This window comes from Kitasatospora sp. NPDC043950 (assembly GCF_056435345.1).
The window spans coordinates 193,613-245,196 of the sequence record NZ_JBWKER010000005.1; the positions used below are offsets into that span (position 1 = coordinate 193,613).

Below are 51,584 nucleotides of genomic sequence, written 5' to 3' on the forward strand. Positions count from 1 at the left end.
CGGGGGTGCCACCGGAGCAGGGTGAAGGGAAAAGCCGGACCACACCCCCACCCCTCCCACCCCGGCGTTTTTCGGGGGGGGGGGGGGGGGGTTCTTCCCCCCCCCCCCCCCCCCCGCGCCCTGGCACTCACCGAGGAGACGGCGTCGAATGACGCACGCGCTCGGCCGGTGCTACTTGGAGTCGACCCGGCCGAGCGGGTCGGCTTCGGCCGCCAGCGCGTCGCATGCGGTCTGCCAGGCGGGGTCGCCGGGGTGGAGCGCGGTGCGCAGGTAGGCCCAGGTGAGCCGTTGGAGCAGCGCGACCCGTGCGGGGTTCTCGTCCGTGGTCTCGGCGACGTCGTATCCGGAGATGCCGCCGAGCCCGTGCTCCGCGTCGAACAGGGTGAGCAGCGACTTGGGGCCGGGGGAGAGGGTGTACGGATCGGTGTGCCAGTCCGGCCCCCGGACCGTCAGGTGGGCGGAGGCGTCCTTGTCCCCGGCGACCACGAGCGCGGGCGTCGTCATCCGGGAGAAGTCCGGGGTCGAGAGGAAGGGGTAGTTCTCGGCCACCAGCGGGGTGAGGGCGTCACCTCCCCTGCCGGGTGCGGCCAGGAGGACGCCCGCCGTGATCCGGGGTTCGGCCAGGTCCACCGTCGTCCCGTCGTCGGGGTCGGTGAGCCGGGCGCCGAGCAGCAGGCTCGCGGTGTGCCCGCCCATCGAGTGCCCGGCGACGGCGACCCTGCCGTGGTCCAGGCGTCCGAGGAGTTGGGGGACGGCGGCCTCGATCGCGTCGAGCCGGTCGAGGACGTGCGTCATGTCCTCGGCCCGGGACCGCCAGTACATGGGTGCCCCGGGGGTGTCGGGGGCGAGGTCCAGCGTCGTCGAGCTGAGATGGGTGGGCTGGATCACGGCGAAGCCGTGCGCGGCCCAGAAGTTGACGAGGGGGGCGTAGCCGTTCAGCGAGGAGAGGTTGTTCGAGTGGCCCTGGCCGTGGGAGAGGAGGACGACCGGCAGGTCGCTCCCGGTCAGCGGCGCGGAGACCCGCACCTCCAGGTCCACGGCCCGGCCGGGCACCGGCAGGACGACCGGACTGACGGAGAGGACGGGAACGGGCGGGCCGAAGGTGTCGGCCGGGTGCGTCGATTCGCTCATGGTGCGCATGTCCCTTCAGGGGCCTCTCCCGGCCGGGCCTGAGCGGCCGGCGGCGGGCGAGGCGGTCGGGAGCGTCCGGTTTCGGCTATGCTGAAACCGGAACCTTGTTCCACTTACTATACGGAACAGCGTTCCGCTTCGTCAACGACTATCGGGAGGAGAGCGTGGTGTCCACTGCGGGCCAGTCCGGGGAGACCCGGTCCGGGGAGTCGCCGGCCAGAGGAAGGCGGGCCGACGCGCAGCGCAACCGGCAGACGCTGCTGGCCGCCGCCGCCGAGGTGTTCGTCTCCTCCGGCGTCGACGCACCGATCCGCGAGATCGCGGCCAGGGCGGGCGTCGGAACGGGGACGATCTACCGCCACTTCCCGACCCGCGCGGACCTCGTCGTCGCCGTCTACCGCCACCAGGTCGAGGCCTGCGCCGAGGCCGGCCCGGCCCTGCTGGCCGAGGCCGACTCCCCGTTCGCGGCACTTCGCCAATGGGTCGACCTCTTCGTCGACTTCCTGGTCACCAAACACGGACTCGCCAACGCGCTGCAATCGGACGGCGGCGGCTTCGACGCGCTGCACGCCTACTTCCTCGACCGCCTGGTGCCCGTCTGCGCCCAACTGCTCGCCGCCGCGGCCGAGGCCGGCGAGACCAGGCCCGGAACGCAGGCCTACGAACTGATGCGCGGCATCGGCAACCTCTGCGCCGGCCGCGACGACGACCCCCGCTACGACCCCCGCCGCCTGGTCGACCTGCTCCTCCAGGGCCTCCAGCGACCGCCGTCATCCTGACGGGCCACGGCCTTCCGCAACCGTGAGCTCTCCTCGGTTCGGCCGGTCCTGGCCGGCATGGCGTGGATGGACCTGATCACTATGCCCCGCCCCGGCTGCGGCCGTGGTGCCCAGCTCGTGTTCGACGGCGGTGAACGCCTCGTCCACCACGGGCGGACGGATCGGTGCTGGTCACCAGGGGTGGAACTGCTGCTCGGGCCCTCTCAGGCCAACCCGCCAAAGCGGGCTGTCTCACCCAAGGCTGACAGAGAGGGCCAGTGCGGCGGGCAGGTGCACCACGAGTGTGAAGTAGAGGATGGCGGCGGTGCCCGCCAAGCGCGCGCCGCCGCAGGTCGTCCGCAGCGGCGCGCGTACCGGGTCGGTGCTACGGCGCGGTGACGCTCGGCTGGCCGCCCGCGCCGAAGGCCCAGCCCTCCACGTCGCCGGGGGCCGGCTGGTAGCTGGCGGCGCCGAGTTGAACATCGGTACAGCCGTTATCGGTGAGAACGATCATGGTCGTCCAGCACAGTGGTCACCGCCATCCTTCCGGCCGCCGGCGCCCTGAGCCCGCTTCGGGACCCTGATGCGCCAGAGCTGGACGAGGATGAGGATGAGGACGAGTCGGTCGGCTCGGAGTGAGCCGGGGCCGTCACTGCCTGCTTCCCTACCGACCGTCGCCCGGCGTCACAGGAGAGCGCCGCCGGAGACCTCGATGCGCTGGGCGGTGACCCAGCGCAGTCCCTCGGAGGCCAGCGTAGCGATGGCGTCGCCGATCTCCTCAGGTTCGCCGACGCGGCCGAGCGCGGTCTGTCCGGCCAGAACCTGGCGCATTCCGGCGTCGTCCCGCATCGCTCCACCGTTGAAGTCGGTGGCGGTCGGCCCCGGGGCGATGGAGTTGACCCGGATGCCGCGTGGTCCGAGTTCTGCGGCGAGGGTGCGGCTCAGAGCTTCGACGGCGGCCTTCGACGCGGAGTAGGCCGAGGTGGCGGGGCTGGTGTGGCGGGTCAGTGACGTCGAGACGTTGATGACCTGGCCGCCCTGGGCCAGCAGCGGCACGAGCGACTGGATGAGGAAGAACGTGCCCCGGACGTTGGTGCCCATCACCGTGTCGAAGTCGTCGATCGTGACAGTCTCCAGCGGCCCGAAGACTCCCACTCCCGCGTTGTTGACCAGGATGTCGAGCCTCGAAGTACCCCAGCGCTCCAGCTGCGCGCCCAGTTCGGAGGTGAAGGACGCGAAGGAGGAGACGTCGCTGATGTCGAGCCGGAGAACAGCGGCAGTCCCACCCACGGCCCGCACCTGTTCCGCCGTCCTCTCAGCCCCGGCCACATCGCCGCGGTGGGTGACCACGACCCGCACTCCGCGTGTGGCCAGGGCGATGGCCGCGCTGCGCCCGAGGCCGCGATTCGCACCGGTCACCAAAGCGATCTTGTCGATTGTCATGAACTTCCTCCACCGTGCGACAACCAGGATCCGCCCAGGTGCCACAGATCAGATGCGAGTCACTTGACTCGCCTTGTTGGTGCACCGTAAGCGGGCCCCCGAGGCGAGTCAAGTGCCTCGCCTCGGGACTGCGGCATACTCTCCGCATGGCAGCAGAACTCACCGCGCATCACCGCAGGCTCGCCCAGCAGAAGCGCGAGGCGATCACCTCCGCGGCCACAGAACTGTTCTTGGACCGTGGCTACGCCGGCACTTCCCTCGCACGGATCGCCGAAGCGGCCGGGGTCTCGAAGTCCACCCTGTTCAAGCGGTTCCCCACCAAGGCGGCCCTCTTCGAGGCCATCGTCACCGAGTCCTGGCAGCGTGACGCCGGCGATACCGCCGCCCGGCCGCAGGCGGGAGATCTGCGCTCCGGGCTGACAGCCATCGGCCACCGCTACGCCGACCTGATCAGCCAGCCCCGCATGACAAGCCTGTTCCGGATCGTCATCGCCGAACTGCCTCGTTTCCCCGAGCTGGGACGGATGCAGTTCCAGCTCGGCAAACTGCCCTACTTCGCCTCCGTCCAGCACTACTTGGAATCCGAGCATGAGGCGGGCAACGCCGATGTGCCCGACGCTGAGAGCGCCGCGAACCAGTTCCTCGGCATGATCGCCAACTACGTCCTGTGGCCCCGCATGCTGCTGACCGGCTGGAACCCCGCAGCCTCCGACATCCACAACGCCGTCGAAGAGGCCGTCGAGACCATGCTCGCCAGATACACCCCCGACCCGCCGGCCTGACCCGAAGCCGGAACTTCGACACTGACGCGCAATGCCAAAGACCGCGACGCCTTCACCCGCGATACCTGTCGGCAAACGAAGGCGAGCTCAAGCGGTCAGCGCATCACCGCTGTTCAGGAGCACCCCCTCGACCTCGGCGACAGCACCCCCCGCTTCGAACTGTTCCTCGGCACGCTGCTCCGCGGCCTGCCCGCGCAGGAACCGGGCGTCGAACGTGGCGTCGAACGGAGCGCCGAATGACGCGCCGAACGGCGATAGGCCCCGGCACCGCACCTCAGGGCCCCGGCCGACCGCGTTGAGATGGTCCGGCGGAGTGACTATCTTCGTGAGGTGAGTGAACGTGTGATGCAAGAGCCCACCCTGATGGTGCTGACAGCCCTCGCGGACGCGCCCCGGCACGGATACGCCATCGCGCAGGAGGTCAAGACGATGACCGGCGGCCGGGTCGCGCTGCGCACGGGTGCGCTGTACGGGGCCCTGGACCGGCTGCTGGCCGACGGCCTGATCGACATCGACCGCGAGGAGATCGTCGACGGCCGGGCCCGGCGGATCTTCACCTTGTCCCCGGCGGGGCGGGAGCGGCTCGCGGTGGAGGCCGAGCGCCTGGCCGCGGCGGCGAAGGAGGCCACCCGCCGCCTGTCCGTCGCCAAGCCGCCGGCGGCCTCCGCATGATCGAGCGCGTCCTGCGGCTCTATCCCGCCGCCTACCGCCGGGCCCACGGCGGGGAGATCGTCGCGACCTTCCGCGAGATGACCGCGGGCGAGCCGCTGGGTTCGCGGCTGCGGGAGGGTGCGGGTCTGGCGGCGCACGCGATGAGGATGCGGATGGGGCTGGGCCCGGCCGCTCCCGTCGCGAAGGTCCTCGCGCTGGCGTACCCCTTCGCGCTGGCCGCCTCGGCCGCCGCCTGCGGCCTGCACCTGCTGACCTGGTACGCCGATGTCGTCTCCTCGCCCGCCCCGTTGGGGGTGCGACTCGAAGCCGACCTGTCGGGGGCGTGGGGCGCGCTGCTCGTCTCGTCGCTGGTCGTGGTCGCGGGGGCGGTAGCGGCGCTGGCCGGCCGGTGGCGCGTGGGGGTGCCCTGCGCGGTGGCCGGGCTGCTCTCCTTCGCGGTGGCCGCGGTGGTCAGCGGGCCGGGGTTCGGTGACCCGGTGGTCACCCCGGCCGCGATGGTTCTGGCGGCGGCCGTGCTGCTCGCCTGCCCGCAGGACCGGCGGGCGGAGGGCGTCGCGGCGGGGCGAGCGGGCGAGGCCGCTGCCGTGGTCGCGCTCGTGGTCGTGCCGCGGGCGGCCATCGCCTCGCACGGGGTGCCGTGGGTCAGCACCGACTACGGGTGCTGGCCGCTGGTCGTCCTCGCCGCGACCGGTGTCGCGCTGACCTGGTCCAGTGGATCGCGGGGCGGCCGCGAGCTGGCGGCGATGGCCCTGGCCTCCCCGCCGCTGCTCGCCCACGCCTACACGGTGGCGTGGGGCGAGGCGGCTGTCGTGGCGTGCCTGGCGGCCGCGCTGCCGGCCACCGTGGTGGCCGTCGGGCTCGCCGGCCGCCTGAAGCGAAGCGGTCGCCTCCTCCGCTGACCGGCAGCTCGGGGACGGTGCAGCTGGGCGATGACCGGCACGCGGTTCCCGCCGGCCGAGGCCAGCAACATCATCGCCCGCCGGTAGCGCACCGAACCCGTACTGCCACGCCGCACAATCCGCTGTAACTGCTGGCCCTCCTGGCCGGCCAGTCTCCGGACCTTGACCGGCTCCGCCACCACGCCTCCCCGAACCTCGGACGTCCACCCACGTCCAACCGGTCCGGACCGTGCCACCGCGAACCCGGTGAACCTTCGCGGTCAGAGCACCAGGAAGGCGCCGGGGTTGTCCGCGCAGACCAGGGTCGGCGACCCGAACTCGCTCACGCAGACGACGATCCGAGTCCCGCACACGGTCGCATCTGCCGGTACGGTGACACGACCGTACTCACTGCGGTCCTGGGCGTCTCGCTCGGTCGCACACCGCATGGCGAAGTCGTCCTCGAGGCGCGACACAAGGTCTCCGAACAGCGCGTACCGGGTGGACGTCACGTCGCCGAGGTGCCCGGCCGCGCGGCGAGGCCAAGGCACCCACAGGCACGACGCCTGGCGTACCGCCACCACCGGCGTCCTCGCAGCAGTACGCAGCTTGTCACCCGAGCGGTGGGAGGCGAGACGTCCGCAGTGGCCAACCGGCGGCGACTGTGAAAATCGCTGTCCGATCACCGGAGCACGGTGATAGACATCCGGCGTGGAAAAGAATCTTGAGTTCCCTGACCTGCTGCGACTGATCGATGAACGGTCGACCGCATTCCGCGCCGTGGTCGCCGCCGCGCCCAGTCTTGACGCACAGGTGCCGACCTGCCCCGGGTGGACGTTGTTCGATCTGGTGAAGCACCTGGGTGGGGGAGACCGTTTCTGGGCCGCCATCGTCGGTGCGGGGCCTGCCGACGCGCCCCCGGCCGAGGCCGTCGCCGCGCGCGCCGCTCTGGTAGTGCCGCGGGAGCGTGAGGCCCTGCTGGCCTGGCTGGCCGCGTCGACGCAGCTTCTGCTGAGCGCCCTGCGCGAGGCAGGACCGGAGAGCGGTTGCTGGACGTGGTGGCCCGCGTCGCAGTCACCGCCAACCTCCGGCGGTGTCGCCCGGCACCGGGTCCAGGAGACCGCGGTGCACACGTACGACGCCCAGCTCGCCTGGGGCGCCCCGCAGCCGCTGCCGGTCGAGGTGGTACTCGACGGTGTGGAGGAGTTCCTGTTCACCGTCTGCGGAACGCCGAGTGCCTGGCCGCACAAGCCCACGGCCTTCGACTTCCACGCCGCCGAGGGCCGCTCCTGGCGCCTCACCGTCGACGGCGACGGCGCACGCACCACCCGCATCCCCGCGCCCACCGCCGCGACCGGCGAGGACTCGGACGCAGCCGGCGCCTCCGTCCACGGCACGGCCAGTGAGTTGGTCCTCTACCTGTACGACCGGATCCAGGCCGATTCCTTGCACGTTGACGGAGACGCAGGGCTGCTCGACCTGCTCCGCGCCTGGGAGCCGGGGGAGAAGTAGGACGTAGCGGGGACGGGGCGGGGCGGGGACCGGGCCTCGAGCCGGTAGGACACGATTGTTCGCCGCCTCCGCCGGTTCGGGCCGCGCCGGTTGCACACCGGGAGCCGGCAGACCCTCGGAGGCGGCGGGGCCGACGACGGCGTCGTTGCCCGGGGCCAGTACCTCGCCAACGCGTGAGCGGGCGATGACCCACTCGTTCCACTCCCGCTCGGCCACGGCCAGCTCCGCCTGGAGGCGGTCGGCCTCCTCCCGCAGATCGTCGACACGACGGCGAGCGGTGAGCTCACGCTGTTCCAGCAGTCCCACAACCGACGGCATCCTCGACCTCCACCAAAGCGACGACACGACACGTCACCACTGCCACGAGACCGCCGACCCTATGCCTGACCAGCGAGAACGCAGTCCTCAAGCCTGGAAAGACGACAACCTCTCTGCACCGGGAAGTCGGGTTCGACCAGGTGGCGTTCGGTGCTTCCTTCCAGGGCATTGAGTTCGCCGGTGGTGAGGGTTGGCTTCTGCGAGCGGACCCGCCGCGACCGTGACGGGGAGGATGGGGAGGATGCTGGATTCCGGACGGCGTTCAGGCCCATCTGGCCTATCGGGCCTTGGGCATCGACAGCACGGTCGCCCGCCGCAGCCGGAGCCGCGAGGGATGACGCGGCGCATTCGCCAGAGGTCATTAGTCCGTTTGACGTAGCATTCCGTTCGACGGACTATTGAGGTCTGCGCGAGAGGATGCTCATGCCGTTCACCCTGGCCCACCCCGCGGCCGTACTGCCGTTGCTGCGGAGACCCTTCAGCCGGGCCGCGCTGGTCGCCGGAGCCGTCGCACCGGACCTGCCCTACTTCGTCGTCACCACGGGACTGCCCGTCAGTGCGCAGTCCTGGTACGAACCGTTCGTCAACGCCACGACCTCGCACAGCGCTCCGGGCGCCGTCACCGTCGCCCTGCCGTACGCCCTCGCCCTGTGGGGACTGCTCCGCGCCGGCGAACGCCCGCTGGCGTCCCTGCTGCCGCTGCCGGAGCCCAGCGCCGCGTCGCGGCTCCGCGCTGCCGGCGCGCTGGCGCGACGAGCCGGGTGGATCGTGCTGTCCGCCCTGATCGGCATCGCCACGCACCTGGTCTGGGACGCCTTCACCCACTTCGACGGCTTCGTGGTCGCCCGTACGCCCTGGCTCAACTCCACGCTGGTGGGCAGCCTCACCTGGGCGCGGGCGTTGCAGCACGCGAGCACGATCGGCGGCCTGGCCGCCATCGCGGTGTACGTGTGGCCGAGGCGGGCCCGCTTCCTCGCCACTGAGGGCCGCACGAAGCCTGGCAGCGAAACCCGGCGCCCCGTCCTCCTCGCCATGGCCCTGGTCACGCTCGTCGGAGCCGTTGCCCACGCCTGGCGGTGGCTCGCCGGCCCGGAGGCGGTGGCCGACGGGCTGCCGCTGAGCGCCGTCGTCGAAGGGGTGCTGTCCGACGCGGCGAAGGGCGCGGGCGCCGGCCTGATCGGCAGCCTGGCCCTGTACGTCCTCATGTGGTGGAGTCGGCGCGCCCTCACGGCAACCCGCCTCCGCCGGGGCAGAGTTGACACAGTACGCCCGGGTCCGCAGGGAGAACGCGGGGCCGTTCACCGACAATCGGAACACCAGGCAGAGGCCGATGGCCGGTTCGGTACCCGGCCGACCAGATGAGGGGAACACGTGCGTCCAGATCATGATCAGGATTCGCTGAGCTTCGCGTTACTCGGCGAGCTGCGGGTCCGGCGCGCCGGCACGGACCTGCACTTCGGCGGCCCGCAGCAGCGGTCGGTACTGGCCGCCCTGCTGCTGCGCCCGAACGCGGTCGTGACGGTCGACGAGCTGATCGACGGCCTGTGGGGAGACCGGCCGCCCGGTGCGCCCGACACCAGCTTGCGCACCTACGTGTGGCAGCTGCGGAACCTGCTGGAGCCCGTGCGCACGGCGCCCAGGGTGCTGGTCTCCCGAACGGGTGGCTACCGTCTGGCCGTCGAGCCGGACCGCGTGGACCTGTGGCGGGTCAAGCGCTTGCAGGAACTGGCCGGGACGTGCGCCGCCAAGCGCCCGCAGGACGCCCGGAACGCACTGGGAGAAGCCCTGGCCCAGTGGCGCGGGGAGCCGCTCGCCGGCCTGCCAGGGCCGCTCATGTGCCGCGAGCGGGAGCGGCTTTCGAGGCTGCGCCTCACCCTCCTGGAGGAGCGCCTCGCCCTCGACGTGGCCCTCGACGTGGCCCACGGTGCGGGACTCGGCGCGGCCCTCGACGCTCCCTCCGGCTACCTGTCGGAGCTGGAGCAGCTGGCCGGTGACCACCCGCTCCACGAGCGCCTCCAGGAACTGCTCATCCGCGCGCTGCGGCGGCAAGGGCGCACGTCCGAGGCGCGTGCGGTCTACGACGCGCTTCGATTACGGTTGGTCGAGCAGCTGGGGATCGAACCGGCGCCCGCGCTCACGGAGTTGTGTCACGATCTCGGTGTGGATGCCGCCATGCGATCGAGGACCGCTGCACCCGGTCCGGGCTTACGCCCAGACGTACCGTTATCGCCCGCGTCGGCTGACCGAGGCGCCGAACGAGACGTCGAACGAGACGTCGACCGCAGCGCAGGCGATGCGGCCGACAGTGAAGCCCTGGACCAACTCCCCCCGATGTTGGCGCAGTTCATCGGACGGCAGGACCACATCGCCGGAATCGGACAAGCGCTGACCGGGCAAGCACCGGCCGGACGGACCAGCCCCGCACTGCGACTGGTGACCGTGACCGGGATGGCCGGGGTGGGGAAGACGACCCTCGCGGTGCGAGCCGCCCACACCGTGCGCCCGGACTTCCCCGACGGCCGGCTGTACGCGGACCTGCGCGGCGCCGACCTGGTGCCCGCGAACGCGTCCGACATCCTGGCGGACTTCCTGACAACGCTGGGCGTCCGGGCGGCAGTTGTGCCCAAGGACCTCGAAAGCAGGTCGGCGCTGTTCCGGACCGCCAGCGCGGGACGACGGCTGCTCATCCTCCTGGACAACGCACGCGACGAGGCCCAGATCCAGCCGTTGCTGCCCGGCTCGTCGGACTGCGCGGTCATCGTCACCAGTCGCACGGTGCTCACCAGTGTGCCGTCGGTCCTGCACGTCGCGCTGGACGTGTTCAGCGAGCCCGAGGCGATCGGCCTGCTCGACTCGGTCATCGGCGCGGCACGCCGGTCCGGACAGGGCCCCCAGGCCAGGATGCTGGTCGATGCCTGCGGCCGGCTCCCCCTGGCCGTACGGATCGCCGCGGCCCGGCTCGCCGCCACCCCGGATCAGCCGATCGCCGAGCTCGTCCGGAGCCTGGCCGACGACCGCGAGGGCATCGACGCCCTGCGCACGGGCGACCTGGCGATCGAGCAGGTCTTCGAGCTCAGCTACCGGCTGCTCCCACCACCCCTGGCCACGGCGTTCCGGATGCTCTCCTGGGCGGAGCCCGACCTCGGTCTGGCATCGGCAGCCGCAGTCCTGGGTCTGGCGGAGTACCAGGCGGAGCGGCTCGCGGAGTCGCTGGTGGACCAGGCGCTGCTGGAGTCGACGGGCGCCGGGCGCTACCGCTACCACGACCTGGTGCGCGCCTTCGCCCGCCGGGCGTCGCTGCGGACCGGCGACCACGAACGGGCCGGCGCCCAGCAGCGGCTGCTGACCCATCTGCTCGGCTGCGCCCGTACGGCCTTCACCCTCGCCGTACCCGGCGACCCGGTCGCCGACGTCTTCGGCGAGCCGCTCCAGCAGCCGGCCGCCCCTCCTGGCCGCTCCCCGGCCGCCCGTCCAGGCCGCTCCCCGGTCGCCCCGGCTTCCTTGCGCCCCTCGGTCTCCCCGGTCTCCCCGGTCTCCCCGGTATCCCCGGTCTTCGCGGATCTGGCGGACGCCCGCCGGTGGGCCCGGACCGAGACACCCGGCGCCGTGGCGCTCGCGGCCGCCGTCGCGACGGACACCCTGCGCGCCCTCGCCGACGGCCGGCCCTCGGCGATGACCGACCTGCGGGCGGCCGTCAACCTGCTGATCGCCCTCAGCCCGCTCGGCCTCGGCGCCGTCGGCGGCCGAGCGGAAGACGCCACCCGCACGCTGATCGCCGCCGCCGTCGCGGCCGGCGACCGTTGCGCGGAGGGCCGGTCGCGGTTCCTCCTCGGCACGGTCCTGCTGGCCCGGGCCCGGCTCGGCGAGGCCGGCGCACAGGCCCGGCAGGCGGCCGAAGCCTGCCGGGAGGCGGAGGACCCGGCCGTTCTCCGGCAAGCCCTCAACGACCTGGGCCTCATCGCCCAGGCCGAGGGCCGGCACGAGGAGGCGATCGCCGCCTTCGACGAGGCGGTGGCGCTCGCCCGGCAGCTCGGCCACCGGTCCGGCGAGGTGGCGAGCACCGCGAACGCGGCCCTGTCCCGCATCCGCACCGGTCACGTGGCCACGGCGGTGCAGACCTGTCAGCGGATCCTCGCCGAACCCGGGGGGACCGCCGACGTCGCGATGACCGCGTACGTGCACTACGTCCTCGGCCTCGCCTACCAGGAACTGGGCCGACTCGACGACGCCGCGGCGCAGCTGCGGTCCTGCATCTGCTGCGCGGGCGTCACCGGCGATCTCAACCGGGAGTCGGCCGCCCGAAGCCGCCTGGCCGACGTCCTGCGCCTGCTCGGACGGCTCGACGAGGCCGTTCAGCAGGCGGAGCGGGCACTGGACCTCGCAGAAGCAGGTGGGCGACAGCGCGAACGCGCTCTCGCCCACCTGGTGTTGGCCCATGCGATGACCGCCCGCAGCGACCACCACGCCGCCCGGCATCAGGAAGCGAAGGCGCGCCTACTGCTCAGCCGCCTCAGCGCCCCGGAGGCCGCCGACGTGACGTCGATGCTGGCCGCCCTGGCGACCGCCGACCGGACCCCTCACCCCCGGTAGCGGATGACGAGACCGGTGCCGTTCCACGCGATGCGCCCCGAGAGGCAGTGCACGTCGGCCGACCCGCCGCAGGCCTGCGCCGACGGCTCGGTCGGCGAGCCCTGTCGCACGGGGGCCCCCGCGCCCACGGCAACAGCGCCCACCACCGGCACCAGCACGGCCGCACCGGCAACAGCCGTACGGACAACAATCGTTCGAAACACGGATGACGCTCCCTACGTACCTACGGCAAGACGTCCGAACGCTCGCAGGGGCCGGTAGACATCAGATCAACGCAACCGTCACTCCCGTCACTCCCGCACACGGACACCGCACCGCACCGCACCGCACCGCACCAACAGGAGGTTGGGAACCATGGCCCAGCAGTTCGGTGACTACCAGAACGAGATCTACTTCGAGGGCCTGCGCGGGGTGCAGCCCGCCCTGCCGATGACGTACGCCGGGCTGGAGGCCGGGGCGCAGGCCGCCCTCCCCCCGTCGATCTGGTCGTACGTGGCCGGCGGCGCGGGGGACGAGCACACCCAGCGCGCCAACGTCCGGGCCTTCGAGCGGTGGGGCCTCTACCCCCGGATGATGGTCGGCGCCGCCCGTCGCGACCTGACCGTCGACCTGTTCGGCCACACCCTGCCCTCGCCGCTGTTCCTGGCGCCGGTCGGCGTGATCGGCCTCTGCGCCCAGGACGGCCACGGAGACCTCGCCGCCGCCAGGGCCGCCGCCCGCACCGGCGTGCCGATGGTGGCCTCCACCCTCACCGTCGACCCGCTGGAGCAGGTCGCGGCCGAGTTCGGCGGCACGCCCGGCTTCTTCCAGCTCTACACCCCGACCGACCGAGACCTCGCCGCCAGCCTGGTGCACCGCGCGGAGGCGGCCGGCTTCCGGGGCATCGTGGTCACCCTGGACACCTGGATCACCGGCTGGCGCCCGCGCGACCTCGCCACCTCCAACTTCCCCCAGCTGCGCGGCCACTGCCTGGCGAACTACTTCACCGACCCGGTCTTCCGGGCCCGCCTGGCCAAGGCCCCCGAGGAGGATCCGGGTGCGGCGATCCTGGAGTGGGTCGGTATCTTCGGCAACCCGCTGACCTGGGACGACCTGCCGTGGCTGCGCTCGCTCACCGACCTGCCGATCATCCTCAAGGGCGTCTGTCACCCCGAGGACGTCCGCCGGGCCCGGGACGGCGGCGTCGACGGTCTCTACTGCTCCAACCACGGTGGCCGCCAGGCCAACGGAGGCCTGCCCGCCCTGGACGCGCTGCCCGCCGTGGTCGAGGCGGCGGGCGCTCTGCCGGTGCTCTTCGACTCCGGGGTGCGCAGCGGCGCCGATGTCGTCAAGGCGCTCGCCCTCGGCGCCACCGCGGTCGGCGTCGGCCGCCCGTACGCGTACGGGCTGGCGCTCGGCGGCGAGGACGGCATCGTGCACGTGCTGCGCTCACTGCTGGCGGAGGCCGACCTGCTCATGGCGGTCGACGGCTACCCGGCCCTGGCCGACCTGACCCGCGAGGCGCTGGTGCGCCTCTGAGACGGCCGACGGTCGACGGCCGAATTCACGACACGTATTCGGTGGCGATGCGGTCCGTGCTTCCCCGGACTACGTGAACCCGGTTGTGGTGAAAGCGGTCCTGACCGGATCTCTGTGGTCGGCTTGACCGTCAGGAGTTCATGTGTATGACTGGCCGTCACTTGACTGTGATCTGCGGGTCCGTGGAGCCGTCAAGACCTTGAATCAGCCATGACGCGCACGTAGATCCATCGTTGACTGATCATTGATCAGCTGCTCGTAGGTTTTTCTCGTCGGAGGCGATCGGTTCCGCCCCAGGGCGGACGTCACCGATGACACGAGAGCCTGCGGGGAGTCGTCCCCTGAACCGGAACGGAGTATTCATTCTATGAACACCAACGACCTCGACCAGGTCATATCCGAGTTGACCCGGATCAAGAAGGAGTATGTCGAGCAGCGTTCGGCTTTCGTCCCTGGAGAGCGCATGGCCGGCTTACTGAAGGGGCTCGGCGCCACCGACGCCGACCTGGCCCAGCTCCAGCGGGTGAGTGACGACCTGCCGGACGACCCCACCCTCCCCTTCCGCCAGTCGAAGAACGGCCGCTTCCACTTCGACGTGAAGAACGGGACGATCGACCGGGGCGAATTCCAGCCGTTCGCGCTCTCGGCGGACGAGGACTTCGTACGCCATGACTCCGGACAGAAGCGTGAGTTCGCGGAGGTCGGTGACGACCTCCAGCTGAACCGGGCCTTCCAGGGGCTGCTCCTGTTCAAGGCGTTCATGGTCCAGGACGTGGAGATCGCGCACCGCCCGAAGCTGGACTACGACTACCCCGGCTGGGTGTGCACCCTGTTCAACCTGCGGACCGTCACCACGCCCGAACTCGTCGGCGAGCCCGCCCTCGAAGGGGTGCACAGCGACGGCGTGGACCACACCATGACCACCCTGCTCGGCAGTGAGAACATGACCGCCGACAGCGCGATCACCTTCCTCCACGACATGCGGCAGATCAACGCGGTCCGCTGGGACGAGGTTGAGCCGGAGCTCGTCGTGGGCCAGTACCAGCACCGCCACTTCCTCGACACCATGCTGGTCGTCGACCACGAGCGGAAGCACAGCCTCTCCCCGGTGGTCGCCGCCGACCCGCAGCAGACCTCCACCAGGGATATGCTGATCTTCTTCACGCGGAAGCCCGCCCTGGAGGGTCACATCTCCCACACGCACGACTCCCTCGCCTGCCACTCCGCCCTGCCGATGTCGGTCGGGTTGCTTCCCTCGGTGATGGTCTGATGGCGGCGGACGGGATCACGATCACCGACTTCCTGGACGTCGACATCCGTGCGGGCCGGATCGTCCGTGCCGAGGCGTTTGCGCGCGCCCGCCGACCCGCGTACAAGCTGTGGATCGACTTCGGCGATCTGGGCGTTCGGAAGTCCAGCGCCCAGATCACCGACCTGTACGCGCTCGATGACCTCGAAGGTCGCCTGGTGATGGCCGTGGTGAACCTCCCGCCCCGGCAGGTCGCGGACTTCATGTCCGAGGTCCTCGTCCTCGGGGTGCCGGGCGAGGGCGGCGGCGACGTGGTCCTGATCGCCCCGGACCGGGAGGTCAAGCCGGGAGCGCGGCTGCTCTGACGCGAACCGGCATCACCGGCCGGACGACCGGACCGGGCCGGGGACGCCGCGGAGGAGCGGCCTGACGTCACCCCGCGGGAGCCCGGGGGAGATTCCCCCGGGCCTCCCGACCGGCCGGCCCGGTCCCGTTCGTGGAGGGTGAACAACCTCTTCCGGCGCACCCCCGCCGGCCGGGTCCTGCACTGATCGTTCAAAACTCCGTCCGCGCATGCCGGGGAAGCCGGGGTCGGTCGGGGCGGGGGTGATCCTGGTGTCCAGGGTGGGCAGGGCGCTGACGATGTCGCGGTGGACGAGGTGTTCGGGCGTGCCGGCCGGACGCCCGGGGCAGTTGCGGGGTGGCCGGCGCGCACGCCTGCGCGTGGCCGGTGGGCCGTGCCGGTGTGCGCGCCGCTCCGCCGGGTGTCAGACGGCGGGCTGTTGCTGGGTGACGCAGTGGATGCCGCCGCCGCCGGCGCCGAGGTAGTCGATGTCGAGCTGCTCGACGGTGCGTCCGGGGAAGAGCCGGGCCAGGGTCGCCCGGGCGGCGGCATCGGCCGTGCTGTCTCCGAACTGGGCGGAGATCACGGCGCCGTTGCACGCGTAGTAGTTGGCGTAGGAGGCGACGAAGTTCTGGTTGGTGGAGCGGATCCTGTAGTAGTCCGGGCCCTGGAGTCTGGTCACCGCGGTCGGCCCGCCTGCGGCCGTCGTGGCGGCGGACAGGATCCGGTGCTGCTCGCGCGCGTCGCTGGCCCACGCGTCGGTGTCGGTCGCCAGCGGCATCTGGACCAGCCCGGCGCCGGGGGCGAGGAAGCGCGAGGTGGCGTCGACGTGGTCGTCGGTGATGTCCTGGTTCCTGATGCCGGTGAACCAGATGACCTTGGACGCGCCGTAGGCCTGGCACATCGCGGTCTCGATCTGCGCCTGGCTCATCCCGGGGTTGCGGTTGTCGTTGACGATGCTGCTGCGGGTGGCCATCAGGGTGCCGGCGCCGTCCTGTTTGATGGCGCCGCCTTCGGCGATCAGGCCGGCGGCGGTGAACGGCACCCCGACGTAGGCGGCGATGCGCCGGGCGACCAGCGCGTCGTTGGCGTGGGTCTGCCGGTTTCCCCAGCCGTTGAAGTTGAGGCCGACGGCGTCGAGGGCTCCCGGCCCGTCGGTGCGGAAGACCGGGCCGGTGTCGCGCATCCAGCAGTCGTCGACGGGGATGGTGGTGATCACGGTGACCGACGAGCCGCACAGGGAGCGGGCCTTGGCGGCGCTCGCGGGGTTGGCGCACATGATGACCGGCTCGTACTTGGCGATGGTCCTGGCGATCAGCGCGATGTTCGACTGGACGCCGCCGAGCTGGCTGCGCCAGATCGCGGTGCTGTCGGGCCAGGCCATCCAGGTCCGGGTGTGCCGCGCGCCGTCGATCGGGACGGCGAACGCACCCGCCAGTGCGGTGTCCTCGCTGCGGGAGCTGCGGAGGCCGGCCGCCGCGGCGGCTGAGCCTGCCGCCGACGTCACGGCCAGGCCGGCGGCGGTGAGGCCGGCCGCGGTGAGGAACTGTCGTCTGCCCAGGCCGGGCCTGTCCAGGCCGGGCCTGTCCAGGCCGGGTCTGCTCGGGACGTGATCGTTCATCGGGTCCTCCGGTCAACTGCCCGTCTCGGCAACGGGATTGACTCGAAAGGTAGAACTAACCGAGCGCTCGGTCAATTATCTGCGCATCATCGGACGAGGATTTCTGGAGCGGGGGCGTGGGCCGGACACGCCCTAGAGTTGCGCCATGGCGACAGGCGAGAAGGAACAGGTTCAGGCGGCCCCCGTGGTTCCGCAGGGGCGCACGCGCTCGTCGGCCAAGGGGGAGCAGACCCGGTCACGGCTCGTCTCCGCCGCCCGGACCCTGCTGGCCGGCGAGAGCGCCGGGCGCTTCACCACGCGCAACGTCGCCGCGCTGTGCGGCGTTTCGCACGGGATGTGCCACTACCACTTCCGCGACCGCACCGATCTGATCGTGGCGGTGATCGAGGACATCCGGCCGGAGTGGATCTCCCCGCTGGAGGAAGCGGTGGACGGCCCCGGCGACTTCGCCGAGCGGGCCGAGCGCGTGATCGGCCTGCTGACCCGGGGCGAGAGCCCGGACCTGTCGCACCTGCACGCGGCCCTGCACTGGCACGCCCTCAACGACGAACGCGTCCGGGGGAGTCTGGAGCAGGAGTACCTGCGCTGGCGGTCGTGCTTCGTCCGGCTCTTCCAGGTGCTCGCCGACGAGCGGGGCGGCGGCATCGACCCGCGACCCCTGGGCGAGGCGGTCGCGGCGGCGGTGGACGGCCTCGCGGCCATCCAGTCCCTCGACTCGAACGTGGACGCGGCGACGGTGCTGGGGACGCTGGTGCGCGCGCTCGCCGGAGCACCGTCCGGGACGGCACAGGCCCCGGCCGACGCCGGGACGGCATAGGACCCGGCGTCGTCCGCCCGTCGGCCGAACGACACCGGGGCCCCGTGGAGTCCGCCGACCCCGCGGGACCCCGGCAGTCCGGAGGGCCCGGCAGTCCGGAGGGCGCGGCAGTCCGGGGGGCCGGCTACAGGGCCCGGCGGGCGGCCGCGATGGACCGCGGGTCCCAGCCCGGCCTGGGCACGGAGTCGAGCAGCAGCCGGGTGTAGGCGTGCCGGGGGCGGGCGAGGACCTCGGTGGTGGGGCCGGACTCGACGATCCGGCCGTGCCGCATCACGACCACCTCGTCCGTGACGCACCGGACGACGCCCAGGTCGTGGGTGATGAACAGGTAGCCGATGCCGGTCTGTTCGCGGATGTCGGCGAGCAGGTTGAGGATCTGCGCCTGCACCGAGACGTCGAGGGCGGCCACCGCCTCGTCGAGGACGAGGACGGCGGGCTCGACGGCCAGCGCGCGGGCGATGGCGACGCGCTGGCGCTGGCCGCCGGAGAGCCGGCGGGGCAGGGCCTCGGCCTCGCGCTCGCCGAGGCCGACCTGGTCGAGGAGTTCGGCGATCCGGCGGGGGTGGTCCGCGTCGGGGAAGTGCAGCCTGAGCGTTTCGCGCAGCGCGGTGCCGGCGCTGGTGCGGGCGTCGAGGGACAGGTACGGGTCCTGGAAGACCATCTGGACCTCGCGGGCGCGGGCCAGCCGGTGGGCCCGGCCGCGCCGGTGCTCGGTGCGGTCCCGGCCGTGCACCAGGACGCGTCCGGAGTCCGCCTGTTCGAGCCCGACGACGATCCGGGCGGTGGTGGTCTTGCCCGACCCCGACTCGCCGACGATGCCCAGCGATCCGCCTTCGGCCAGGGTGAAGGAGACGTTGTCGACCGCCTGGACGCTCCCGTAGGTGCGGTGCAGGCCGACGGCCTCCAGGACGGTCTTCGGCATCGCTGGTTCTCCTCCGGGGCTCGTCGTGGCGGGGCTCGTCGTGGCGGGGCTGGCCGTGGTGGGGCTGGTCGTGGTGCCGCTACCGGCAGTGCTCCTAGGCATCGGCGGTCACCTCCGCGACGCGGTCGCCGTGGTGGCAGGCGGCCCGCCGGGCCGGCTCGTCGGCGAGCGGCAGCAGGGCCGGCGCCCGCTCGGTGCACACCTCGGTCGCGAGCGGGCAGCGGGCGGCGAAGGGGCAGCCCGTCAGGTCCTCGCGCAGGCTCGGTGGCCTGCCGCCGATGGCGGCCAGCCGGCCCCGGGGGGTGTCCAGGCGGGGGGTGGAGGCGAGCAGCGCGGCCGTGTAGGGGTGGCGCGGCCGCTCGAACAGGGCCTCGGCGGGCCCGGTTTCGGCGATCCGTCCCGCGTACATGACGTAGACGCGGTCGCTGATGGCGGCGGCGAGTCCGAGGTCGTGGGTGACGAAGACCAGTGCGGTGCCGAAGCGTTCGCGCAGGTCGCCGAGGAGGGCGACGACCTCGGCCTGGGTGGTGACGTCCAGCGCGGTGGTGGCCTCGTCGGCGAGGATCAGGGCGGGGTCGCCCATCAGCGCCCCCGCGATCATGACGCGTTGCAGCATGCCGCCGGACAGCTGCCCCGGGTACCTGCCGAGCGTGGTCTCCGGGAGCCCGACGGCGGCCAGCATCTCCGCGGCCCGTCCGGCGGCGGCGTCGGCCCCGCCGGGGCCCCGGCGGCTGGTCTCGGTGAGGAAGTCGCCGATGCGCCGGAGCGGGTTGACGGAGGCGCGCGGGTCCTGGAAGACCATGGCCGCGGTGTCGGTGCGCAGGCGGCGCAGTTGCTCCGGGCTCATGGTGAGGACGTCGTCGCCGTTGACGCGCACGACGCCCTCGGTGGTGGCGCCGCGCGGCAGCAGCCCGAGGACGCTGCGGGAGGTGAGGCTCTTGCCGGAGCCGGATTCGCCGACGAGGGCGACGGTCTCGCGGGCGTCGACGGTGAGGTCGACGCCGTCGAGGACGGGCCGGGCCGTGCCGGGCAGGCGCAGCCGCAGGCCCTGGATGTCGAGGACGTTCAACGGTCCCTCCTGGCGACCTGGTCGGCCCAGCGTTCGCCGACGACGTTGAAGGCGACGACGGTCAGCACGATGGCGACGCACGGCAGGATCGCCGACAGCGGGTAGCCGTGCTGGATGGCGGTCTGGCCGTCGAAGACCATGCAGCCCCAGTCGGGGGTGAGCGCCGGGACGCCGAGTCCGAGGAAGGAGAGGCCGGCGAGGTCGATCAGGGCGTAGCCGAAGTTGATGGTGGACTGGGCGAGGACGACGGGGGCGATGCCGGGGATGATGTGGCGCAGGCAGATCTGGAGCCCGGAATGGCCCTGGACGCGGTGGGCCTCGACGTAGGGGCGGGAGCGTTCGGCGAGGACGAGTGAGCGGCTGAGGCGGCTGACGTAGGGCAGGTAGGCGATGGCGAGGGCGATCACCGGGGCGATCAGCCCCTCGCCGTAGACCGCGACGATCAGGATCGCCAGCAGCATGCCGGGGAAGGCGAAGACCAGTTCGGTGGAGCGGGACAGGACGGAGTCGAGCCAGCCGCCCCGCCAGGCCGCGGTGACGCCGATGGCGACGCCGGCCAGGGTGGAGAAGGCGACCACTCCGAGCGGGCCGAGCAGCGAGGTGCGGGCGCCGAGCATCAGCCGGGACAGGGTGTCCCGGCCGGCGGCGTCGACGCCGAGCAGGTGGTCGCCGGAGGGACCGGCGAGGGCGTTGCCCAGGTCGACGGCGTTCGGGTCGTACGGGGCGAGCCAGGAGGCGAGCACGGCGACCAGGACGACCACGGCGACGAGGCCGAGGCAGAGGTGGTACAGGGGTGCTCGGGCGGTGCGCAGGCGGACGAGGCCGGGGCGGCGCAGGACGGTGGTGCTCATGCGGCGGACCTCTTCGGCGCGAGGGTGACCCTGGGGTCGACCAGCGGGTGCAGCAGGTCGACGACGAGGTTCACCGCCATGAACAGCCCCACCATGAGCAGGGAGATCGCCTGCACGGTGGGGAAGTCCTTGGTGGTGGTGGACAGTTCGAGGAGCTGGCCGATGCCGCCGACGCTGAACGCGGACTCGACCAGGACGGTGCACACCAGCAGGGTGGAGACGATCAGGCCTCCCGTGGTCAGGACGGTGCCCAGGGCGTTGCGGAACACGTGCCGGCGGATCACCTCGTGCTCGGCGACGCCCCGGCTGCGGGCCACGGTGACGTGCTCCTGGCCGAGGACCTCCTGCATCGCGGCCCGGGTGACCCGGGCGAGCATGCCGATCAGGTAGAGCGCCAGCGCGACGGCGGGCAGGGCCAGGTGCCACAGCATCTGGCCGGGTCCGTCGCCGGTGCCGCCGGTCGGGAACCAGCCCAGCTTCACCGCGAACAGGCCCTGCAACAGGACGGCCGCGACGAAGGACGGGGTGCCGACGGCCACGGTGGTGGCGACCAGGACGGTCGAGTCCACGGCGCCGCCGCGGACGGCCCCGATCCAGCCGAGCAGCAGTCCGACGGCGACGACCAGGAGCAGGGCCATGGTGACGAGCAGGAGGGTGGCGGGCAGCCGGTCGGCCAGCAGCCGCGACACGTCGGTGCGGTAGGTGATGGAGCGGCCGAAGTCGCCGTGGACGATCTGGCCGAGCCAGCGCAGGTACTGCAGCAGGAACGGTTCGTCCAGGTGGTACTGGTCGTTGATCGCCTTGAGTGCCTCGGGGGAGGCGGAGCGGCCCGAGAGCAGGAAGCTGGCCGGGTTGCCCGGCGCCAGGTACATCGCGCCGAAGATCACGAAGGAGGCGCCGAGGAGGGTGGCCGCCATCTCGGCCAGCCGTCGTGCGGTGAAGCGCAGGAAGCTCACGTGGAGGCCCTCACGTCCGGGGGCGGGGCGGCGGCCGGGAGTACCGGCCGCCGCACGGTGGATCCGGGAGACGTCACTGGGCCGATCCCACGTCGGCCGCCCACGGGTAGTACATGTAGGAGATGGTGGTCGGGGCGCCGGTGATCCTCTTGTTGAGGAACACGGCGGTGGGCCACTCGGCGACCGGGATCCACAGCAGCTGGTCGGACGCGGTCTTCTGGAGCTGCGCTTCGAGGGTGAAGCGCTCCGCCGGGTCGGCGGCGGCGGTCGCCTTGTCGACCAGGTCGTCGTAGGCCTGGTCGCTGTGGCCGGCGAAGTTCTGGTAGGCGCCGGTCTTGAAGTTGGCCAGCAGGTCCAGCGGGTCGGTGATGGAGTCGTAGTACGTCTCCGGGAACAGGTCGATGCCCTCGCGCGCCTTCGCGTCCGTGAACAGCGCGGTGAACGCGTTGGGCGCGATCGTCTTGAGCTGGACGTCGAGACCGATCCTGGCGCCGGCCGACTGGACGGCGGTGGCCAGCAGCGAGACGTCCTGGCCGATGGAGCTGGTCGCGACCGTGACGGTCTTTCCGGTGGCGCCGGCCTCCTTGACCAGGGCCTTGGCCCGGTCGATGTCCGGGGCGGTCGGGGTGAGCCCCTCGAACGCCTCCTTCCTGACGTCCGGCGGCGCCGCGGCCCAGGCCGCGCGGGAGGTGAGGGAGCCGGTGGCGCTGCCGGCGCCGGCGAGCCCGGTGCGCACGAAGCCGGAGCGGTCGAGGGCCAGCGACAGCGCCTTGCGGACGCGGACGTCGCCGAGCACGCCCTTCATGTCGGTGACGTTGACGTTGACCGTGCTGAGGCCCTCGCCGAAGTAGAGGGTGCCCGCGCCGCTCCTGCTCAGGCGGTCGTAGCTCTCGGTCGGGATCAGGTAGCCGCCGTCCGCCTCACCGCTGATCATGGCGTTGACGCGCGCCGAGGGGTCGGTCAGGAAGCGGAAGTCGACCTTCGCGGACTTGGCCTTGGTGCCCCAGTAGGCGTCGAAGCGCCGCAGCTGGATGGACTGGCCCTTGTTCCAGGAGCCGAGCTGGTAGGGGCCGGTGCAGTCCAGGCTGCCGGAGGTGCCGTAGTCCTTGCCGGCCGCCTCGATGCCGGCCTTGGACGCGACGACGCCCGCGGCGGTGGCCATGTACTGGTTGAACTGCGAGTCGGGCTGCTTGAGTTTGACGGTGACCTGGAGCGGGCCGCTCTTGGTGACGGTGCTGACGTTCTGGAACTGCTGGGCCCAGGCCGCCGCGTTGTCGGGGTTCATCTGCCGGCCGAGGCTGTACACCACGTCGTCGGCGGTCATCACGCCGCCGGCGTGGAAGTGCACGTCGGGCCGCAGGTCGTAGACCCAGGTGGTGGGGTCGGGGCTGGTGGTCTTCGCCGCGAGCCCGGGGGCCAGTGTCAGCTGCGGGGTCCACCGCATCAGGCTCTCGCACACGTTGGACAGGATGGTGTTCTGCGGGTAGTCGAACGCCGAGATGTAGTCGAGGGTCGGCGGCTCGGCGTACACGGCCCAGCTGAACGAGTCGAGCCGGCCCTTGGCGGCCGGGGTGTCGGCGGACAGCTTGTACGCCTGGTCGCCGCTGCCTCCGTCACCGGTCTTCGGCGGCCCGGCGCAGGCGGCGACCAGGGCGAAGGCTGCCAGGGCGGCGGCCGGCAGGGCGTGGCGGCGGTGCGGGGATCTGTGCTCCGGGCGCTGGCTTCGTGGCATCGAGGGTTCTTTCTTCCAGGCTCAACGGGGGTCCGGCGGGCGGGGGGAGGGGCGGCCCCGGCAGCGGGGGTTCGCTGCCCGGCCCGCGGCGAGGGGCGGGGCGAGGGGCGGGGCGAGGGGTGGGGCGACGGGCGGGGCGAGGGGTGGGGCGACGGGCGGGTGGCTGGGCCGGCGGGCGGGCGGCTCAGGCGGTGGGCACCTGCTGGGTGATGCAGTGGACACCGCCGCCGCCGTAGGCGATCACCCGGGAGCGGACCCCGACGACCTTGCGGCCGGGCAGGGCGGCCGCGATGGCGGCGAGGGCCCCCTCGTCCTCCGGGACGTCGGCGACCGGGACGACGACGCCGCCGTTGGCGATGTAGAAGTTGAGGTAGCCGACCTCGACGTCGGTGCCGTTGACCTCGACGAAGGCGCTCTGCGGGACTTCGAGGATCTCCAGCTTGCGGCCCCGGGCGTCGGTGGCGGCCGTCAGGACGGCGTGGTTGGCGCGCATGCGCTCGTGGTCGGGGTGGTCGGGGTCGGCGGGCAGCTGGACGATCACCTTGCCGGGGGCGACGAACGCGCAGACGCCGTCCACGTGGCCGTCGGTCTCGGTGTCCAGCAGACCGCCGTACGGGAGCCAGATGATCGTGCTGACGCCGAGCTTCGCGATCAGTTCGGCCTCGATCTCCTCCTTGCTCATCCCCGGGTTGCGGTTCGGGTTGAGCAGGCACTGCTCAGTGGTGATCAGCGTGCCCTCGCCGTCGACCGTGATCGCCCCGCCTTCGAGGATCATCCGGGAGTCGACGCGCTCGACGCCCAGGCGCTCCAGCAGCCGCCCGGCGATCAGGTCGTCGGTGTCGTACGGGTGGTGCTTGCCGCCCCAGGCGTTGAAGCGGAAGTCCACACCGGCCCGCCGGCCGTCCTCGCCGAGGACGAAGATCGGCCCGGAGTCGCGGAACCACGAGTCGTCGATGGGGAGTTCCACGACCTCGACGCCCTCCCCGCACAGCTCCTGCGCCTCGGCGCCCCGGCCCGGCAGCGCGACCATCGTGACCGGCTCGAACTCGGCGATCGCCCGGGCGACCTGGGAGTACTCCCGCTTGGCCTCCTCGAAGGTCTCCCCCCAGAGGTCCGACCTGGTCGGCCAGGCCATCAGGCACCCGTCGTGGGGGGTCCACTCGGCCGGCATCTGGAACGTCATGACGGATCCTTCTCTCTTGTTCTAATTTTCAGTCAGGATGGGGTCGAGAGTGGCCGACCGAGATGGTCGGCGGGGGCTCGGCCGCGCTCAGCCGACGGGCGGTGCGGCGAGCTGCGACTGGGTGGAGCAGTGGATGCCGCCGCCGCTCGCGATGTTGTCGATGTCGAGCTGGACCACGGTGCGGTCGGGGTACTTGGCCTGGAGGACCGCGTAGGCGACCCCGTCCGCGTAGCCGTCGCCGAACTGCGGTACGAGGACGGCGCCGTTGAGGACAGGGCGGGCCAGGCCATGAAGGTGAGGGTGTGCAGATCGGTCTCCGCGGGCATCCGCGGCAGCGCCGAATCCGAGCAGGCTGCGGCGGGTGGGAACGGGCGTGTCCAAGAGGACTCCCTTGGGGGCGGGAGGTGTGGGGTGACGCACATCTTGGCTGCAACTAAAAATTCAGTCAATACCCGATACGTAACGGTATCGCGGTTTTCCCTGCCGCACCGGTCTGTCGTGAGCCCGCCACGAGCTTGCCGTGAGTCCGCCGTGAGCCCCGGGCTGGGGTCACCCGCCTGGCCGTACGGGAGTTGGGCCCTGAAACTTTGATCAGGAATTCCTCCGCGCGAGGCCCCGGCCGGGTAGGGTGATCGCTTGTGTCGGATCGTCGAACAGAGATACTCATCGCCGCCACCCGCGTCATCGCGCGGCGTGGTGTGCGCGGGCTGCGCGTGGGCGAACTGGCCGCCGAGGCGGGGGTGTCCACCTCGCTGCTGTACTACCACTTCACCGACCGGGCCGGGCTGCTCCGCAAGACCCTGGAGTTCATCAGCGACCGGGCGGACCGCTACACCGCGGAGGGGGACTCGGCGGGGTACTCGGACGATCCCCGGCGCGATCTCGAACAGGTCCTGCTCCTGGAACTCCAGGACACCCCGGACGTGCGGGAGAACAGCACGGCCTGGGGGGAGTTGAGGGCCAGCGCGGTCTTCGAGCCCGATCTCCGGGAGGAACTGGCACGGGCCACCCACGCCTGGGTGCACGATGTCGCGGACCTGCTCGGCCGCGCCCGCCCCGAGGCCACGGCGCCGGCCCACACGGCCTCCGCCGAACGCCTCACCGTCCTGATCGAGGGCCTCAGCGCCCGCTGGCTGACCGGTTCGATGCCGCTGGAGCACGCGCGACGCTTGCTCCGGGAGGCGATCGAGGTGGAGTTGGAGGCGCTGCCGGCCGTCGTGCGGTGCCGCTGCTGACCGATCCTCCACCTGCCCGAGGTGCGGGGCAGGCCGCCGCCGGCGCCGGTGCACCCCGCCGTCGCGGAGACTCCGCAAAAACCCGTTTGGCGGACGAGGCGACCGCTGCTATGTTTCCGGAGGCCGTGCGAGAGAACGAGGAGGTGGTACCCGTGAACGCAGTATTCACATGGGTGCTCTCCTCCGGGGTCACGGTCGGGCGATAGGTCGTCCGGGAGCGCCGTATCCGAGCCCTCCCGAAAGGCACGACCATGCACTTCACTTCTGAACAGCGCCTCGACGACGGTGTCCTCGAGCGCGAGTTCACCCTCGGCGAGATCCCCGGCATCCTGTGGACGCCCGGAGCCGCATCCGCACCGGCGCCGCTGATCCTGCTCGGCCACCCTCCCCTCGGACTGCGCAGGATGTACCCCCGACTGGTGGCCCGGGCCCGGCACGCCGCGGCGGACGGCTTCGCCACGGCGACCATCGAGCTCCCGGGAAGCGGCGACCGGCCTCGTTGGCCCGCCGTGGAGCAGGCCCGCGCCGACCTGCGCCGGGCGCTGGAGGCCGGCGAGCCGGTCAGCGACGAGATCGTCGACGCCCTCATCCTCCCGCTGGTCGACAAGGCGGTCCCGGAATGGCGGGCCGCCCTGGACGCCCTCCTCGCGCTGCCCGAGATCGGCGGCCCGGTCGCGTACTCGGGGGGAGTGATCTCCATCGGGATCCGGCTGGCGGTGGTCGAGCCGCGCATCTCGGCCGCCGTTCTGTTCGCCGGCAGTTTCGTGCCTCGCTCCATGTTCGAGGAGGCCCGGCAGGTCACCATTCCGCTGCATGTCCTGCTGCAGTGGGACGACGAGGGGAACGACCGGCAGGCGGCCCTGGACCTGTTCGACGCCTTCGGCTCGAAGGAGAAGTCCCTGCACGCCAACATGGGCGGGCACACCGGCGTCCCGCAGTTCGCCGGGGACGCCGCGGCCCAGTTCTTCACCCGACACCTGAGGTGAGGCCGGGCCGTCGGACCGGCGGCAGACGATAGCTGATGCCGACGGCCTGCCACTTGTCGAGGGCAGGCCCCGGCCGTCCACAGCTCTCTGCACCGTGGGCCCCTGCTGAACTCTCGGCAGGGGCCCGTGCTGCCTGAAGTCATCAACGGTTCGATTTCTGTGGAGCTTCGAGGAGACCGCACGCCCCGGCGGGTGTCAGGCGAACCGCGCGTTCACCCGACGGCCGGGATGTCGTGGGTGGCGCAGTGGATGCCGCCACCTCCGGCGGCGATGTTGTCGATCTTGACGGGGACGATCTCGCGGTCGGGGAAGTGCTGCTTGAGGATCTGCTGGGCGCGGACGTCGGCGCGGTCGTCGCCGAACTTCGGGAGGTAGACGCCCTTGGAGCCGACGTAGAAGTTCATGTAGGAGGAGACGAAGGCGTCGCCGCGGCCGGTGATCCTGTCGGGGTCGGGCTGCTGGAGCTCGATGACGTCGAGCTTCCTGCCGCGGGCGTCGACGGCGTCCGTGAAGACGCCGCGGGCCTGGTCGGCGGAGCGGGACCAGACGTCGGCGGGTGAACCGGGGAAGGCCTGGTCGAGCAGGACGACTCCGGGGGCGGCGAAGCGGGTGAGGCAGTCGACGTGGGCGTCGGTGATGTCCTTGCCCCTGACGCCGGCCAGCCAGATCACGGTGGTGACGCCGAGGGCCTTCTTGAGCTCGGCCTCGACCTGGTCGCGGGACATGCCGGGGTTGCGGTTGCCGTTGACGACGGAGCTCTCGGTGACCAGCAGGGTGCCCTGGCCGTCGGTCTCGAAGGAGCCGCCCTCGGCGACCAGCTTCGTCTCGATGCGTTCGACGCCGTACTTGGCCAGGACGGTGCGGGCGATCTTGCCGTCGTTGGCGTGCTGCTGCTTGTCGCCCCAGCCGTTGAAGTTGAAGTCGACGCCCTTGACCTTGCCGCCCTCCTCGACGAACACCGGCAGGGTGTCGCGGGCCCACAGGTCGTCGACGGCGATGGGGACGACCTCGACCGCGGAGCCGCACGCGCTCTGCGCGGCGTCCTTCTGCTCGGGGCGGGCCATCAGGACGACCGGTTCGCGGGCGGCGATGGCCCGCGCCAGGCCGGCGATGTCCCTCCGGACGTCGGGGAGCTGGTCGCCCCAGACGCTCTCCGAGGCGGGCCAGGACATCACGGTGCGGACGTGCTTCTCCCATTCGGCGCCGAAGCGGCGCGCACCGGGAGCCGCCGAGGACCCGGACGGCTGTGGGGCCCCGGATGGCTGCGGGGCCTGCGTGGCGTCCTCGACGGGTTCGTCGAGGTCCGAACAGGCGGTCAGGCCGAGGGCGAGGACGCCCGCGCCGCCGAGGGAGCGCAGGATGGTGCGGCGGGACAGATCAGGGTAGGGCACGGGGATTCTCCGGTCAGGGGTAGCGCCGACGTCGAGCTCGCCGTCAACACTTTCATTGACTGAAAAGTCAGTCAAGCCCGAAGCGGCCCGTCCGCTGATGACGGGCGCCGCCTTCGCCACGCATGCGTCGGCCGCCGCCGACCAGCCATGAGGGCCGAGCGCGGCGCGGCCGGAGAATGGCCGGAAAGTGCTGCAACTGCCTTGCGCAGCAGGATTGTTGGAGGTCCCTGACGCGCCCATGCTGAATTCGCCCGGCCTGCGCCGGGCCGCCGGGTGGGCGGGCGGCTCAGGTACCCCACGCCCCGACGCTCGCGCGCCCCACCCTCACCCCCCACCTCAGGCTTCGCGGGAGAACCCTCATGGGAATGACCTCTGCTCTGCGACGTGCCTCGGTCGTGCTCGCCGGCGGCGTGGCCGCGGTCGGGCTGTTCGCGCCGACCGCCGCGGCCGCGGACACCCCGGTCGTCCTGGCCTGCCAGGCGACCCCGCCGATCGGGTCGGCACAGACCTTCAACCTCAACGCCGGTGTCAACGCCGCCGCGCCCGCCACCGTCACGGCCGGCAGCCAGTTCACCGTCACCCTGGCCCCCGACGCGCTCACCGTGCCCACCACGGTGGGTGGTTACAGCATCCAGTCGATCAGCAACATCGTGCTCACCGTGCCGGTCCCCGCGAACGCCACGCTGACCGGCGAGTCGCTGACCGGCGGCTCCGGCTACTCGGGCAGCGCGAGCGTCGCGGTGAACAACGGCAACGTCGTGCTCACGGTGAACGGGTCGGTCGGCGGCGGCGGCACCTTCACGCTTCCCGCGCTGACCCTGAACCTGGCCGCCGGGGCCTCCGGCAGCGTCATCCGCACCTCGGTGGCCGGTACGAGCTACACGGACCCGGGGCTGACCTTCACGGCGACCGTGCCCGTCTCGTTCTTCACCGTCGACGTGCCCACCGCCTGCTACCCGGCCACCGCACAGGCGCTCAGCACCACGACGGTGAGCTGACCGGGGGCTCGCGCCGAAGGCGACCGAGGGAGAACAGCACCGGGGCCGGCGCACAGTGTGCGTCGGCCCCGGTGTCGGAAGTAGCGGGGACAGGATTTGAACCTGCGACCTCTGGGTTATGAGCCCAGCGAGCTACCGAGCTGCTCCACCCCGCGTCGGTAGTACCGACCGTACGGCACCCGGCGGCGATCACCTAATCGGCCACCGGGCGGCCGGGTGCGCGGCTCCAACGGCGGCCCCGAGGTGATGCGCGTTCAGCGGAAGCCGACAGCCGCAGCGCGACGGAACCGGGGGCGCCGGCCGTTGCGCCCGGTGTCGTCGTCCGAGCCCGCCCGCTTCCTACGGGTGGTGGCTGCTTCCGGTCCAGGAGGAGGCTGCGCCCTGTTCCTCCTGCGGCGTGTACGGCTGGGGATAGGGCTGAGGGTAGGGGGAGGGGTGGTCGTCCGGCTGCGGCGGCGTGGGCCACTGCGACCAGGGCTGGGACTGCGGCGACTGCGGCGCCTCTGCGCGGGGGTGCCCGGGGGCCGTGCGGGCCGTGGTACGGCCTGGACGCAGGGGCCACCACAGGCTGCGGCCGAGGAGCGCGGCCAGGGCGGGCACCAGGACGACGGACAGCAGGAACGCGGAGAGCAGGATGCCGAGCGCGGTCGCGAAGCCGATCTGCTGGGTCGAGGGCTGCGGGGTCACGGCGAGGCCGGCGAAGGAGCCGGCCAGGACCAGGCCCGCCGTCGCGATGGCCGGGGCGGTGTGCCGGAGGGCGCGCGCGACCGCGGCCCGGGGCGGGCCGGGGTGTTCCATCTCCTCCCGGATCCGGTCACTGATCAGGATGTTGTAGTCGGTGCCGAGCGCGACCACGAACAGGAACAGGACCAGCGGCAGCGTGAAGTTGACGCCCGGCTTGCCCATCGCGTGCTGGAACAGCAGGGCGGCCGCGCCGAGGGTGGCCGCGAAGCCGAGGCCGACGGAGAGCATCAGGACGACCGGTGCGAGCAGGCTGCGCAGCAGCAGGAGGAGGATGACCCCGATCAGTGCCGCCGCGACCGGGAAGACCAGCCGCAGGTCGCGGCCGACGGCGGTGGAGACGTCGGCGAAGACGGCCGGGGTGCCGCCGACGTGCGCGTTCAGGTCGGCGGGTGTGCCCTGGGCGACGGCCGCGCGGATCGGGCCGGCGACCAGGTCGCGGGCCTGCTGGGACTGCGGGTCCTCGGTGAGGAAGAGGTCGATCCGCGCGGCCTGCCGGCTCTCGCTCAGGACCGGCTCTGCCACCTGGCCGACGCCGGTGACCCGGGTGAGGCGCTGGGCCAGGCCGTTCAGCGCGCCGGGGGTGAGGGGGCCGGCGTTCTTGGTCTCGACGTAGACGCTGGTCGGGTCCGCCACACCGGCGGGCAGGGCACGGGAGATTTCGAGGGCGGTGGTCCGGGACGCGGTGCGCGGGCCGCCGCCCAGGCTGTAGTCCATCCTGATCCCGGCGAGCCCGCCGGCCAGGGCGCCCAGGAGGGCGAGCGAGGCGAGGACCATGACCACGGGCCGGCGGGCCACCAGGTCGGCGAAGCGGGCGGTGGCGCCGTCGCGGGGCACGGTCTTGAGGGCGCGTGAGGGCCAGAACAGTGCGCGTCCGCAGGCCGCGAGTACGGCGGGCATCAGGGTGAGGCTGGCCAGCAGCATGACCAGGACCGAGACCGCGACGGCCGGGCCGAGCACCCGGAACTGCCCGAAGCTGGCGACCCCGAGGGTGGCGAAGGCGGCGACGATGGTCAGCGCGGCCGAGGTGATCGCGGTGCCGACCTTGTGGCCGACCTCGGCGGCGGTGGCGCGGTGGTGGCGTTCGGGGTGGGCCCGCAGCTGCTCGCGGAAGCGGAACATCAGGAACAGGAAGTAGTCGATGCCGATGCCCAGCAGCACCACGCCGATCAGGCTCGGTACGGACGGGTCGAGCTTGATGCCGGTGAGCAGGGCGGTGCCCACGACGGCGCCGGCGGCCACGCCGCTGACGAGGGCCACCGCGATCAGCGGCAGCAGCGCGGCCAGGGCGCTGCGGAACACGAGGATGTGGAGCAGGATGATCAGGCCGACGGCGCAGGCGGTCGCGACGGTCGCGAGGGTCTTGCCGTCGTCGGCGGAGTCGACCTGGTCGGCGAGGGCGCCGGTGAAGCCGGTCCGCAGTCCCTGGGCGGCGAACTCCGCCCGGGTGCCGTCCCGGAACGCCCGGTAGGTGTTCTCCAGGCCCGGGTCGGCGGGGTTTCCGGTGAGGTTGGCGGAGAGCAGCTCGAAGGTCCCGTCCGGCGCGGTCATGGCCGGGTCGACCTGGGGGACCTGCGAGTAGTCCCGCTGAAGGGGCGCGGCGTCCTTGGGCTTGGGCATGGTGACCTTGAGGCGGCTCAGCCGCTTCGCCCCGTCGTCGATCTGCTGCCGGTCCGCGGCGGTCAGCGCCCGGCCGTCGGCCCGCGCGACCAGGACGGTCACCGGGTTGGCGTCGGGCTTCGTCCCGAAGCGGTCCTGGGCGATCTTCATGGCGGCGGCCGAGTCGTAGCTCTTCGGCAGGAAGTCGGCCGTCTGCGTCTGGGTCACCCGGTAGATCAACGTCTGGCTCAGGATGGTCAGGAGTACTCCCAGGACCGCCCATACGGCGATCACCTTCCACGGATTCCTGGTGGAGAATCCGGTCAGGGCGCGGATCACGATGTCCTCCGGCTGTGGTGCTGTCGCCGGGGATTTCCGGCACGTCTCCAGACCATCACGGCGTACCGGGCGTTCTCGTCCGAGCGCGGGAGGAGAACGGCATCAGGACCTGAGCCCGCCACCAGGCCCGGACCAGGACCAGGGGCCTGGTCCGGGATCGGTCCCGGGTGCCGGCCCGGGGCTGGGGGCCACAGGGAGAATAGACCGCGGGCTCCCCCCCCCCCCCCCCCCCGAGGGCTCCGCGGGAACGGCTCACGGCTCACGGCTCACGGCTCGCGGCTCACGGACGACGGCACACGGCCGACCGGCCACGGAAAGGACCACCACCAGCATGTCGACGCACCACCGGCCGCTGCCGCAGCCGCAGCCGCCGAGAGCCGACGGTCTGCCCTGGACGGCCAGTGACGCACTGGTGGCCGTCGGGGCTGCCGCCCTGGACCTCCTCGGCTACTCGATCGGCGGCCCGGACGGAAGCCAGCCGATCGCCCTGACGGCGCTGGTCCTGCTCGTACTGGCGGCCATGCCGCTGCTCACCAGGCGCCGCTACCCGCTGGCGTCGCTGACGGCTGTGCTGGCCCTCGGCCTGGCCCTGAACCTGAGCGGGCCGGTGCCGCAACACTTCAACTGCACGCTCTGCATCGCGCTGTTCGCGGTCGCCCGCTCGCGCGGCCTCGTGGTGGCGGTGACGACCGCCCTCGTGGCGGCCGTCGTACCGCTGCTGGGCCGGGGGCATCCGCTGCCGCCTCCGCTCTCGCAAGTGGCGTCCAACGTGGTCGCCGTGGCGCTGGTCATCGCCGCGGTCGAGGCGCTGAAACGCTGGCAGCACGCGGTGGAGGCCAGGCGCAGGCTGCTGGCCGACCGCGCGGTGGCGCAGGAACGGCGCCGCATCGCACGGGAGTTGCACGACATCGTCGCCCACCACATCACCACCATGCAGCTGATGGCCGGCGGTGCCAGAGCGAACCTCGGGGGTGACGCCGAGGTGGTGCGCGACGCCCTGGTCACGCTGGAGGGCTCCGGGCGGATGGCGCTGCGCGAGATGCGCCAACTGCTCGACGTGCTCCGGGCCGGCGACGAGCCGGAGGAGTCGCCGGCCGAGCCGCAGCCCGGTGTCGGACACCTCGGACGGCTCGTCGAGGAGTCCCGCAGGGCCGGTCTTCCCACTGAGTTCGCCGTCCTGGGGGAGGAGCGCCCGCTGCCGCCGAGCACCGGCCTGGCGGTGTTCCGGATCGTCCAGGAGTCCCTCACCAACACCCGCAAGCACGCCGGCCGGGCCCAGGCGCGGGTCCGGCTGACGTACCACCCGGACCGGATCACCGTCGAGGTGTCCGACAACGGCACCGCCGCGCCGGCCGACACCCTGGTGGGCGCCCTGGCGGGAGCGGGCGGTGCGGCCGGACCGAGGGCGGGCCGCACCGGATACGGTCTGATCGGCATGCGCGAACGCGTCGCGCTGCAGGGCGGCAGCATGGTGGCCGGCGCCGTGGACGGTGGTGGCTTCCGGGTGGCGGCCAGCCTGCCGGTGGCGCCGGCCGACGGAGAGGAACGGCTCGGATGACGGGAACCCCGGAGCGGATCAGGGTGCTGATCGCCGACGACCAGCCGCTGGTACGGCGGGGCCTGGCCCTGATCCTGGCACCCGACCCGGCCTTCGAGGTGGTGGCCGAGGCGGACGACGGCCAGCAGGCGGTCGACCTCGCGCACCGGCACCGGCCCCACGTCGTGGTGATGGACATCCGGATGCCGGTTCTCGACGGCGTCCAGGCGACCGAGCGGCTCACGCGGGAACTGCCGGCCTGCCGGGTCCTGGCGCTGAGCACCTTCGACATGGACGAGTACGTGGTCGCCGCCCTGCGCGCCGGCGCCTCCGGGTTCCTGCCCAAGGACGTCTCCCCGGAGGAGCTCTCGGCGGCCGTGCGCACCGTGCACACCGGGGAGGCGGCGGTGGCGCCGCGCCTGCTCACCCGGCTGATCTCCACGTACGTCACCGCGCCCCGCCTGCCACCGGCACCGGTGCCGTTGCCGGTGTCCAGTCTGGGCGAACTGACGCCCCGCGAGATCGAGGTGTGGCACCTGCTGGCCACCGGCCTGGACAACGCCGAGATCGCGTCGGCGATGGGCATCAGCGTCTCCACGGTCAAGAACTACATCACCAGCATCTTCGCCAAGCTGAGTGTCCGCGACCGTGCCCAGGCGGTGATCGCGGCCTACGAGTCCGGCCTGGTCGAGGCCCGGCCCGCGAACCCGGCGGGCTGAGGCGGGCTGAGCCTGCCCGAGTCGGACTGATCCCGGCAGCGGTACTCCACAGACGGCCTCGCGGTCCCCGCCCACGGGAGCCGCGAGGCCGTCTGTCCGGTGTCCGCCCCCCCGCGCAGGCAGGGGGCGCCCCGAGGGGTGGCGCGGTCAGCGGCAGAGGGCCGCGTCCAGGGCGTCCGCCATGTGCTGCGCGCCGGCCTCGCCCGGGATGGCGGTGACGGTGATGGCGGCGGCGCGGCCGTCGTCGGTGACCCCGTTGCGGGAGCGGTAGCCCGCGGTGGTCCCGCCGTGGCCCCAGGAGAGGCCGCCGCAGGAGAGCGGCTTGCTCTGCAGGCCCAGCCCGTAGCGGACCCCCGGGCCCAGGAGCTCGGCGGGGACGGTGGTGCGCATCTCGGCGAGCTGCGCCGCGGGCAGGAGTCGGCCGCCGAGGAGCGCGGCGTAGAAGGAGTTGAGGTCGGTGTTGGTGGAGACGATCGCCCCCGCCGCCCAGGCCGCCGAGGAGTCCATCTCGGTGTAGTCGATCGTCCGCGCGTCCGGCGAGCTGCGGTAGTAGCCGTGAGGGTGGGCCTCGTGGATGCCGGTGTCCCCGGGGGTGGGGAAGTAGGTGTGGCGCAGGCCGATGCGGTCGATGACGCGCTTGGTGATCTCCTCGCCGACGGGCCGTCCGGTGACCTTCTGGACGAGGAGTCCGGCGACGATGTAGTTGGTGTTGCTGTACTCCCAGCTGGTACCCGCGGGGAAGCGGGCCTGTTGGGCGAGGGCCGCGTCGAGGAGGTCGCGGGGCTCGAAGTAGCGGTACTGGATCGTGGTGAAGTCCGGGAGTGCGGGGGTTTCCATGTAGTCGGGCAGGCCGCTGGTGTGCTGGAGCAGCTGGCGGACGGTGATGCGGCGTCCGTCGATGCCGTCGCCGCGCAGCAGGCCGGGCAGGTAGGTGTCGACGGGCGCGTCGAGGCCGACCTTCCCTTCGGCGACGAGCTGGAGGACGACGACGGCGGTGAAGGTCTTGGTGTTGCTGCCGGCGCGTATCTGCCCGTCGACGGGGACCTTGGCGCCGGTGGCGAGGTCGCCGACGCCCGCGGTGTAGGTGCGGGTGCGGCCGTCGCGGCCCTTGACCGAGGCCAGTGCGGCGGGCAGGCCGTCGTCCTTGACCAGCGCGTTCAGGCTCGACTGGACGTTGTCCGGCTTGCCGCCCGCGAACGCCGCGGTCGGTGCCAGCACTCCGGCCGCCACGACGCCGGCGGCCACGGCTGCCGCCACCATGTGCCGACCGCGGCGGCTCCGGTGGGACTGGGGGGAGCGGCTGTGCGGGACGTGCTCGTTCACGGAAGAACTCCTCTACGGGAAAGGGGAATTGGCGGGATGTGCAGGTGCGCGGGTACGCGAGCGCGCGGGTTCCGCGCGCGCCGAGGCGCGCAGAACCCGCGGGTCGTACTGGTGCGGAAGCTCAGGCCGGATCGGGGAGGGTCAGCGGCACAGGGCCGCGTCCACCGCGGCCTCAACGTGCTGTCCGGCCGCACCACTTGGGATCATGGTCACCGCGATGCTGGTGGCGCGGCCGTCATCGGTGGCGCCCCCGGCGGTCTCGTAGCCCGGAATGGTCCCGCCGTGGCCCCAGTAGAGGCCGCCGCACGACAGCGGCCGGCTCACCAGGCCCAACCCGTAGCGGGCGCCGGGGCCCACCTCGTCGGCGGGGACGGTGGTGCGCATCTGGGCGAGCTGCGCCGTGGGCAGGAGCCGGCCGCCGAGGAGCGCGGTGTAGAAGCGGGTGATGTCGCTGTTGGTGGAGACGACGGCGCCTGCCGCCCAGCCCCAGGAGGGGTCCAGTTCGGTGTAGTCGCGGAGCGAGCCGTCGGCGTCCCGGTTGTAGCCCTTGGGGTGGGCCTCGCGGATGCCCGTGTCCCCGGGGGTGGGGAAGTAGGTGTGGCGCAGGCCGATGCGGTCGACGATGCGCCGGTTGACCTCCTCGCCGAGCGGCCGCCCGGTGACCTTCTGGATGATCAGGCCGGCCAGCAGGTAGTTGGTGTTGCTGTACTCCCAGCTGGTGCCCGGGGCGAAGTGGGCCTTCTGGGCCAGGGCCGCGTCGAGGAGTTCGCGCGGTTCGTAGTAGCGCGTCGGACCGGTGAGGATCGAGTCCTTGTCCACGTACTCGGGCAGGCCGCTGGTGTGCTGGAGCAGTTGGCGGACGGTGATGTTGCGTCCGTCGATGCCGTCGCCGCGCAGCAGGCCGGGCAGGTAGGTCTCGACGGGGGAGTCCAGGCCGACCTTTCCCTCGGCGACGAGCTGGAGCACGACGACGGCGGTGAAGGTCTTGGTGTTGCTGCCGATCCGCACCTGCCCGTCCGTGGGCACCTTGGCTCCGGTGGCGACGTCGCCGACACCGGCGGTGTAGGTGCGGGTGCGGCCGTCGCGGCCCTTGACGGCGGCCAGCGCGGCGGGCAGGCCGTCGTCCTTCACCAGCGCGTTCAGGCTCGACTGGACGGTGTCCGGCTTGCCGCCCGCGAACGCCGCGGTCGGTGCCAGCGCTCCGACCGTCATCACGCCGGCGGCCACGGCGGTCACGACCGCCACCGCCCGGTGCCGGCCGCCCCGGCGCGAGCGCGGGAGGCGACTGTGCGGTGCATGCTCGTTCACGAAGAACCCCTCTGAGGAATGGCGCCGGTGATTCCCGGCCTTGATCAAGAGGACCATTCAGGGGCAGGCGAGTTCGTCCGTACCCAGGACGAGACCGCACCCGGGAGCCGGCTCCGGGAGCCGGCCCCAACCAGGACCGTGCTCCCGGCAGTGCTCTTGCCGGCCTTCCGGTGGAGAGGCGCTTCGAACCGTGGGGTGTGTTGTACTGCTGCGGTGAGCGCTGAATATGGGCTTGGCCAGGTCATCGCCAGTCGTGAGCTGGCCTTTACCGCTCCGGACGGGACGCAGAGGCCGGTGCTGCTGGAGGTCGGGCTGCCCTGCCGCGACCCGGAGGGGCCGGACTGGTACTGCCCGTACCGGATCACCGGACACCCGGGCGTCGTCGACCGCGTGACGGCGATCTTCGGCGTGGACTCGTTGCAGGCCCTGCAACTCGCGCTGACCCGCTTTCCCAGCGAGTCGAACGACGCCGCCGGGCTGACCTTCCTGGGCGGGACGGACTTGATGCTGGGGGGCGAGGGTTCCTGAGGGCACACACCGGGCAGGTGCCGGTCCGGCACCTGCCCGGCACCTGCCCGGTGTGCTGTTTCAGTCGCGCTTGGCGATGGTGAGGAGCACGGCCCGGTCGTCGGTGTGCTGCACCAGCCTCGTCTTCAGGAGTGCCGGCGGCGGCAGTCAGCGGCCGCGCTGCTGGTCGCGGCCGATCCGCGATCAGCCCGCCGCGTCGGAAGGGTCTCAAGACACCGGGGTGTGCAGCAGGCCGCGGTCCGGCTCCAGGGCTGTCCCCAGGTAGGTGGCGTCCGGCTGGTAGCGGCGGCGCAGGTCCACCACGGTGCGTAGCGCGTCCCGGTCCACCGCGCCGTCTGCCACCAGGCCCTCGCGCGGGTCTTCGAGCCGCTGCACGTAGCGTGCCGCCACCCATCGGGCGCGCGACGTTGTGGAGATGCGCCCCGCAGGCATGGCGGGTTGACTGGCCTGAGGGGGTCATCGTCGCGCAGGCCCGGGCCGGACGTGAGCGGGCCGAGAGAGGGACCCCAGATGACACAGCCGTTGAAGGGCAAGGTCGCGCTGGTCACCGGCTCGTCGAAGGGACTCGGCAGGGCCGTTGCGCTACGTTTCGCGGAGCGCGGAGCGGATGTCGTGTTCAACTACTCACGGGACAAGGCACCGGCCGACGATGCGGTGGCGAAGGCCACCGCATCGGGCGTTCGCGCGATCGCCGTGCAGGCGGACGTGTCGGACGTCGCCGAGATCGAGAAGCTGTTCAGGGCCGGCCTGGACGCCTTCGGAAAGCTCGACATCGTCGTCGCCAACGCGGGTGTCGAGAAGGTCAACATCCCGGTCACCGACGTCACCGAGGACGACTACGACCTGCTGTTCCGGGTCAACACCAAGGGCCCGTTCTTCGTGATCCAGGCTGCCGCCCGGCACGTCGCGGACGGGGGCCGGATCATCAACATGGCCTCCAGCTCCACCGCGCGCCCCCAGCCCGGTCTCGGCCTCTACGGCACCAGCAAGTCCGCCCCGAAGTACCTGGTGAAGGTCCTCGCCCAGGAGATCGGCCACCGGGGCGTGACGGTCAACTCCCTGCTACCCGGCCCGATCGACGGAGCCGGCATCTTCACCGGCGTCAGCAACGACGACCCCTACAAGAAGGCGCTGCTGGACACGATTCCGATCGGCCGCCTCGCCACCCCCGAGGACGTCGCCGACGTCGCCGAATTCCTGGCCAGCGACAGGTCGTTCTTCATCACCGGCGAGGAGGTCCTGATGAACGGCGGCTCCAGCAACTGACCCCGCCGGGCCCGAACAGGACGAGGCACACGAGGAGTCACCAGGATGAGCACGTCAACGATGAAAGCCGTGCAGGTCGTCGAGGTCGGCGAACCCTTCGTGGTCGGCGAACTGCCGGTCCCCGAGCCGGGGCCGGACCAGGTCCGGGTGCGGGTACGCGCCTGCGGGGTGTGCGGCGGCGAGAACATCGTCCGCTACGGCCTGCTCGGCGTGCGCCTGCCCCGGGTGCCCGGCCACGAGATCGCCGGCGAGGTCGACGCGGTGGGCCCCGGCGTCATCACCTGGAAGCCCGGCGACCGGGTTGGCATCGGCTGGCACGGCGGCAGCTGCCACGTCTGCGACCCCTGCCGCCGGGGCGACTTCACCAACTGCGCGGAGGGCAGGATCGTCGGCGTCTCCTACGACGGCGGCTACGCCGAGTACGTCGTCGCACCCCAGGACGCCCTGGCCCGCATCCCCGACCAGCTCTCGTACGAGGAGGCCGGTCCACTGATGTGCGCGGGCATCACCACCTTCAACGCGCTGCGCCACTGCGCCGCCGGCCCCGGTGACACCGTCGCCGTCCAGGGCATCGGCGGACTCGGCCACCTCGCCGTGCAGTTCGCCGACAAGATGGGCTTCCGCACGGTGGCGATCAACCGTGGCCGTGCCAAGGAGGACGTCTCCCGCCGGCTCGGCGCCGACGAGTACATCGCCAGCGACGAGGGCAGCGCGGGCGAGGCGCTGGCCAAACTCGGCGGGGCGGTCGCCGTCATCTCCACCGCAGGCCACAGCCCCTCCCAGGCCGATCTGCTCCAGGGGCTCGCGCCGAACGGCCGCTTGGTCGTGATCGCCACCGGTCAGGACCCGATCCAGGTCGACCCCGAACTCCTGGTGTTCGGCCGCCGGGCGCTGGCCGGCTGGTACAGCGGCCACGCCAAGGACAGCGAGGAGGCGATGGCCTTCGCCGCCCTCAAGGGCATCCGCCCCATGGTGGAGACCCACCCCCTCGACGACGCCGAGAACACCTTCCAGAACATGGGCAAGGCCAGGTACCGCGCCGTCCTCCTCCCGTAGGACAGGAAACCCATGAACACGACCGCCCTGCACTGGATCAACGGCGAGTGGGTGGACTCCCCGTCGCACGCCGGCAGTACGAACCCCGCCACCGGAGAGACGATCGGCCAGTACGCCGACGGCGGCGAGACGGAAGCCGCCGCCGCGATCACGGCGGCGAAGACGGCCTTCGAACAGACCGGATGGAAGGACGACCGGCTGCTGCGCGTCCGCGCACTCAACGAGATGGCCCACGCCTTCCAGGACCACACCGAGGACCTCGTCGAGGCACTGGCCCTGGAGAACGGCAAACTCAAGCCGCACGCGCGCTTCGAAGTGGAGATGGTGCCGCCCAAGCTGCGTTACTACGCCTCACTGGTGCGCACCGAGTACGGCCGCGCGCTGGAGGTGAAGCCCGGCTCCTTCTCCATGGTGCTGCGCCAGCCGCGCGGGGTGTCCGGCATCATCACGCCCTGGAACTCGCCGCTCGTGCTCCTGATCCGCTCGCTCGCCCCGGCACTCGCCGCAGGTACCACCACGGTGGTGAAGATGCCCGGCCAGACCGCCCAGATCAACTCGCTGATCTACCGGATCATCTCCGAGGTCCGCTCGCTGCCCCGGGGTGTGGTCAACGCCTTCACCGAACTGCACGGCAACGGTGCCCGCTACCTGATCGCCTCGCCCGACGTGCCGTGCATCAGCTACACCGGCAGCACCGAGGTCGGCCGGGCGATCTCCGCCACCGGCGCCGAGCACCTGAAGCGCTTCGGCCTCGAACTCGGCGGCAAGACCCCCATGCTGGTGTTCGACGACGCGGACCTGGACGCCACCGTCCCCGCCCTGGTCAACGCCCTGGTCGTCTTCAACGGCCAGTTCTGCATGACCGGCAGCCGCATCCTGGCCCAACGCGGCATCGCCGACGCGCTGCGCGAGCGCCTGACCGACCGACTGGAGAACCTGCGGGTGGGCCCGGCGGCCGACCCGGCCAGCGAACTCGGCCCCGTCATCGACAAGCCGAACACCGAACGCATCGACCAGGTCGTCCAGGCCGCGATCGCCGCCGGCGCCAAACCCCTGGTCCGTGGCGGCCCGTACACCGAAGGGCCGCTCGCCAAGGGCGCCTTCTACCACCCCAGTCTGCTGGAGGTCACCGACAACTCCCTCGACATCGTCCAGCAGGAGACCTTCGGCCCGGTCCTCACCTTCCAGGTCTTCGACACCGAAGCCGAGGCCGTCCGGCTCGCCAACGACAACATGTACGGCCTCGCCGCCAGCATCTGGTCCCGCGACATCGACCGCCCGCTACGGGTCGCGCGCGAACTGGACGCCGGCACCATCTGGATCAACGACTGGGCCAAGGTCTACGACGAGTTCGAGGAAGGCGGCTTCAAACAGTCCGGTCTCGGCCGGATGAACGGCATGGCCGTGATGGACGACTTCGTCGAGTACAAGCACATCACCATCACCACCGGTACCATCAAGCGCGATTGACGAACCATCAGGTCGGACCTGCCGGGGGAGTCCGGCAGGCCGGGCCCGGGGCGTCGGCGTCAGAGCGCCATCGACCTCCTCCCAGTTCCGCCGCGCATGAGTTCCCCCGCTCCGTGGGCTCGTCTACCGTGCACTCGGCAGGCGGCAACGTCGCGCAGGCAGCATGAGCGGGCCTGTCCGGTCTTCGGTCAGGTGTGCTCGGTCGCACGCGCGAGGGGCGCCGGTGCCGCCGACACCGCCGACACCGCCGACACGAGGAGGCCGCCGTATGCGAGGTCGACCGACACCCGGGCTCGAACTGCCTCCCGAGGACCGGGACGGCGCGCCGGTGACCGGCTGGACCCGTCGGCACTGGATCGCGGTCGCGGATCATCTGCTGGCGTCCCTGCGGCCCTACCGCAGCCCGCTCGGGGCGCGGATCTCGCCGCCGGGGCGCGGGAGTTGGTCGGGTGGCGACACCGACGGCCTGGAGGGGTTCGCGCGGATGGCGGTGCTGGCAGCCCTCCGGTCGGCGGCCGGGGACGAGTCCGGGCACGGCCGGCTAGCCGAGCTCGCGGGCCAGGTCACTGCCGGGCTGCTCGCCGGCACGGACCCCGGGGGGCCGGAGTGCTGGCCGATGGTCACCGACTACTCGCAGCAGATCGTCGAGGCCGCGTCGATCGCGGTGGCCCTGCACGAGTCCCGCCCGTGGATCTGGGACCGGCTGACGTCCGGTCAGCAGGAGCAGGTGGCACGGTGGCTCGGCGGGACGGTCGGCCGGGGGGTCCGGGAGAACAACCACGTGCTCTTCCAAGCGGTGGTCGGCGAGTTCCTCGCCTCGGTCGGTGCCGGGCACGACCGGGCCGAGATCGAGTCCCGGCTGGAGCAGATCGAGCCCTGGTACTCGGGCGACGGCTGGTACCTGGACGGGCCGGAGATCCGCCACGACTACCGCTCGGGCGGCCCGGGGGAGTACGCCGTCGGCCCGGCGGCGGCCTACGATGCCGGCCGCCGCTTCGACCACTACAACGCCTGGGGGCTGCACCTCTACCCGCTGCTGTGGGCGCGGATCGCGGGCGAACGCGCCGGGGCGAGGGCGGCGCTCCACCGCGAACGGCTGTACCGCTTCCTCACCCAGTACCGGCTGCTGTTCGGGCCGGACGGCGCCGTGCTGCACCAGGGGCGGTCGCTGAGCTACCGCTTCGCCTGTCTGGCCCCGTTCTGGCTCGGTGCGCTGGACGACGCGACCCCGCTCACCGCAGGGCAGACCCGACGGCTGGCGTCCGGCGTGCTGCGGCACTTCACCGAGCGGGGAGTGCCCGATCCGCGGGGCCTGCTTCCGCTCGGCTGGTACGGGGAGCAGAGCGCGGCGGCCCAGGTCTACAGCTCGCCCGGTTCGCCGTACGCGGCGGCCATGGGGTTCCTGGGGCTGCTGCTCCCGGCCGGTCACCCGGTGTGGACGGAGCCCGAGGAGCAGCTCGTGCAGGAGCGCGCGGATGTGTCGGCCGCGTTGCCCGCTCCCGGGTTCCTGGTCCAGCGGACCTCGGCCGACGGGCTCGTCCGGGTGCTCAACCACGGCTCCTGCTATCTGACGGCTCCGCCGGCGGTCGAGCGCGACGACCCCCACTACGCCAGGTTCGCCTACTCGACCCGCACCGGGCCGCTGATCGGCCCGGAAACGGAGGCGCTGCGGCTCGACAACCACCTGGCGCTGCTCCTGCCGGACGGCACCGCCACTCGCCGCGAGCGCATCCACCCGCTCGCCCTGACCGACCGGTACGCCGCCTCCTGGCACCGGCCGCTGCCTCCGGGCGGGCCCGTACCCGGCGTGCTGCCGCCGCCCGTGGTGAGCGTCTCGGTGCCGGCCGGGCCCTGGGAGATCAGGGTGCACGGCCTGTGTCGGCCGGCCGGCTGGGGAGTGCGCGAGGGGGGCTACGCGCTGGCGGCCGAGGAGGAGCCGGAGGCGGTACCCGCCGAGTGGGGAGCGGTGGGTCGAGGTCCGGGCGCGGCCGTCCGGGTGGCGCCCGGTGCGAACGGACCGGGGTTGGTCAGCGCGGTGGCCGGGTTGCACGGCTGGGCGGCGGCGGAGGTGTACCGCTGCGTGCGAGCGAACGCCTTCGGCCACTGTTCCGCCGTGCCCCTCCTCGTGCTTCCGCCCGCTTCGGCAGAGGTATTTGACGGAACGTCAGAATCTTTCACCGTGGTGGTCAGTGCTGTGCTGCTGACCGGCGCGCCGGGGGCGCCCGAGGCGCCGGACGTGACGGTCCGCGTGGCTGGTACGGAGGTCCGCCTGGCGTGGCCGGACGGGCGGAAACTCCTGGTCCGCCCGGTCCTGCCCTGGCATGCTCCGGTCGTCCAGGGCTGAGATGTCCGGATTTCCCGTTGTCCCCGGGGCGGGGCTCGGTGACGATTCCGGGGACGATTCGGCGAGTCCCGTCGACGCGAGTCCCGTCGACCGGCGTCGTGTGCGCCGGGCGACGAGCGCACCCAGGACAGGAGGACGTCCGTGGCTCCAGTGCCGACACCCCGGCCGTACGCACCGAGACCGTCGGCCGCGAGACCCTCGGGAACGGTGTGCGTGGTGACCGGAGCCGCGTCCGGGATCGGGCGGGCCACCGCGCACGCCTTCGCCGACGCGGGAGCCCACGTCGTGCTGGTGGACCGGGACGCGCCCGCACTGCGCCTCGCCGCCGCCGAGTTCGAGGGCGGCGCGACCCCCGTGCACGGTGACATCTCCCGGCCCGCCGACTGCCTCGCGGCGGCCGAGGCCGCCGGCGCGGTCGGCCTGCCGGTCCGCGCGCTGGTGAACTGCGCCGCGACGTTCCTGTCCCGGGGCGAGGACGCCACGGCCGAGGACTGGGACATCAGTCTGGGCACCAACGTCAAGGGCACGGCGCTGATGACCTCGGCCGTCGTTCCGCTGATGCGCGGGGCGGGCGGCGGCGCGGTCGTCAACATCGCCTCGGTCTCGGGGCACATCGCACAGCCCGCGCAGTGGACGTACAACGCCACCAAGGGCGCCCTGCTCGCCCTCACCCGGTGCCAGGCCCTCGACCTGGCCGAGCACGGTATCCGGGTCAACAGCGTCTCCCCGGGCCTGGTCTGGACGCCCGAGCTGGACCGGATGACCGGCGGCGACCGGGCCGGCTGGGGCCCGGTGCTCGGCGATCACCACATCCTGCGCCGGGTCGGCGAGCCGGAGGAGATCGCGGCGGCGGTGCTGTTCCTGTGCGGGCCCGGCGCGACCTTCGTCACCGGCACCGACCTCCCGGTCGACGGCGGCTACCTGGCCATGGGGCACATCCGGTCCGAACCCGGCGTACTTCCGGGGCGACGCGGGAGTGCCGCCTGAGGCAATCAGAGGCAAGGTCAATGCACAACTCCCGTTAAGGAGTTCGACATGATCCGCGTCGTGCTGGCCACCGCCAACCCCGCCAAGGCCGCCGAGATCACCGTGCTGCTCGGCTCCGCCCTGGACCTCGTCCCGCGCCCGCTCTGGCTCCCGGACACCCCGGAGGACGGCAGCACGGTCGAGGAGAACGCCTGGGCCAAGGCGGCGGCGGTGGCGGCGGCCACCGGGCTGCCCGCCGTCGCCGACGACACCGTCCTGGAGGTCGACGCGCTCGGCGGCGCGCCCGGACTGCGCTCCGGCCGCTACGCAGGCGACCACGCCGGTGAGGCCGCGAACACCGCCAAGCTGCTGCGCGAACTCGCCGGCGTGTCCGAGCAGTCGCGGGGCGCCTGGGTGCGGACCGTGGCCGTGCTCGGCTATCCGGACGGCACTCGGCTGGTGGGGACCGGGGTCGCCCGAGGCACGGTCATCCGGCAGCCGCGCGGTACCACCGGATTCGGCTACGACGCGGTGTTCGTGCCGGGCGAGGGCGACGGACGCACGCTGGCCGAGATGTCCGCAGGGGAGAAGGCGCACTACTACTGCCGCGGACGGGCGTTCCGCGACCTGCTCGCACGCCTGAACGGCCGATGACCGCCCGGCCGATGCCCGCCCGACTGATGCCCGCCCGACTGATGCCCGCCCGGGCGATGACCGCCCGACTGATGAGCGCCCGATGAGCGACCGACCGGGACCGACCGCACGAGGGGGGAACGGATGGCAGTCACCGTGGACGTGGGCGGGCACGCGACGCTGCTGATCGAGGCGAACGGCTTCCGCCTGCTGTGCGACCCGTTGGTGGGGGACACCTACCGGTCCGGCCTGCTCGGCTTCGCCCCCGCCCGCCGGATCGCCGTGCCGAGACTGCCCCGGCCGGACGCGGTGTGGATCTCGCACTCGCACCGCGACCACTTCGACCCCGCCTCCCTGCACGCGCTCGATCGCGGCGTGCCCGTGCTGCACCCGGCCGATGCGCGCATCACCCATGTCCTGGACCGGCTCGGATTCACCCGGACCACCGTCGTGCACGACTGGTTCGAGCTCGCCCCGCGCCCCGGCCTGCGCCTGACCTGGACGCCGTCGACCTTCCAGGGGCCGGAACACGGCCTGGCCGTGCGGAGCGGCCGCACCTTCGTCTGGCACCTGGTCGACAGCATCGTCCGGCCCGAGTGGGTGGACCGGCTGGTGGCCTCCGCAGGCCCGCCGGACCTGCTCCTGGCGCCGTGTCAGCCGATTCTGGAGACGCGCAGTGTCGACGGGGTGCCGCTCGGCCCGGATCCCGACTGGGCCGACCCGCCGGCCGCCCTGCTGGCCCGGGCCAGGCCGCGCCACGTCGTCCCGCTGCCGGAGGGACAGTACGCGCTCGGTGCGGCCGCGTGGCTCAACCGGCACAAGTTCCCGGTCCCGCCCGAGACCGTCGACCGGCTGATCCTCGCGGACGACGCGAGCCGGGTCGTCCTGCGTCCCGATCCCGGGGACCGGATCGAGGTGCGGCCGGACGGTTCGGTCCGTGTCGTCGCCCGCGCCGCCGACTGGGTCCGGGCCACCGGCGAGCCGCAGGACCGGTCCCATGCACCGGGGGAGTGGATCGAAGGCCTGGCGGCGCGTCACCAGGCCGATGAGGCCGCGGAGCACGACGGTCTCGACCGGCTGCTCGGCCCGCCCTGCACCGGGTTCGGCGGACTGCCGCCGTCGCTGGACCGGCTGCGCCCCACCTGCTACCGCCTTGCCCTGGTCGGCGCCGAGGGCCGTGCCGTGGCCGAGCGCTTCGTCCGGCTCGGCGCGGACGGTGCCCTCACCCGGACGCCGCCCAGCGCCCGCCCCGACGTCGAGCTGGCGGTCTGTGCCGACGACCTCGACGGGTTGCTGGCCGCCCGGTTGGGCTACTCGGCCGCGCAGTACGGTGGCAGGCTCCGCGAGATCCGACCGGGGCTGGACGCCGAGGCCGAACCCGGGCTCACCGTGATCACCAGCCGACACGACCCGGTGCCCGCCGAGGGACGCGTCGTGCTGTCCGGCATCGGCTTGTTCGCGTTGCTGCTGCGGGCCCGGCTCGGCTCCCCGCTGGCCGAGCTGGACACCGAGGTGGACGCCCTGCTCAAGGCTGGGGCGGACGAGACCGGGGCCCGCCTGTCGGCGCCGCGCCGGCCGGATCCGCGCCGGGCCGGCCCGGCGCACCCCCCGGCACCGCTGCGCGCGTCCGACCGTCCGCCGATCGCCGAGGTCGTCTGGCGCCGGATCGCCGCCCGCCTGGCCGTCGGCGAGGACCCGGCCGCCGCCTCGGGCCCCCTCCGGTACGAGGGCGGGGCCGTGTACGTCGGCATCCTCGGCCGCGCCGACTGGCCGGAGCCTGGTCCGGGTGCCCCGGCGACCGGCGTGCTGGTGCTGACCTGCCTCACCGAGGCGCAGCCGCAGCTCGGCGGCGGGGTGCGCTTCCCGGGCGAGTCGTACCGGGCGCTGCTCGCCAACCTCCGACGCTCGCCCGTCCGTGACTGGCAGGTGCTGTGGACGCTGCCGGCCGGCGTGGCAGTCCCCCGCTGGCGGGCCGCCGCGCTGTTCCCGATCACCCCGGAGCGGCTGCTCGCCGACCTGCTGCGCCAGGGCTGGGACGGCCGCCTGACGGCACCCCCGCCGCCGTGGGCGGGCGCGGAGCGGGAGTGGTGGCTCGGCGTACCGCGGCGGACCGCTCCGCCGGGGGCGGTCCGCACCCTGCGGCTGGAGGCGGCCCCCGGCCGCCCGCTGACCGGCTCGGTCGTGGACGCGGCCGAGCCGGCGGCGGGCGCGCCCGAGCCCGACTCGGCGAGTGCCGCCTTCCGCCTGCTGCCGGCCCCCGGGGATCCGTTGTGCGCCCTGCTCACCGGCGAGACCCGCTTCTCCTGGCTGCTGCCGCCCCGGGAGACCGCCGAGCTCTGCCAGGGGCTGAGTCCCGCCGCGTTCGCCGAGCGCGTCTTCCTGCTCGCCTGCACCCAGGCCGCCCCCAGTGGGGTCCCGATGTCCCGCGAACCCCATCGACCGGGAGTGTGATGCTCACCGACCCGCCACCACGCCATCGGTCCGCCCGCACCGACGCCTGCTGCCTCGTCCTGGAGGGTGGCCGGATCCTGCTCGCCGAGACCCGGGCCGAGCCGCCGTCGGTGACCGTCGAGCCCGGGACCTCGTACCGCCAGGCGGCCGCGACCGCCCTGGCGCGCGGCAGCGGACTGCATGCTCCGGCCGAACAGCTCGTCCACCTCGGCGAGTTGTACGCCGAGGCCGACCGCCGAGCCGGTACGCCGGCCCGCAACCTGCGGGTGTTCGGCTGGCGGCCGCCCGACCGGACCGCCGGTCGTACGGCCACGCCCGGGTACCACTGGGTGGCGGTGGACCGGCTCGGCGCCGTACCCGCAGGCGAGGACGCCGACACCGGCTGGCTCGGCGCCCTGGCCGTCGCACTGGCCGGGTTCTCGAAGGACCGGCCGCCGCCGGCGGTCATCGAAGCCGCCGCACACCGGCTGATCGGCGAGGTGCCGGTCCTCGACCGGCCGGAGGCGCCGGCCGCCGTGGTCGTCCTCGGGCCGCCGGCGGTCGGCAAGAGCACCCTGCTCAACCGGTTCGCGGCGCAGGACACCGGGATCGAGCACGTCCCGGACATCGTTCCCGTCACCCGGGGCCCGGGCCGGGACAACTACCTCACCCGCTACCTCCTCGGCGACGGCTCGGCGGCGTTCCTCTGCCAGCTGGAGACGCTGCTGCTGCGCGTCCTGCAGAACCTGCGCACCGGCCGGGCCGGCGTCCTCGACCAGGACGTGCACAGTTCGCTCGCCTACGCCAAGGCGCTCTACCTGAACGGCGACCTGTCAGTTCACCAGTACGAGGCGTACTACCGCTACCACTGCCTCGTCACCGCGATGCTGCCGCCGCCCACCGCGGTCGTCCACCTGACGGCCCGCACCGAGGTGCTCATGCGCCGGATGCGTCGCCGCAACCGCAAGCTGGAGCGCACCTTCACCAGCCGGTACGTGGCCCTCGTCGCCCAGTGCTTCGAGGACGTCGCCGAGGACCTGGCCGCGCGTGTGCCCGTGCACCGCGTGGACGCCTCGGAGCTCAGCCCCCAGGACGTGCTCAGCCGCTTCCGCCGTCTTCTGCCCGACACCTACGCATGCGCACCCGATCCAGATCCCGAGGAGTCAGCCACATGAGCGTGTCCGCCGACTGGCGCAACCCCGGCCCGGCTCCCACCGAGGGGCCACTCGTCGACACCCTCGGCCGCGTCGCCGGGGACCTGCGGATCTCCGTCATCGACAAGTGCAACCTTCGATGCACCTACTGCATGCCGGCCGAGGGCCTGCCGTGGTTGGGCCGCGACGACATCCTGACGGTGGACGAGATCGACCGCCTGGCCCGGCTCTTCCACCGCCTCGGCGTCCGCGAGTTCAAGATCACCGGAGGTGAGCCCACGGTACGGCGGGAGCTCCCGGAGATCGTCCGCCGCATCTGCTCGCTCGGACCGGACCTCGACGTGTCGATGACCACCAACGGGCTGCTGCTGAACCGGCTCGCCGAACCGCTGTACGCCGCCGGGCTGCGCCGGGTCACGGTCTCCTGCGACTCGCTTCTGCGCCACCGGTACCAGGAGATGACCAGGCGTGACGCGCTCGAACGGATGCGGGCGGGCCTGGCCGCCGCCCGAGTGGCGGGCTTCGACCCGGTCAAGATCAACTGTGTGGTGATCCGCGGCACCAACGACGACGAGGCGGTCGACTTCGCCCGGCTCGCCCGCGAGCACGGTTACGACGTCCGGTTCATCGAGTACATGCCGCTGGACGCCGAACAGTCCTGGGAACGCGGCAAGGTGGTCCCGGCGGACGAGTCCATGGCAGCCGTCGCGGCCGCCTACCCGCTCGAACCGGTCGCCGCCGAGGGCCCGCAGCCAGCCAGCGTGTTCCGCTTCGCGGACGGCGCACCCGGCTCGATCGGGTTCATCCCGTCCGTCACCCGGCCGTTCTGCGCGAGCTGCAACCGGATGCGGGTGACCTCCGAAGGGCAGTTCCGGGTCTGCCTCTTCGCCCTGGAGGAGCACGACCTGCGCGCCGCGCTGCGCTCCGACGCGGACGACGCGGAGCTCGAACGCCTGGTCCGCGAGGCCCTGTGGCACAAGTGGCCCGGCCACAAGATCAACCATCCGGACTTCGTCCGGCCGGCCCGCAGCATGTCGATGATCGGCGGCTGAGGTGCGGGTACTCGTCACCAACGACGACGGGGCCGCGGCGGAGGGACTGCACCGGCTGGCCGCGTTCGCCGCCGACCGGGGCATGGACGTGCTGGCCGCGGCACCCGAAGGCGAGGCCAGCGGGAGCGGAACCAGCCGGGCGGTGCCCGCGGACGGGCTGGTCCGGGTCGGCACCCGGCGGGTCGACGACACCCTGGTCCACACCGTCGCCGGCCCACCCGCGCTGATCGTCACCCTCGCCTGCCAGGGGCTCTGGGGCGAGCCGCCCGACCTGGTCCTGTCCGGCATCAATCCGGGAGCCAACCTCGGGAGTTCGGTCCTGCACTCGGGCACGGTCGGTGCGGCGCTCACCGCCGCGCGGTTCGGCCGCCCCGGCGTGGCCGTCTCGATCGACCTCGGGGCTGTGCTGCACTGGCAGACCGCGCTGCTGGCCCTCGCCGAGGTGCTGCCGCTCGTCGAGGTACCGGGCCCCGGCGAGGTGCTGCCGGCCGCCCGACCCCCGGTGGTCCTCAACGTCAACGCGCCCAACGTGCCTCCGGAACGGCTGCGCGGCGTCCGGGCCGCAGGCCTCGCCGACGACCCCGCCGTCCGGCTGTCGGCCGTCCGCATCGGGCCGGACCTGATCAGGATCGGCTACCAGGAGACCGGCAGGACCGGCACGACCGGCCTCCCCGGCCGGGTCGGCGACGTCGCCGCCCTCGCCGCCGGGTACGCGACGGTCACCGCGTTGAGCGGTGTGCGGGCGGACCCGGCGGTGGTGCTGCCCGTGAACGGTGTCCGGCGATGAACGGGCGGGTCGTCTCCTTCGCCTGGGGCCGCGGCCTCGGCCACGTGTCCCGGCTGATCGCCGTCCACACCGAACTGCGCGCCCTCGGGTGGGATTCCCTGCTGCTCACCGACCGCGAGCAGCGACTCACCGAGGACCACGGATTCGCCCAGGTGACCATTCCCACCGACGCCGACAGCCTGGTCGGCGAGCCGCTGTGCGGCACCGGGCCGAGCGTCGACCACCGACTGGCGCGGGCGCTGGTCGACCAGGCGCTCACCACCGGTGACGTCGTGCTGCACGACGTCACCGTGCAGCGGGAGCTGTACGACCGGGCCGCCAGGCTCGGCTGCCGGCAGGTCCTGGTGCACCGCTTTCAGCGCAACCGGCCCGACCCCGCCGCCTGGGTCGCCCGCCACACCCCCGCGATCGTGCAGGTCTACCTGCTGGGCGAGCCCGGCCGGGAGGAGACCGCCCACGGGGTACGGCTGACCGGGATCCCGCACGTGGTCCGGCGCCTGCTGGGCACCCGCTCGCCCTGGCCCCCGGGTACCGGGGAGCCGAGGATCGCGGTGGTCGCGGGCGGCGGCGGGCACGCGGACGCGCCCGCCTTCCTCGACGCCGCCCTCGACGCGGTGCGGACGTACGGGTTGCGGACAGCCGGGCCGCGCCACGACCCGCGGCCCGCCGATCTCCTGGTTCTTACCGGCCCGAACTTCCGGGGCCGGGTGACCGTCCCGCCGGGCCTGTCCGGCCCGGTCCGGGTGACCCCGTACCTCGGACCGGACCACGACGTGTACCGACACGCGACGGCCGCGATCACCCACGGCGGCTACAACACCGTGCAGGAACTGGCCCGTTCCGGCGTGCCGGCAGTGATCGTCCCGGGCGTGCGCGACTTCGACGACCAGCGAGTCCACCTGCGGGCCGCCGCCGGCCGGCTGAACGCGATGGTCGCCGAGCCGGACCCGGACGCGATCGCCCAGGCGCTGTACCTGCTCCTGCGGAGCGGCCGCCGTCCGATGCCGGCCGCCCCGTCCGAACCCGACGGGGCGGCCGCACTGGCCCGGGCCCTGGTGCTCCCTTAGGTCCTGTCCGGATCTAGGAGCAATGCCGGTGACTTTAGGTTGCTCCTGGCTGGGTGATGGTGACTGTCGCCGGTTCTGGTTGCGGCCAGTTGCGGTGTTGGGCGCGCTTGAGGGGCCAGTTGGACATCTTGCGTTTGATGACGCGGGGGCAGGTCCGCCTGCGGCGTTCGGGTAGCAGGCGGTCGGTGATCTCAGCCAGGGTGCGGGTCAGCGCCCTGGCGAGTGTGCCGGGGGGAAAGCGCCGCCTGGGCGGGGACCTGGCGGCGTACGACCCGCAGGCTGCGGGTGAAGGACAGGCGGTCGGGGTCCA

At 72.6% G+C, this 51,584-nt stretch carries 46 protein-coding genes, 1 tRNA gene and 2 pseudogenes; 28 read left to right on the forward strand and 21 right to left on the reverse strand.

Annotated elements, in window-relative coordinates; translation table 11 throughout:
* Positions 1-171: 171 nt before the first annotated feature.
* Positions 172-1,131, reverse strand: a complete 960-nt coding sequence (locus AC07BF_RS05475) for an alpha/beta hydrolase family protein (protein WP_478332992.1) — start codon at positions 1,129-1,131, stop codon at positions 172-174.
* Between the two features lie 167 nt (positions 1,132-1,298).
* Between AC07BF_RS05475 and AC07BF_RS05480 the strand changes: the two genes are divergently transcribed.
* Complete coding sequence (locus tag AC07BF_RS05480; RefSeq protein WP_400985605.1) at positions 1,299-1,910, forward strand: TetR/AcrR family transcriptional regulator; 612 nt, start codon at positions 1,299-1,301, stop codon at positions 1,908-1,910.
* A gap of 364 nt (positions 1,911-2,274) precedes the next feature.
* On the opposite strand, the gene AC07BF_RS05485 is transcribed toward AC07BF_RS05480, so the two are convergent.
* Positions 2,275-2,403, reverse strand: a complete 129-nt coding sequence (locus AC07BF_RS05485; protein WP_363585497.1) for a hypothetical protein — start codon at positions 2,401-2,403, stop codon at positions 2,275-2,277.
* A 170-nt stretch (positions 2,404-2,573) separates the two neighbouring features.
* Entirely contained in the window at positions 2,574-3,332 is a 759-nt protein-coding gene (locus AC07BF_RS05490) for an SDR family NAD(P)-dependent oxidoreductase (protein WP_363585498.1), read from the reverse strand.
* A 146-nt stretch (positions 3,333-3,478) separates the two neighbouring features.
* On the opposite strand from AC07BF_RS05490, the gene AC07BF_RS05495 reads away from it, so the two are divergent.
* Positions 3,479-4,114 carry a TetR/AcrR family transcriptional regulator gene (locus AC07BF_RS05495; protein WP_478332993.1) on the forward strand — a complete coding sequence of 212 codons (636 nt, stop codon included), beginning with the start codon at positions 3,479-3,481 and terminating at the stop codon, positions 4,112-4,114.
* An 87-nt stretch (positions 4,115-4,201) separates the two neighbouring features.
* Here the strand turns inward: AC07BF_RS05495 and AC07BF_RS05500 are convergent, their stop codons facing one another.
* Complete coding sequence (locus tag AC07BF_RS05500; protein ID WP_400806908.1) at positions 4,202-4,465, reverse strand: hypothetical protein; 264 nt, start codon at positions 4,463-4,465, stop codon at positions 4,202-4,204.
* Here AC07BF_RS05500 and AC07BF_RS05505 point away from each other — a divergent pair.
* Positions 4,460-4,786 carry a PadR family transcriptional regulator gene (locus AC07BF_RS05505; protein ID WP_363627768.1) on the forward strand — a complete coding sequence of 109 codons (327 nt, stop codon included), beginning with the start codon at positions 4,460-4,462 and terminating at the stop codon, positions 4,784-4,786. The genes AC07BF_RS05500 and AC07BF_RS05505 overlap by 6 nt on opposite strands.
* Positions 4,783-5,685, forward strand: coding sequence for a hypothetical protein (locus AC07BF_RS05510; protein ID WP_363585502.1), 903 nt, complete (start codon positions 4,783-4,785; stop codon positions 5,683-5,685). The genes AC07BF_RS05505 and AC07BF_RS05510 overlap by 4 nt, the downstream gene beginning before the upstream one ends.
* A gap of 20 nt (positions 5,686-5,705) precedes the next feature.
* Here AC07BF_RS05510 and AC07BF_RS05515 read toward each other — a convergent pair.
* Both AC07BF_RS05515 and AC07BF_RS05520 read right to left on the reverse strand, forming a co-directional pair.
* Positions 5,706-5,864: pseudogene (locus AC07BF_RS05515) on the reverse strand (IS630 family transposase); the annotation flags it as partial.
* Between the two features lie 81 nt (positions 5,865-5,945).
* Positions 5,946-6,245 (reverse strand): hypothetical protein, encoded by a 300-nt coding sequence (locus AC07BF_RS05520; protein ID WP_478332994.1) that lies wholly within the window; start codon positions 6,243-6,245, stop codon positions 5,946-5,948.
* A 130-nt stretch (positions 6,246-6,375) separates the two neighbouring features.
* Here AC07BF_RS05520 and AC07BF_RS05525 point away from each other — a divergent pair, with 130 nt between their 5' ends.
* Positions 6,376-7,176, forward strand: coding sequence for a maleylpyruvate isomerase family mycothiol-dependent enzyme (locus tag AC07BF_RS05525; RefSeq protein ID WP_478332995.1), 801 nt, complete (start codon positions 6,376-6,378; stop codon positions 7,174-7,176).
* A gap of 42 nt (positions 7,177-7,218) precedes the next feature.
* Here the strand turns inward: AC07BF_RS05525 and AC07BF_RS05530 are convergent.
* Positions 7,219-7,494 (reverse strand): annotated as a pseudogene (locus AC07BF_RS05530) (hypothetical protein); the annotation flags it as partial.
* 423 nt (positions 7,495-7,917) lie between these two features.
* On the opposite strand from AC07BF_RS05530, the gene AC07BF_RS05535 reads away from it, so the two are divergent.
* From AC07BF_RS05535 to AC07BF_RS05555, 5 genes are all read left to right on the forward strand, one after another.
* The gene (locus AC07BF_RS05535; protein WP_478332996.1) at positions 7,918-8,856 is read left to right on the forward strand and encodes a DUF4184 family protein; all 939 of its coding nucleotides are present in this window, start codon (positions 7,918-7,920) and stop codon (positions 8,854-8,856) included.
* A gap of 9 nt (positions 8,857-8,865) precedes the next feature.
* Entirely contained in the window at positions 8,866-12,084 is a 3,219-nt protein-coding gene (locus AC07BF_RS05540; protein ID WP_478332997.1) for an AfsR/SARP family transcriptional regulator, read from the forward strand.
* Between the two features lie 354 nt (positions 12,085-12,438).
* The gene (locus AC07BF_RS05545; RefSeq protein ID WP_478332998.1) at positions 12,439-13,602 is read left to right on the forward strand and encodes an alpha-hydroxy-acid oxidizing protein; all 1,164 of its coding nucleotides are present in this window, start codon (positions 12,439-12,441) and stop codon (positions 13,600-13,602) included.
* 367 nt (positions 13,603-13,969) lie between these two features.
* Positions 13,970-14,872, forward strand: coding sequence for a 2OG-Fe dioxygenase family protein (locus AC07BF_RS05550; protein ID WP_363585508.1), 903 nt, complete (start codon positions 13,970-13,972; stop codon positions 14,870-14,872).
* A complete protein-coding gene (locus AC07BF_RS05555; protein WP_363585509.1) occupies positions 14,872-15,216 on the forward strand; it encodes a tRNA-binding protein in 345 nt (114 codons plus the stop codon). Before AC07BF_RS05550 ends, AC07BF_RS05555 begins: the two co-directional genes overlap by 1 nt.
* Before the next feature lie 402 nt (positions 15,217-15,618).
* Here the strand turns inward: AC07BF_RS05555 and AC07BF_RS05560 are convergent, their stop codons facing one another.
* A complete protein-coding gene (locus AC07BF_RS05560; RefSeq protein WP_478332999.1) occupies positions 15,619-16,815 on the reverse strand; it encodes an agmatine deiminase family protein in 1,197 nt (398 codons plus the stop codon).
* Between the two features lie 145 nt (positions 16,816-16,960).
* On the opposite strand from AC07BF_RS05560, the gene AC07BF_RS05565 reads away from it, so the two are divergent.
* Positions 16,961-17,632 (forward strand): TetR/AcrR family transcriptional regulator, encoded by a 672-nt coding sequence (locus AC07BF_RS05565; RefSeq protein ID WP_363585511.1) that lies wholly within the window; start codon positions 16,961-16,963, stop codon positions 17,630-17,632.
* Between the two features lie 124 nt (positions 17,633-17,756).
* Here AC07BF_RS05565 and AC07BF_RS05570 read toward each other — a convergent pair whose 3' ends face one another.
* The 7 genes from AC07BF_RS05570 to AC07BF_RS05600 all read right to left on the reverse strand — a co-directional run bounded on the left by AC07BF_RS05570 (position 17,757) and on the right by AC07BF_RS05600 (position 24,726).
* Positions 17,757-18,554 carry an ABC transporter ATP-binding protein gene (locus AC07BF_RS05570; protein WP_478333000.1) on the reverse strand — a complete coding sequence of 266 codons (798 nt, stop codon included), beginning with the start codon at positions 18,552-18,554 and terminating at the stop codon, positions 17,757-17,759.
* A gap of 94 nt (positions 18,555-18,648) precedes the next feature.
* Positions 18,649-19,623: an ABC transporter ATP-binding protein gene (locus AC07BF_RS05575; protein ID WP_363585513.1), complete on the reverse strand. Its 975-nt coding sequence runs from the start codon at positions 19,621-19,623 to the stop codon at positions 18,649-18,651.
* On the reverse strand, positions 19,620-20,474 hold the full coding sequence (locus AC07BF_RS05580) for an ABC transporter permease (protein WP_478333001.1): 855 nt from the start codon (positions 20,472-20,474) through the stop codon (positions 19,620-19,622). The genes AC07BF_RS05575 and AC07BF_RS05580 overlap by 4 nt, the downstream gene beginning before the upstream one ends.
* Positions 20,471-21,430, reverse strand: coding sequence for an ABC transporter permease (locus AC07BF_RS05585; RefSeq protein ID WP_363624274.1), 960 nt, complete (start codon positions 21,428-21,430; stop codon positions 20,471-20,473). Before AC07BF_RS05585 ends, AC07BF_RS05580 begins: the two co-directional genes overlap by 4 nt.
* Positions 21,431-21,503: 73 nt before the next feature.
* On the reverse strand, positions 21,504-23,162 hold the full coding sequence (locus AC07BF_RS05590; RefSeq protein WP_478333002.1) for an ABC transporter substrate-binding protein: 1,659 nt from the start codon (positions 23,160-23,162) through the stop codon (positions 21,504-21,506).
* Between the two features lie 184 nt (positions 23,163-23,346).
* Entirely contained in the window at positions 23,347-24,345 is a 999-nt protein-coding gene (locus AC07BF_RS05595; RefSeq protein ID WP_478333003.1) for an agmatine deiminase family protein, read from the reverse strand.
* Positions 24,346-24,432: 87 nt separating this feature from the next.
* Positions 24,433-24,726 (reverse strand): agmatine deiminase family protein, encoded by a 294-nt coding sequence (locus tag AC07BF_RS05600; protein WP_478333004.1) that lies wholly within the window; start codon positions 24,724-24,726, stop codon positions 24,433-24,435.
* Positions 24,727-24,983: 257 nt separating this feature from the next.
* Between AC07BF_RS05600 and AC07BF_RS05605 the strand changes: the two genes are divergently transcribed.
* Both AC07BF_RS05605 and AC07BF_RS05610 read left to right on the forward strand, forming a co-directional pair.
* Positions 24,984-25,580: a TetR/AcrR family transcriptional regulator gene (locus AC07BF_RS05605; RefSeq protein ID WP_063352386.1), complete on the forward strand. Its 597-nt coding sequence runs from the start codon at positions 24,984-24,986 to the stop codon at positions 25,578-25,580.
* A 251-nt stretch (positions 25,581-25,831) separates the two neighbouring features.
* Positions 25,832-26,566 (forward strand): dienelactone hydrolase family protein, encoded by a 735-nt coding sequence (locus AC07BF_RS05610; RefSeq protein ID WP_363585519.1) that lies wholly within the window; start codon positions 25,832-25,834, stop codon positions 26,564-26,566.
* 212 nt (positions 26,567-26,778) lie between these two features.
* On the opposite strand, the gene AC07BF_RS05615 is transcribed toward AC07BF_RS05610, so the two are convergent.
* The gene (locus tag AC07BF_RS05615) at positions 26,779-27,957 is read right to left on the reverse strand and encodes an agmatine deiminase family protein (protein ID WP_363627779.1); all 1,179 of its coding nucleotides are present in this window, start codon (positions 27,955-27,957) and stop codon (positions 26,779-26,781) included.
* 365 nt (positions 27,958-28,322) lie between these two features.
* Here AC07BF_RS05615 and AC07BF_RS05620 point away from each other — a divergent pair, with 365 nt between their 5' ends.
* Positions 28,323-28,955, forward strand: a complete 633-nt coding sequence (locus tag AC07BF_RS05620; RefSeq protein ID WP_400985585.1) for a cyclase — start codon at positions 28,323-28,325, stop codon at positions 28,953-28,955.
* 81 nt (positions 28,956-29,036) lie between these two features.
* Here the strand turns inward: AC07BF_RS05620 and AC07BF_RS05625 are convergent.
* Together AC07BF_RS05625 and AC07BF_RS05630 are read right to left on the reverse strand one after the other, a co-directional pair.
* A tRNA-Met gene (locus AC07BF_RS05625) sits at positions 29,037-29,110 on the reverse strand.
* A gap of 184 nt (positions 29,111-29,294) precedes the next feature.
* Positions 29,295-31,634 (reverse strand): MMPL family transporter, encoded by a 2,340-nt coding sequence (locus tag AC07BF_RS05630; protein WP_478333005.1) that lies wholly within the window; start codon positions 31,632-31,634, stop codon positions 29,295-29,297.
* A gap of 331 nt (positions 31,635-31,965) precedes the next feature.
* On the opposite strand from AC07BF_RS05630, the gene AC07BF_RS05635 reads away from it, so the two are divergent.
* The gene (locus AC07BF_RS05635) at positions 31,966-33,192 is read left to right on the forward strand and encodes a sensor histidine kinase (protein WP_478333006.1); all 1,227 of its coding nucleotides are present in this window, start codon (positions 31,966-31,968) and stop codon (positions 33,190-33,192) included.
* The gene (locus AC07BF_RS05640; RefSeq protein ID WP_363627782.1) at positions 33,189-33,890 is read left to right on the forward strand and encodes a response regulator transcription factor; all 702 of its coding nucleotides are present in this window, start codon (positions 33,189-33,191) and stop codon (positions 33,888-33,890) included. The genes AC07BF_RS05635 and AC07BF_RS05640 overlap by 4 nt, the downstream gene beginning before the upstream one ends.
* A gap of 147 nt (positions 33,891-34,037) precedes the next feature.
* On the opposite strand, the gene AC07BF_RS05645 is transcribed toward AC07BF_RS05640, so the two are convergent.
* Complete coding sequence (locus tag AC07BF_RS05645) at positions 34,038-35,213, reverse strand: serine hydrolase domain-containing protein (RefSeq protein ID WP_400806957.1); 1,176 nt, start codon at positions 35,211-35,213, stop codon at positions 34,038-34,040.
* Positions 35,214-35,354: 141 nt separating this feature from the next.
* Positions 35,355-36,521 carry a serine hydrolase domain-containing protein gene (locus AC07BF_RS05650; protein ID WP_478333007.1) on the reverse strand — a complete coding sequence of 389 codons (1,167 nt, stop codon included), beginning with the start codon at positions 36,519-36,521 and terminating at the stop codon, positions 35,355-35,357.
* A gap of 213 nt (positions 36,522-36,734) precedes the next feature.
* On the opposite strand from AC07BF_RS05650, the gene AC07BF_RS05655 reads away from it, so the two are divergent.
* Entirely contained in the window at positions 36,735-37,049 is a 315-nt protein-coding gene (locus AC07BF_RS05655; RefSeq protein ID WP_478333008.1) for a DUF6968 family protein, read from the forward strand.
* 207 nt (positions 37,050-37,256) lie between these two features.
* Here the strand turns inward: AC07BF_RS05655 and AC07BF_RS05660 are convergent, their stop codons facing one another.
* Entirely contained in the window at positions 37,257-37,439 is a 183-nt protein-coding gene (locus AC07BF_RS05660; RefSeq protein WP_478333009.1) for a hypothetical protein, read from the reverse strand.
* Positions 37,440-37,559: 120 nt separating this feature from the next.
* On the opposite strand from AC07BF_RS05660, the gene AC07BF_RS05665 reads away from it, so the two are divergent.
* The 11 genes from AC07BF_RS05665 to AC07BF_RS05715 all read left to right on the forward strand — a co-directional run bounded on the left by AC07BF_RS05665 (position 37,560) and on the right by AC07BF_RS05715 (position 51,274).
* Positions 37,560-38,315, forward strand: a complete 756-nt coding sequence (locus AC07BF_RS05665) for an SDR family NAD(P)-dependent oxidoreductase (RefSeq protein ID WP_363585525.1) — start codon at positions 37,560-37,562, stop codon at positions 38,313-38,315.
* A gap of 45 nt (positions 38,316-38,360) precedes the next feature.
* Positions 38,361-39,371, forward strand: a complete 1,011-nt coding sequence (locus tag AC07BF_RS05670; RefSeq protein ID WP_363585526.1) for an alcohol dehydrogenase catalytic domain-containing protein — start codon at positions 38,361-38,363, stop codon at positions 39,369-39,371.
* Between the two features lie 12 nt (positions 39,372-39,383).
* Positions 39,384-40,841 (forward strand): aldehyde dehydrogenase family protein, encoded by a 1,458-nt coding sequence (locus AC07BF_RS05675; RefSeq protein ID WP_363585527.1) that lies wholly within the window; start codon positions 39,384-39,386, stop codon positions 40,839-40,841.
* A gap of 268 nt (positions 40,842-41,109) precedes the next feature.
* On the forward strand, positions 41,110-43,185 hold the full coding sequence (locus tag AC07BF_RS05680; protein ID WP_478333010.1) for a DUF2264 domain-containing protein: 2,076 nt from the start codon (positions 41,110-41,112) through the stop codon (positions 43,183-43,185).
* A gap of 216 nt (positions 43,186-43,401) precedes the next feature.
* The gene (locus tag AC07BF_RS05685) at positions 43,402-44,172 is read left to right on the forward strand and encodes an SDR family NAD(P)-dependent oxidoreductase (protein ID WP_478333011.1); all 771 of its coding nucleotides are present in this window, start codon (positions 43,402-43,404) and stop codon (positions 44,170-44,172) included.
* A gap of 48 nt (positions 44,173-44,220) precedes the next feature.
* On the forward strand, positions 44,221-44,805 hold the full coding sequence (locus AC07BF_RS05690) for a non-canonical purine NTP pyrophosphatase (protein WP_363585530.1): 585 nt from the start codon (positions 44,221-44,223) through the stop codon (positions 44,803-44,805).
* Between the two features lie 123 nt (positions 44,806-44,928).
* The gene (locus tag AC07BF_RS05695) at positions 44,929-47,235 is read left to right on the forward strand and encodes an MBL fold metallo-hydrolase (RefSeq protein ID WP_363585531.1); all 2,307 of its coding nucleotides are present in this window, start codon (positions 44,929-44,931) and stop codon (positions 47,233-47,235) included.
* Positions 47,235-48,389 (forward strand): deoxynucleoside kinase, encoded by a 1,155-nt coding sequence (locus AC07BF_RS05700; protein WP_478333012.1) that lies wholly within the window; start codon positions 47,235-47,237, stop codon positions 48,387-48,389. Before AC07BF_RS05695 ends, AC07BF_RS05700 begins: the two co-directional genes overlap by 1 nt.
* A complete protein-coding gene (gene moaA / locus AC07BF_RS05705) occupies positions 48,386-49,420 on the forward strand; it encodes a GTP 3',8-cyclase MoaA (protein ID WP_478333013.1) in 1,035 nt (344 codons plus the stop codon). The genes AC07BF_RS05700 and moaA overlap by 4 nt, the downstream gene beginning before the upstream one ends.
* Before the next feature lies 1 nt (position 49,421).
* Entirely contained in the window at positions 49,422-50,207 is a 786-nt protein-coding gene (gene surE / locus AC07BF_RS05710) for a 5'/3'-nucleotidase SurE (protein ID WP_478333014.1), read from the forward strand.
* Complete coding sequence (locus AC07BF_RS05715) at positions 50,204-51,274, forward strand: glycosyltransferase (RefSeq protein WP_478333015.1); 1,071 nt, start codon at positions 50,204-50,206, stop codon at positions 51,272-51,274. The genes surE and AC07BF_RS05715 overlap by 4 nt, the downstream gene beginning before the upstream one ends.
* Positions 51,275-51,584 lie beyond the last annotated feature (310 nt).

Coding starts and splice junctions, on each gene's coding strand:
- AC07BF_RS05475 (WP_478332992.1), bottom strand. CDS start 1,131: ATGAGCGAATCGACGCACCCGGCCGACACCTTCGGCCCGCCCGTTCCC.
- AC07BF_RS05485 (WP_363585497.1), bottom strand. CDS start 2,403: ATGATCGTTCTCACCGATAACGGCTGTACCGATGTTCAACTCGGCGCC.
- AC07BF_RS05490 (WP_363585498.1), bottom strand. CDS start 3,332: ATGACAATCGACAAGATCGCTTTGGTGACCGGTGCGAATCGCGGCCTC.
- AC07BF_RS05495 (WP_478332993.1), top strand. CDS start 3,479: ATGGCAGCAGAACTCACCGCGCATCACCGCAGGCTCGCCCAGCAGAAG.
- AC07BF_RS05505 (WP_363627768.1), top strand. CDS start 4,460: ATGCAAGAGCCCACCCTGATGGTGCTGACAGCCCTCGCGGACGCGCCC.
- AC07BF_RS05510 (WP_363585502.1), top strand. CDS start 4,783: ATGATCGAGCGCGTCCTGCGGCTCTATCCCGCCGCCTACCGCCGGGCC.
- AC07BF_RS05535 (WP_478332996.1), top strand. CDS start 7,918: ATGCCGTTCACCCTGGCCCACCCCGCGGCCGTACTGCCGTTGCTGCGG.
- AC07BF_RS05545 (WP_478332998.1), top strand. CDS start 12,439: ATGGCCCAGCAGTTCGGTGACTACCAGAACGAGATCTACTTCGAGGGC.
- AC07BF_RS05550 (WP_363585508.1), top strand. CDS start 13,970: ATGAACACCAACGACCTCGACCAGGTCATATCCGAGTTGACCCGGATC.
- AC07BF_RS05555 (WP_363585509.1), top strand. CDS start 14,872: ATGGCGGCGGACGGGATCACGATCACCGACTTCCTGGACGTCGACATC.
- AC07BF_RS05560 (WP_478332999.1), bottom strand. CDS start 16,815: ATGAACGATCACGTCCCGAGCAGACCCGGCCTGGACAGGCCCGGCCTG.
- AC07BF_RS05565 (WP_363585511.1), top strand. CDS start 16,961: ATGGCGACAGGCGAGAAGGAACAGGTTCAGGCGGCCCCCGTGGTTCCG.
- AC07BF_RS05570 (WP_478333000.1), bottom strand. CDS start 18,554: ATGCCGAAGACCGTCCTGGAGGCCGTCGGCCTGCACCGCACCTACGGG.
- AC07BF_RS05580 (WP_478333001.1), bottom strand. CDS start 20,474: ATGAGCACCACCGTCCTGCGCCGCCCCGGCCTCGTCCGCCTGCGCACC.
- AC07BF_RS05590 (WP_478333002.1), bottom strand. CDS start 23,162: ATGCCACGAAGCCAGCGCCCGGAGCACAGATCCCCGCACCGCCGCCAC.
- AC07BF_RS05595 (WP_478333003.1), bottom strand. CDS start 24,345: ATGACGTTCCAGATGCCGGCCGAGTGGACCCCCCACGACGGGTGCCTG.
- AC07BF_RS05610 (WP_363585519.1), top strand. CDS start 25,832: ATGCACTTCACTTCTGAACAGCGCCTCGACGACGGTGTCCTCGAGCGC.
- AC07BF_RS05620 (WP_400985585.1), top strand. CDS start 28,323: ATGACCTCTGCTCTGCGACGTGCCTCGGTCGTGCTCGCCGGCGGCGTG.
- AC07BF_RS05635 (WP_478333006.1), top strand. CDS start 31,966: ATGTCGACGCACCACCGGCCGCTGCCGCAGCCGCAGCCGCCGAGAGCC.
- AC07BF_RS05640 (WP_363627782.1), top strand. CDS start 33,189: ATGACGGGAACCCCGGAGCGGATCAGGGTGCTGATCGCCGACGACCAG.
- AC07BF_RS05665 (WP_363585525.1), top strand. CDS start 37,560: ATGACACAGCCGTTGAAGGGCAAGGTCGCGCTGGTCACCGGCTCGTCG.
- AC07BF_RS05670 (WP_363585526.1), top strand. CDS start 38,361: ATGAGCACGTCAACGATGAAAGCCGTGCAGGTCGTCGAGGTCGGCGAA.
- AC07BF_RS05675 (WP_363585527.1), top strand. CDS start 39,384: ATGAACACGACCGCCCTGCACTGGATCAACGGCGAGTGGGTGGACTCC.
- AC07BF_RS05680 (WP_478333010.1), top strand. CDS start 41,110: ATGCGAGGTCGACCGACACCCGGGCTCGAACTGCCTCCCGAGGACCGG.
- AC07BF_RS05690 (WP_363585530.1), top strand. CDS start 44,221: ATGATCCGCGTCGTGCTGGCCACCGCCAACCCCGCCAAGGCCGCCGAG.
- AC07BF_RS05695 (WP_363585531.1), top strand. CDS start 44,929: ATGGCAGTCACCGTGGACGTGGGCGGGCACGCGACGCTGCTGATCGAG.
- AC07BF_RS05700 (WP_478333012.1), top strand. CDS start 47,235: ATGCTCACCGACCCGCCACCACGCCATCGGTCCGCCCGCACCGACGCC.
- moaA (WP_478333013.1), top strand. CDS start 48,386: ATGAGCGTGTCCGCCGACTGGCGCAACCCCGGCCCGGCTCCCACCGAG.
- AC07BF_RS05715 (WP_478333015.1), top strand. CDS start 50,204: ATGAACGGGCGGGTCGTCTCCTTCGCCTGGGGCCGCGGCCTCGGCCAC.